This is a genomic window from Streptomyces sp. NPDC090025 (genome assembly GCF_044748125.1).
Lineage (GTDB): Bacteria > Actinomycetota > Actinomycetes > Streptomycetales > Streptomycetaceae > Streptomyces.
Genome location: NZ_JBIVFL010000011.1, coordinates 170,378 through 228,048, shown reverse-complemented (window position 1 = coordinate 228,048; position 57,671 = coordinate 170,378). Strand labels below are relative to the sequence as shown.

Below are 57,671 nucleotides of genomic sequence, written 5' to 3'. Positions count from 1 at the left end.
TTCGGCACCGCACGGCGTCCGGCCCGGGCCGCCGCCGGGGACCCCCGCCAGGGCGTCCGGGGCACCTGGGGCATCCTCAAGGACCGCCGGATCCGCGCCCTGATGCTGCTGTTCTGGGTGCCGCCGCTGTTCGCCGTCGTCCCGGAGGCGCTGGTCGCCCCGTACACCGCCGCCATCGGCGCCGGGGGCGTCGCCGTCGGCCTGCTGATGGGCGCGCTGCCGCTCGGCACCGTCGTCGGCGAACTGTTCGCCGGATCCGCGCTCAGCGCCCGCACCCGCTCCCGGATCGTCGTCCCGCTGCTGCTCACCGGCTTCCTGCCGTTCCTGGTGTACGGGCTGCGCCCCGGCCTGGCCCTCGCCGCGCTCGCGCTCGTGGTGGCCGGGGCGGCCTCCGCGTACACCCTCGGGCTCGACGCCTGGTTCGTCGCCGCCGTCCCCGAGGACCGGCGCGGCCGGGCCATGACCCTGATGAGCGCGGGCATGATGACCGTGCAGGGCCTCGGGATGGCCGGGGCCGGGCTCGCCGCCGAGTTCGTCCCGGTGCACCTGGTGGTGGCGGGCACCGGGGTGCTGGCCACGGTCTGCGTCCCGCTGCTCGTCCTCGAACTGCGCCGCGCCGGGCGGGCGGCCTGACGCGGAGCGGACCCGGGCGACCGAAAGGCGAGACACGGCTGACCGTCATATGACCAGTGGGTAAGGTCGACGCGTGCCGAAGCCGCTCAGTCTCCCCTTCGACCCCATCGCCCGCGCCGACGAACTCTGGCAGAAGCGCTGGGGCCCGGTCCCCTCGATGGCCGCGATCACCTCGATCATGCGCGCCCACCAGATCCTGCTCGGCGAGGTCGACGCCGTGGTCAAGCCGTACGGGCTGACCTTCGCCCGGTACGAGGCCCTGGTGCTGCTCACCTTCTCCAAGGCCGGTGAGCTGACCATGTCCAAGATCGGCGAGCGGCTGATGGTGCACCCCACCTCGGTGACCAACACCGTCGACCGCCTGGTCAGGTCCGGTCTTGTCGCCAAGCGCCCGAACCCCAACGACGGGCGCGGCACCCTCGCCTCGATCACCGAGAAGGGCCGCGAGGTGGTCGAGGCGGCCACCCGGGACCTGATGGCGATGGACTTCGGGCTCGGCGCGTACGACGCCGAGGAGTGCGCGGAGATCTTCGCGATGCTGCGCCCGCTGCGGGTCGCGGCGGCGGACTTCGACGAGTCCTGAGCCCCGCGCCCGCCCGAGGGCGACCCGCGCGAAGATCGCCCGGAACGTACGGTTACGCTCGACGGCATGAAATCCAGCGTGCTGACCCGCTACCGCGTCATGGCGTACGTGACCGCCGTCATGCTGCTCGTGCTCTGCGGCTGCATGGTCGCCAAGTACGGCTTCCACACCGGTGAGGACCTGACCTTCGCGGTCTCCCAGCTCCACGGTGTGCTCTACATCATCTATCTGATCTTCGCCTTCGACCTGGGCTCCAAGGCCCGCTGGTCGATGGGCAAGCTGGCGTGGGTCCTGATCAGCGGCACCATCCCGACGGCCGCGTTCTTCGTCGAGCGGAAGGTCGTCCGCGAGACGCTGCCGCTGGTGAACGGCGCCCGGCCGGAGCCCGTCAAGGTCTGAGCCCCCCACCTCCGCACAGATGTGCGGAGGTTCGCCATCGACATTTACTAGGACGTCCTAGTAAATTCGAAGCATGGACGCTGACGCCATCGAGGAAGGCCGCCGTCGCTGGCAGGCCCGTTACGACAAGGCCCGCAAGCGCGACGCGGACTTCACCACGCTCTCCGGCGACTTTGTGGAGCCGGTCTACGGGCCCCGCCCCGGAGACGCCTATGAGGGGTTCGAGCGGATCGGCTGGCCCGGCGAGTACCCCTTCACCCGCGGTCTGCACCCGACCGGCTACCGGGGCAGGACCTGGACCATCCGCCAGTTCGCCGGGTTCGGCAACGCCGAGCAGACCAACGAGCGCTACAAGATGATCCTGGCCGCCGGCGGCGGCGGCCTCTCGGTCGCCTTCGACATGCCGACCCTGATGGGCCGCGACTCCGACGACCCGCGCTCGCTCGGCGAGGTCGGCCACTGCGGCGTCGCCATCGACTCCGCCGCCGACATGGAGGTCCTCTTCCGGGACATCCCGCTCGGCGACGTCACCACCTCGATGACGATCTCGGGCCCCGCCGTCCCGGTCTTCTGCATGTACCTGGTCGCCGCCGAGCGCCAGGGCATCGACCCGGCGGTGCTCAACGGCACGCTGCAGACCGACATCTTCAAGGAGTACATCGCGCAGAAGGAGTGGCTCTTCCCGCCCGAGCCGCACCTGCGCCTGATCGGCGACCTGATGGAGCACTGCGCGGCGGGCATCCCCGCGTACAAGCCGCTGTCGGTCTCCGGCTACCACATCCGCGAGGCCGGGGCGACGGCCGCGCAGGAGCTCGCCTACACCCTCGCCGACGGCTTCGGCTACGTCGAGCTCGGCCTCTCCCGCGGCCTCGACGTCGACGTCTTCGCGCCCGGCCTGTCCTTCTTCTTCGACGCCCACCTCGACTTCTTCGAGGAGATCGCCAAGTTCCGCGCCGCCCGCCGGATCTGGGCCCGCTGGATGAAGGAGGTGTACGGGGCGAAGACCGACAAGGCCCAGTGGCTGCGCTTCCACACCCAGACCGCCGGCGTCTCGCTCACCGCCCAGCAGCCGTACAACAACGTGGTGCGCACCGCGGTCGAGGCGCTCGCCGCCGTCCTCGGCGGCACCAACTCGCTGCACACCAACGCCCTCGACGAGACCCTCGCGCTGCCCAGCGAGCAGGCCGCCGAGATCGCCCTGCGCACCCAGCAGGTGCTGATGGAGGAGACCGGCGTCGCCAACGTCGCCGACCCGCTCGGCGGCGCCTGGTACGTCGAGCAGCTCACCGACCGGATCGAGGCCGACGCCGAGAAGATCTTCGACCAGATCAAGGAGCGCGGCCTGCGCGCCCACCCGGACGGGAAGCACCCGATCGGTCCGATCACCTCCGGCATCCTGCGCGGCATCGAGGACGGCTGGTTCACCGGCGAGATCGCCGAGTCCGCCTTCCGCTACCAGCAGTCCCTGGAGAAGGGCGAGAAGCGGGTCGTCGGCGTCAACGTGCACCACGGCTCGGTCACCGGCGACCTGGAGATCCTGCGGGTCAGCCACGAGGTCGAGCGCGAGCAGGTCCGGGCGCTCGGCGCCCGCAAGGGCCACCGCGACGACGCCGCCGTACGGACCGCCCTGGCCGCGATGCTGGCCGCCGCCCGCGACGGCGCCAACATGATCCCGCCGATGCTCGACGCGGTACGGGCCGAGGCCACCCTCGGCGAGATCTGCGACGTGCTGCGCGACGAGTGGGGCATCTACATCGAGCCCGCCGGGTTCTAGGGAGTACGACGAGGGCGCCCCGTACCGGATCCGGTACGGGGCGCCCTCGCGCGCGTTCCGTACCCCGCTCCCGCTACAGCTCGGCCGCCGCCGCGAGGCCGCCGAGCAGCAGCGCCGTCAGGCGCCGTACCCAGGCCGCGTCCACCGGCTCGGCGCTCACCAGGGCGCGGTGCACCACCGCGCCCGCCACCACGTCGAAGATCAGGTCGTCGATCGCGTCCACCGTCGCCGGGTCGCGCTCCTCGGGCAGCTCGCCGCGCGCCTGCGCCCGCTGGCGGCCCTCCAGGACCAGCCGCTTCTGCCGGTCCACGATCGAGGCGCGGATCCGGGCGCGCAGCGGGGCGTCCCGGGTGGACTCGGCGACCACCGCCATCAGCGCCGTCCTGGCCTCCGGGCGCTCCAGGAGCGCGGCGAACTGGCTGACGACGTTTTCGATGTCGGCCTGCAGGGAACCCAGATCGGGCAGTTCGAGTTCGTCGAAGAGGACGGCCACCGCGTCCACGACGAGTTCGTTCTTGTTGTTCCAGCGGCGGTACAGGGTGGTCTTGGCGACCCCGGCCCGGGTCGCCACGTCGCCCATGGTCAGTTTCGACCAGCCCAGCTCCACCAGGGCCGCCCGGGTCGCCTCCAGGATGGCCGTGTCGGCCTCGGCGGAACGGGGGCGTCCGGTACGGCTGCGGGGGCTGGTACGACTGCACATGGACGTCGACCATACCCGCCGGTAGGTATCGCGCCAGAGGCTGGAGATGTGAGGCAGTTCACCCTCCGGGGAGCCCCACGGGTCCGGGCCGACCCTTACGCTACGAGGCGTAGCGAAACGGCTGCCGAGCGGCCGCCCTCGCGACAACCACAGCGCCTGGTGGGGACCCGGCGCACCTGAACAGTACGGGCGAACGGCACGGTTCGGCCATGGCTTACCGGTTACGCGCGCGGAGGGGGGAGGATGTAGGCATGCAGCCCCGAAACATGTCCATGAGCGGCGTCGTCGACCTCGCCGCGGTGAAGGCGGCCGGAGAGGCCAAGGCGAAGGCCGAGGCCGCGCGCGCCGAGGCCGCCCGGCACGGCGGAGCGCCCGCCGTCGCCCCTTCCGCCCTGGTGATCGACGTCGACGAGGCGGCCTTCGAGCGCGATGTGCTCCAGCGCTCCGCCGAGGTCCCGGTCGTCATCGACTTCTGGGCCGAGTGGTGCGAGCCCTGCAAGCAGCTCGGCCCCCTCCTGGAGCGCCTCGCCGTCGAGTACAACGGCCGCTTCCTGCTGGCCAAGGTCGACGTCGACGCCAACCAGATGCTGATGCAGCAGTTCGGCATCCAGGGAATTCCGGCCGTTTTCGCGGTCGTCGCCGGTCAGGCGCTGCCGCTCTTCCAGGGCGCGGCCCCCGAGGCGCAGATCCGCGAGACCCTCGACCAGCTGGTCCTGGTCGCCGAGGAGCGCTTCGGTCTCACCGGTCTCCAGGTCGACGCCGAGGCGGACCCGGCGGACGCCGGTCAGGCGCCGCTCCCGGCCGGTCCTTACGACGCCCTCCTGGAGGCGGCCATGGTCGCGCTCGACGCGGGTGACATGGCCGGTGCCGTCCAGGCGTACAAGAACGTGCTCGCCGACGACCCGGAGCACCCGGAGGCCAAGCTCGGTCTCGCGCAGGCCGAACTCCTCGCCCGGGTCCAGGCGATGGACCCCGCCGAGGTGCGCAAGCACGCCGCCGACCGGCCGGCCGACGCCGACGCCCAGATCGCCGCCGCCGACCTGGATCTGGTGGGCGGTCATGTCCAGGACGCGTTCGGGCGGCTGGTGGACGCGGTGCGCCGGACGGCCGGTGACGACCGGGACCGGCTGCGCGTACGGCTGCTCGAACTCTTCGAGGTGATCGGCTCCGACGACCCGCGGGTCACCGCGGCCCGGCAGGCCCTGGCGAGCGCCCTGTTCTGAGTCCTCGCCCGGCCGCAGCCGGGGCGTCCGCGGGCCTCGTGGACGCCGGTGATTTGGCGACACAGTGACAAGCGGCGGCCGCGCTTTACCAAAACTTGGTAATCGCGGCCGCTGTTACTTGCAGTAAATCGAACCCCGGAATCTGTCCGGTTTCCTTCCTCCTTCTCCCTCTTTGTCGTGTCACGCGACGGCACCCTGTGTGGCCGCCCGGTACCGGCGCGTCGTGTCGTGGTTATCGGGCCGTTACTAGTGAGTAACGAACCCCCTTGTGCGAGCGCCCGGAATCGACCACGATCGGCGACGCTCGGTCCGACACCGCACCAGCCCGGCTCACCCGCCGACTGCGCGCGGCGAAGGGTCCCCACCGAGCCGGCCGGTGGCGACGCCTCCGGCCGTGGACAGGGGGGTTCCTGCTCTCATCGGCAGGGCCTGTCCAAAGCCGGCCGCGCCCACCGCGCGGTCAGTGGTTGTCGCTCGGGGGTGATCGCCGGTGATTGGGACGTGCGTCGTGCGGCCTGAGCCCTCGGCGCTCCCCTTCCCGAGGACGTAGCACTTCTCCCATCCCAGGGCGGGCCCCGGGCCCCTCCGGAGATGTACGTCCGAGAAGGAGGAATTCTCATGAAGTCCCAGGTTCGTGGCGGGACCAGATGGAAGCGGTTCGCCGTCGTCATGGTGCCGAGCGTGGCCGCGACGGCCGCCATCGGTGTCGGCCTGGCCCAGGGCGCGCTCGCCGCGTCCTTCAGCATCTCCGGCCAGGATTTCAAGGTTCGTGCCGACAGCCTCGTCGGTAAGGACTTCGTCCAGTACGGCAGCGTCGACGCGGGCAAGACCCTCGACGACAAGTCGTTCGCGGAGCCCGTCGCGGTGTCCGGCTTCTCCGAGGCCTGGATCACCAACATGTGCCAGTCCGTCGTCACCCCGAAGGTCCCCTTCGTCGGCGACGTCACGCTGGTCCTGAAGGCCGGTACCGAGGACAACAAGCCGGTCTACGCGAAGGGCATCTACCTCGATGTCGCCGAGCTGAAGGCCGACGCCGAGTTCGGCAACATCGACATCGGTGTCGCCGCGGGCGCGCTGCCCAAGTCCCCGGGCAAGCCCGGCATCCAGCCGGGCACGCAGGCCAACCTGAACGGGTTCGCCCAGCGCGCCGAGGACGCCACCCTGAAGGACGTCCGCCAGCGGGCGTGGGCCACCACGGCCGCGACCTTCAAGCTCCCGAACCTCGACCTCTCCCTCAAGCGGGGCAAGGGCGCCGGGGTCGAGTGCTACTGATGCCGACGTCCGTCGAGGACTGATGGCCCAGGGGTGGCGGGGCCGTCGCGTGCGGCCCCCCACCCGCTTCGGCGGCGCGCGTCCGCGCGCGCCCCGGACGCCCTTCGCTCAGCCTCGCCGATCCCCCCGGCCCTGCCGCCGGGTCCTCAGCGCCGCTGAGACCTCATCATCTCTGTCTTTCACAGCAACACCGCTTTCAGGGAGCTGTTTCCATGAGCGCCGAGACCACTGCTTCCAGCGGAGTCCCCAAGAAGGAGAACGCCTTCAAGGTCTGGCGGCAGACCCGGCCGTTCTGGGCGGGCCTGCTCACCATCATCGGCGGCATACCGATCGCCTATCTCCCGTACGGGGACATGCGGCTCGGCAACATCACGCTCGCCATGAAGACCACGGCCGGGGCCGGTGCCCTCATCATCGGCGTCCTGCTGATCACGCTCGGATTCACCATGTGGTTCCAGCCCCTGGTGCGGGTCTTCGCCGGAGTCGCGACCATCGTGCTCGGCCTGGTCTCCATCCCCGTGTCGAACTTCGGCGGTCTGGTCATCGGCTTCCTCTTCGCCCTCGTCGGCGGTGGCATGTCCGTGGCCTGGGCCCCGGCCGAGGAGCGGCCCGCACCGGAAGAGGCCGAGGCGCCCGAGCGGACCGGCACGACCGACGGATCCGAGGAACTCGCCGGGCCCGAGGGATTCGAGGGGCCCGAGCGGGAGTACGCGCACGACGGCACGACCGGCACGACGCAGCCCGTGATCCCGGCGCAGGGGACCGAGGCTCCGGAGGCCGGCAGGACGATCGAAGCCAACGGCGGGAGGAACAGTGCGGGGTGACGAAGCACAGTCGGACGGGACGACGAGAGGGCCGCGCCACGCGGCCCCCCGCAAGTCCCTTCTGAAGCAGCTCCACGCTCCGGTCGGCAAGGCGATGGCCCTCGCGGCCATGCCCACCGCCGTGATCGTGGGCATGGGCCTGGCACCCCGGCTCGCCCTCGCCGACGACGCGGGCAAGGACATCCCGTTCGCCAAGGGCCCGTGCGTGACCCGCTCCGACGAGCCCACGCCCGACGCGTCCGGCAAGCCGGACGACACCAAGGAGACGGCGAAGCCGACCGCGACGGCGACCCCGAGCGCGACCCCCTCGGCGACGGCGAGCCCGTCGGCGACCGGCACGCCCACGCCGACCGCGACCGCGACCGGCGAGGCCACCGCGCCCCCGGCGGGCCGGGCCGCGAAGCCGGGCACCACCGGTACGGCAGCCAAGGACACCGCGCCGCAGGCGAAGCCCTCGGCCACCACCGCCCCCGCGGCGACCAAGCCGGTCAACCCGCTGGACCCGCTGGGCGTCGGCGACAAGCTCCGCGAGCTGTTCGGCATACCGGACAAGGCGACGGCTCCCACCCCGAGCCCGTCGGCCACCACGAAGGCCCCGACGGCCGCGCCGACGACGGCCAAGCCCGTCACGAAGCCGGCCACGAAGCCCGCCACGAAGCCCGCCACCGAGCCGGTCGCGAAGCCCACGGCGGACAACCCGGCCGACAAGGCGGCGGACAAGGCGGCGGACAGCGCCGCCGAGCGGACCAAGAAGGCCGTCAAGGCCGCCGCCGACAAGGCCGGGGCCACCACCGAGGAGCTGGCGGACGGCGTCAAGGGACTCGACGCCGTCAAGGACACCGACATCCCGGCCGGTGCCAAGCCGTTCTTCCCGTGCCCCGAGCCCGACCCGGAGGCGCTGGCGGCGGCGGAGCTGGAACCCGGTGTCCCGCTGCTGCCGAGCGACCCGTGGATCCTGGAGAGCACCTGGCTGGAGCTGCGCGGGCTCAAATACCACGGCATCGTCGAGGTCAAGACGTACGACGGGAAGATCAAGAAGGTCCTGAAGTTCACCGCGAGCGAGGTGGACATCTGGAACCTGCACCAGAAGACGGCGCACTCGCCCGGCTACACCGGGCACGTCCGCTCGGACCAGGGCTCGAAGTCGACCATGCGCAAGGGCACGGTGACGATGTACACGGAGGAGCTGAAGGGCAACCTGTTCGGTTTCCTGCCGGTCACCTTCAGCCCCGCGACCCCGCCGCCGCTCGACGTGCCCTGGGCGTTCTTCACCGACGCCAAGGTCAAGCAGGCCGGTCAGTTCGGCGGCACCCTCACGGTGCCGGGCCTGCGCAACACGGTCGAGCCCAGCAGCTGAGACCGCCGCGCGCCGCGCCGCGCACGGCGAAGCCCCCGCCCCTCCGAGGAGGGACGGGGGCTTCGCCGTCGTACGGGACGGCCGGGCGGACCCGGCCGGGGCGGGCGTCAGTCGCGCTCGCCGCCGCCGAGGTGGTGCACCCGCACCATGTTGGTGGTGCCGGGGACGCCGGGCGGCGAACCGGCGGTGATGATCATGGTGTCGCCCTCGGTGTAGCGCTGGAGCTTGAGCAGCTCCGCGTCCACCAGGTCCACCATCGAGTCCGTGTTGTCCACGTGCGGGACCACGAAGGACTCGACGCCCCAGCTCAGGGTGAGCTGGTTGCGGGTCGAGGCGTCGGTGGTGAAGGCCAGGATCGGCTGGGCCGCGCGGTAGCGGGACAGCCGGCGGGCGGTGTCGCCGGACTGGGTGAAGGCGATCAGCGCCTTGCCGCCCAGGAAGTCGGCGATCTCGCAGGCCGCGCGGGCGACCGAACCGCCCTGGGTGCGCGGCTTCTTGCCCGGGACCAGCGGCTGCAGGCCCTTGGACAGCAGCTCCGCCTCGGCCGCGACGACGATCTTCGACATCGTCTTCACGGTCTCGATCGGGTAGGCGCCGACCGAGGACTCGGCGGACAGCATGACCGCGTCCGCGCCGTCCAGGATCGCGTTGGCGACGTCGCTCGCCTCGGCGCGGGTCGGCCGCGAGTTGGTGATCATCGACTCCATCATCTGGGTGGCGACGATGACCGGCTTGGCGTTGCGGCGGCACATCTCCACGAGGCGCTTCTGCACCATCGGGACCTTCTCCAGCGGGTACTCCACGGCGAGGTCGCCACGGGCCACCATCACCGCGTCGAACGCCGCGACGACGCCCTCCATGTTGGCGACCGCCTGCGGCTTCTCCACCTTGGCGATGACCGGGACCCGGCGGCCCTCCTCGTCCATCACCTTGTGGACGTCCTTGACGTCGTTGGCGTCACGGACGAAGGAGAGCGCGACCATGTCGCAGCCCATCCGCAGCGAGAACCGCAGGTCCTCGACGTCCTTCTCGGACAGGGCCGGGACGTTGACCGCGGCGCCGGGCAGGTTGATGCCCTTGTGGTCGGAGATCACACCGCCCTCGACGACGATGGTCTTCACCCGCGGGCCGTCGACCTCGACCACCCGCAGCTCGACGTTGCCGTCGTTGATCAGGACCTGGTCGCCCTTGGACACGTCGCCGGGCAGGCCCTTGTACGTGGTGCCGCAGATGGACTTGTCGCCGGGGACGTCCTCGGTGGTGATGGTGAACTCGTCACCGCGCACCAGCTCGACGGGGCCCTCGGCGAAGGTCTCCAGACGGATCTTGGGGCCCTGGAGGTCGGCGAGCACACCCACGGCGCGGTTGGTGTCGGCCGCGGCCCTGCGGAGGCGGTCGTAACGCTCCTGGTGCTCCGCCTGGGTCCCGTGGCTCATGTTGAATCGGGCCACGTTCATGCCGGCCTCGATGAGAGCCTTCAGCTGCTCATAGGAGTCGACGGCGGGGCCCAGCGTGCAGACGATTTTGGAACGGCGCATGAGGCGGATCCTATCGGTTTGTTTCACTGCGGAATATTCCGTCTGGTGGAAAGTACAAATGGGCGGGGTGGTGCTCAGGCGTTCACTTCTCCGAGTGTCGACCGGACTGCCGGTCCGGCCGGCGAACGCCCCGGGGCTCAGGCCCCCTGCTCGCCCCGCACCAGCGCGTAGCTCTGCCGCGCGATCTCCAGCTCCTCGTCGGTCGGTACGACGGCCACCGCCACCCGCGCGTACTCCGGCGAGACGATCCGGGCCTCGTCGGACCGGACCGCGTTGAGTTCGGCGTCCACCGCGAGGCCCAGCTCCTCCAGGCCCGCGATGGCAGCTTCCCGTACGGCGGCGGCGTTCTCGCCGACCCCGGCCGTGAAGGCCACCGCGTCCACCCGGCCGAGGACCGCGTAGTAGGCGCCGATGTACTTCTTCAGCCGGTGGATGTAGACGTCGAAGGCGAGGACGGCCTTCTCGTCACCCTCCTCGACCCGGCGCCGGATCTCCCGCATGTCGTTGTCGCCGCACAGCCCGACGAGTCCCGACCTCTTGTTGAGCAGCACGTCGATCTCGTCGACCGACATGCCCGCCACCCGCTTGAGGTGGAAGGTGACCGCCGGGTCGACGTCGCCGGAGCGGGTGCCCATGACGAGGCCCTCCAGCGGGGTGAGGCCCATCGAGGTGTCGACGCACCGGCCGCCCGCCACCGCCGAGGCGGAGGCCCCGTTGCCGAGGTGCAGCACGATCACGTTCACCTCCTCGGGCTCCCGGCCGAGCAGCTTCGCCGTCTCCCGCGAGACGTACGCGTGCGAGGTGCCGTGGAAGCCGTAGCGGCGGATCCGGTGCGCGTCCGCCGTCTCCACGTCGATCGCGTACCGCGCCGCCGCCTCCGGCATCGTGGTGTGGAAGGCGGTGTCGAAGACCGCGACCTGGGGCAGGTCGGGGCGCAGCGCCATCGCCGTACGGATGCCGGTGAGGTTCGCCGGGTTGTGCAGCGGGGCCACCGGCACCAGCCGCTCGATCTCCGCGAGCACCTCCTCGTCGATCACGGTGGGCGCGGTGAACCGCATCCCGCCGTGCACCACCCGGTGGCCGATCGCGGCCAGTTCGGGGGAGTCGAGGCCGAGACCGTCGGCGGCCAGCTCCGCGGCCACCGCCTTCAGGGCCGCCGCGTGGTCGGCGATCGGGCCGGTCTGCTCCCGCTTCTCGCCGCCGCCGCCGAGCAGCGGGGTGTGCACCAGGCGCGAGGTGTCCTCGCCGATCCGCTCCACCAGGCCGACCGCGAGCCGGCCGCCGTCCTTCATGTCGAGCAGCTGGTACTTCACCGACGACGAGCCGGAGTTGAGGACGAGGACACGGCTGGGGGCGCCGGTGCCGGCCGGGTCGGCGGCGGGGTGGGGGGTGGTCATGCGGGGAGCTCCTGACCCTGTGCGGGGACCTGGGACTGGATCGCCGTGATGGCGACGGTGTTCACGATGTCGCTGACGAGCGCGCCGCGCGAGAGGTCGTTCACGGGCTTGTTCAGGCCCTGCAGGACCGGTCCGACGGCGACCGCGCCGGCCGAACGCTGCACGGCCTTGTAGGTGTTGTTGCCGGTGTTGAGGTCGGGGAAGATCAGCACGCTGGCCTGGCCCGCCACCTCCGAGCCGGGCAGCTTGGTCGCCGCCACCGAGGGCTCGACGGCCGCGTCGTACTGGATCGGGCCCTCGATGCGCAGCTCGGGGTGGCTCTCCCGGACCAGCTTGGTGGCCTCGCGCACCTTGTCGACGTCGGCGCCGGAGCCCGAGGTGCCGGTGGAGTACGAGAGCATCGCGATCCGCGGCTCGACGCCGAAGCGGGCGGCGGTGGCCGCCGACTGCACGGCGATGTCGGCGAGCTGCTCGGCGTTGGGGTCCGGGTTGACCGCGCAGTCGCCGTACACGAGCACCTTGTCGGCGAGGCACATGAAGAAGACCGAGGAGACGATGGAAGCGTCCGGCTTGGTCTTGATGATCTCGAAGGCGGGGCGGATGGTCGCCGCGGTGGAGTGCACCGAGCCGGAGACCATGCCGTCGGCGAGGCCCTCCTCGACCATCAGGGTGCCGAAGTAGTTGACGTCCGACACCACGTCGTACGCCAGCTCCACGGTGACGCCCTTGTGGGCGCGCAGCCGCGCGTACTTCTCGGCGAACGCGTCGCGCAGCTCCGAGGTCTGCGGGTCGATCAGCTGGGTCTGGCCCAGGTTCACGCCCAGGTCGGCGGCCTTCTTGCGGATCTGCTCGACGTCGCCGAGCAGTGTCAGGTCGCACACGTCACGGCGCAGCAGCACATCGGCGGCGCGCAGCACCCTCTCCTCGGTGCCCTCGGGGAGCACCACCCGGCGCCGGTCGGCGCGGGCCTGCTCAAGGAGCTCGTGCTCGAACATCATCGGGGTGACCCGGCCGCTGCGGTCCACCGAGAGCCGCTTGAGCAGGTCGGCGGAGTCGACGTGCCGCTCGAACAGGCCAAGCGCGGTCTCCGCCTTGCGGGGCGTCGCCGCGTTCAGCTTGCCTTCGAGGGCGAAGAGTTCGGCGGCGGTCGGGAAGCTGTTGCCGGGCACCGAGATCACCGGGGTGCCGGGCGCGAGCCGGGCGGCCAGGGTGAGGATCTCGTCGCTGGGGCGCTCGTTGAGGGTGAGCAGCACCCCGGCGATCGGCGGGGTGCCGGCCGAGTGCGCGGCGAGCGCGCCGACCACCAGGTCGGCCCGGTCGCCGGGGGTGACGACGAGGCAGCCCGGGGTCAGGGCGTTGAGGAAGTTCGGCAGCATGGCGCCGCCGAAGACGAAGTCGAGGGCGTCGCGCGCGAGCCCCGCGTCGTCGCCGAGCACCACCGAGGCGCCGAGCGCGTGGGTGATCTGGGCGACCGTCGGCGCCGCCAGCGCGGGCTCGTCGGGCAGCACGTAGCAGGGCACCGGCAGCCGGGCGGTCAGCCGCTCGGCGATGACCTCCCGGTCGTCGCCCGCCACCCGGTTGACCACCATGGCGAGCACGTCGCAGCCGAGCCCGTCGTAGGCGCGGAAGGCGTTGCGGGCCTCGGCGCGCACCGATTCGGCCGTCTGGCCCTTGCCGCCGACCACCGGGATCACCGAGGCGCCGAACTCGTTGGCGAGCCGGGCGTTGAGCGCCAGCTCGTCGGGCAGCTGGGTGCCCGCGAAGTCGGTGCCGAGGACCAGCACCACCTCGTAGTCGCGGGCCACCGCGTGGAAGCGGTCGACGAGCCGGGAGACCAGCTCGTCGGTGCCCTGCTCGGCCTGGAGCGCCGATGCCTCGTGGTAGTCCATGCCGTACACCGAGGCCGCGTCCTGGGTCAGCCGGTAGCGGCTGCGCAGCAGGTCGAACAGCCGGTCGGGGCCGTCGTGCACCAGCGGGCGGAACACTCCCACCCGGTCCACCTGGCGGGTGAGGAGCTCCATGACTCCCAGCTCGACGACCTGGCGGCCGTCACCGCGGTCGATCCCGGTCACGTACACGCTGCGCGTCACGCCGTGGTCTCCTGTCCGAATGTTCGAATGCCCGCATCTCTACGTATGCCCGCATCTGTCCGCCTGACGGCGCCGCACGGTCCCGGCCGGATGTGACGTCAACCTGGCGTGCGAAGAAAGCACCGATAGGGCGGCAATGCCCTCTTGACAATACCCCTGTGGATGGTTACGACGCCCGCTGGACGAAGGGCCTGTCAGGGTGGGACCAAAGGCCCGGGAAGGCCCACGGGCGGGCGACGCGCGGAGCAGCAGCGAGCGCGCCCGCACCGCCGACCGTGTGAGAATCGACGCGGCTCACACGTACCACTACCGAGCAGGAGAAACAGCACGATGCGCATCGGAGTACTGACAGCGGGCGGCGACTGTCCTGGCCTCAACGCGGTGATCCGGTCGATCGTGCACCGGGCCGTGACGCACTACGGCGACGAGGTCATCGGCTTCGAGGACGGCTACGCCGGACTCCTCGACGGGCGTTACCGCCCCCTCGACCTCAACGCCGTCAGCGGCATCCTGGCCCGCGGCGGCACCATCCTCGGTTCCTCCCGCCTGGAGCGCGACCGGTTCCGCGCGGCCATCGACAACGCCCGCGAGCTGGTCGACAAGAGCGGCTTCGACGCCCTCATCCCGATCGGCGGCGAAGGCACCCTGACCGCCGCCCGGATGCTGTCCGAGGCGGGCATCCCGGTCGTCGGCGTCCCCAAGACGATCGACAACGACATCTCCTCCACCGACCGCACCTTCGGCTTCGACACCGCCGTCGGCGTGGCCACCGAGGCGATGGACCGGCTCAAGACCACCGCCGAGTCCCACCAGCGGGTCATGGTCGTCGAGGTGATGGGCCGTCACGCCGGCTGGATCGCGCTTGAGTCCGGCATGGCCGGCGGCGCCCACGGCATCTGCCTGCCCGAGCGCCCCTTCGACCCGGCCGACCTGGTCAAGATGGTCGAGGAGCGGTTCGCGCGCGGCAAGAAGTTCGCCGTCATCTGCGTCGCCGAGGGCGCCCACCCCGCCGAGGGCACCATGGACTACGGCAAGGGCGCCATCGACCAGTTCGGCCACGAGCGCTTCCAGGGCATCGGCACCGCCCTCGCGTACGAGCTGGAGCGCCGCCTCGGCAAGGAGGCCCGCCCGGTCATCCTCGGCCACGTCCAGCGCGGCGGCACCCCCACCGCGTACGACCGGGTGCTCGCCACCCGCTTCGGCTGGTACGCCGTCGAGGCCGTGCACCGCGGCGAGTTCGGCAACATGACCGCGCTGCGCGGCACCGACATCGAGATGGTCCCGCTCGCCGAGGCCGTCACCCAGCTGAAGACCGTGCCCGCGGACCGGATGCGCGAGGCCGAGTCGGTCTTCTGACCCGACCGGCGGGTCGGCGGCGGTGGTCGTACGACACGGCCGAAGGTCCCGGCGACACGGGACCTCCGTCCCGAGTTGTCCCGGCCGCGCCCCGGCCCGTACCCCTCCTGACCCGCCCTCGGCACCCCGCAGGACCCCAGCGGCCCCGATCGTCCCCCCGTGGACGATCGGGGCCGAATCCATGCTTGAGCCCCGCCGCGCGATCAACAAGGCTGGAGCCTGTCCCGGACATGTCCGGGACACGACCGAGCGGGGGGACCGGCGTGACGACCAGGGCTGAGACGGCTCCCGACCCGGGCGAGGCGCGCGACCCGGCCGAGTTCGTCGTCCGCCTCCAACGGCTCAAGAACTGGTCGGGCCTCACCTACCGCGAACTCGCCGCCCGCGCCGCCGCCCTCGGCGAGGTGCTGCCCCGCTCCACCGTCGCCACCATGCTGACCCGCCCCACCCTGCCGCGCCCCGAACTCCTCGCCGTCTTCGTCCGCGCCTGCGGCCTGGGCCCGGAGCGGGCCGCCGACTGGGAGGCGGTGCGCGGCAGGCTCGCGGCCCGGGGCGGGGCGGTGGCCGAGCGGGAGGCGGGGGCGGTCGCATGGCAGCAGGAGGACGCGCCGGACCCGGGCGGCGCGGAGCCGGACGGTGCGGAGCCGGACGGTGCGGAGTCAGGCGGTACGGGACCGGGTGGTGCGGAGCCGGACCGTCCGGGTCCGGACGGGGCGGGGCCCGGCGACCCGGCCGTGGGTCCGTCGCCGACGGTGTGGCCGAGGGCCGTCGCGCCCGGGACCGGCGGGCCCGAGGACCCCGATCCGGCGGGCCGTCCGGCCGGACCTGGGTCCGGCGGCGGGGCCCGCACCCGGCTGCACCGCGCCCTGGTCGGCGCCGTGGGCGTCACCGCGCTCGTGCTCGCCACCGTCAGCGTCGTCGCGTACGTCCGCGACGACACCCCGCCCGCCGGCCGCGCCAGGCCCCCGCACCTCACCGCCCCGGCCGAAGGACCGGTGCGGATCCGGGTCGTCGGACCCGGACTGTGCCTGGGCGAACGGCCCGGCAGCCGGTCGGGACAGGTCCTCCAGCGCTCCTGCGCGGTCGCCGACCTGCCCCGCTACACGCTGCGCCGCCTCCCCGGCGACCAGTGGCGGATCGACACCGAGCACCCCGACTTCGGCCCCGGCTGCTCCGGCGTACCCTCCGGCGGCCGGATACCCGACGCCGCGCTCGAGGACTCCGAGTGCGGCGACGCCACCCGGATCGAACGCTTCACCCTGGTGCCGTACGGCAGCCCCGTCACCGGCTACCGGATCGCCCCGGCCGGATCCGCCACCGGCCCCCTCGGCCCCGAGCGCTGCGTCACCGTCACCGGCGACCGCGCCGCCGCCTGGACCCCGCTGGCCCTGGCCCCGTGCGCCGCCGACGCGGCGGGCCAGCTGTTCTCCTTCGACCGCAGGTAGCACCCGGGGGTGCCCGGCCGGTCAGCCCTCGGCCCCGGCCCTCAGCCCTCGGCTCCGACCGCCGTCCAGAAGTGGTCGATGATCTCGTCCAGGTACGCCCGGCCCTCGTCGCCCGTCGCCCCCGAGGCGCCCCAGCTGCTGGTCGCCGCCATCCGGCCGTGGTAGTCGGTGTGCAGCCGCTGCAACGCGTCCTCCACCGCGGGCCGGGGCAGCGGGAGCAGCTTCACCACCGGTTTCACGTACGCCTGCCAGCGGGTGGTCGCCGCGTCCCGCAGCAGCCCGGACAGCTTGGCGTCGCCGCCGGTCGCGGTGAGCAGCGCGCGCGGCCCGAGCCCGAGCGCCGCGGCGAGCGCGGCGGTCTGCCGCTCGTTGCCGCGCCACTCGCCCGACTCCTCCATCCGCAGGTACGCGCGGGGTTCGAGCCCGGTCCGCCGGGCCAGGTCCTCCGGCGCGAGGCCGCGGGCGATCCGGTGCTCGCGCAACGTCGAGGCGGCCACCAGGAGTTCGGCGGGGGAGCACCACAGCACCCCGGCGAGCGCCGTGAGCTCCTGCGCGGTCGGGGCGGCCCGGCCGCGTTCCCAGGCGATCACGGTCTCGGGCGGTACCGGCAGGCCGTACTGGGCGTGCAGCCCGTACGCCACATGACCGGGGGCCATGCCGAGCGCTTCGCGCAGGCGGCGCGCGGCCAGGGCGTTGAAGGGTGGGGAGGGTTGGTGCACGCGGCCACGGTAGAAGCGGAGGGTGACTCCTGGCTACGGTGCGTTCACCCAACGCCTTGGTTCGTGGGAACGTGGGAACCGGCAGGTAACCGCCGACGGTCGGTTCCGCCGTCCGGGCGCCGGTGGCCCGCCGGGCGGGTGGGCCACCCGCTCAGCCGGTGGCGCCGGGCGCGGGGGCCGCGCCGAGCCAGCGGTACTGCAGCTCCGGGCGGCCGATCTGACCGTACTGCGGGGCCCGGGCAGCCCGGCCCGCGGTCACCAGATGTTCAAGATAGCGGCGCGCGGTGATCCGCGAGATGCCGACCGTGGTGCCCGCCTCCGTCGCCGTGAGCCCGTCCGGCGCCGCCCGCAGCGAACGGGTGACCGCTTCGAGGGTCGGCCCGCTCAGCCCCTTCGGCAGCGCGGCGGGCTGCGGGGCGCGCAGCGTGGCGAGCGCCCGGTCCACCTCGTCCTGCCCGGACGCCTCACCGGCCGACGCCCGGAACTCCGCGTACCGCACCAGCCGGTCCCGCAGGGTGGCGAACGCGAAGGGCTTGAGCACGTACTGCACCACCCCGAGCGACACGCCCTCCCGCACGATCGCCAGATCGCGCGCCGAGGTCACCGCGATCACGTCCGCCCCGTGCCCGGCCGCGCGCAGCGCCCGCAGCAGCTGCAGGCCGTGGCCGTCGGGGAGATAGAGGTCGAGCAGCAGCAGATCGACCGGGGTGCGGTCGAGCAGCCGTACCGCCTCGGCGCGCGAGTGCGCGACCCCCACGACGGTGAAGCCGCGCACCCGCCCGGCGTACAGCGCGTGCGCGTCGGCGGCGACCGGGTCGTCCTCGACGACCAGCACCCGGATGTCCCTCACGGGCCGATTCCCGCTCATGCGCGCACCTCCGTCGCGGCGGCCGTCCCGCCGTCACCGTCCCGTTCACCTTCACGTCCTCGCGGCCCGCCCGGTTCGACGGCACCGCGCGCCGCCGCCCGGGCTCCCGCCCCGGCCGCGAGGCCCGTGACCAGACCGGTGACCAGCCCGGTGACCGGCTCCGCCCGCGCCACCGGCACCCGGGCCGGGCCGCCGAGCGGCAGCCGTACGGTGAACTCGGCGCCGCCCAGCGGGGATTCGGCCACCGTCAGGGTGCCCGACGCCCGCTTCACCGCCTGCTGCACCAGGGCGAGGCCGAGGCCCCGGCCCTGTCCCCGGGTCGACCAGCCGCGGTCGAGCACCGCGAACCGGTCCTCCACCCGCACCCCCGGACCGCTGTCGCCGACCTGGATCAGCAGCTCACCGTCCTCGGCGAGCGCGGTCACCGTCACCCGGGCGCCCTCGGGCCCCTCGGTCAGCGGATCGGCCGACGGATCGACCGGCGGATCGACCGAGGGGTCGGCAACCGGGTCGAGCGCCGGGTCCGCCAGCGGGTTCGCCGCCTCCACCGCGTTGTCGACCAGATTGCCGAGGATCGTCACCAGATCGCGCGAGGGCAGCGACACCGGCAGCACCCCGTCGTCGATCCGGCTGTCCTCGGTGAGCACCAGCTCCACGCCCCGCTCGTTGGCCTGCGCCGCCTTGCCGAGCAGCAGCGCGGCGAGCACCGGCTCGGCGACCGCCGTCACCACCCGGTCGGTCAGCGCCTGCGCCAGCTCCAGTTCGGCCGTCGCGAAGCCCACCGCCTCGTCCACCCGGCCCAGTTCGATCAGCGACACCACCGTGTGCAGCCGGTTCGCCGCCTCGTGCGCCTGCGAGCGCAGCGCCTCGGTGAAGCCACGCTCCGAGTCCAGCTCGCCGGAGAGCGCCTGGAGTTCGGTGCGGTCCCGCAGGGTCACCACGGTGCCCCGGTGCTCCCCGCCCACCACCGGGCGGGTGTTGACCACGAGCACCCGCTCGTCGGTCAGGTGCAGCTCGTCCACCCGGGGCTCGCTGGAGAGCAGCGCCCCGGTCAGCGCCGCGGGCAGCCCGAGCCCGGCCGCCGGGCGGCCCACCACGTCCTCGCCGTAGGCGACGCCGAGGAGCTGCCGGGCGCCGTCGTTGATCAGCGCGATCCTGCGCTGCCCGTCCAGCATCACCAGACCCTCGGACACCGCGTGCAGCGCGGCCTCGTGGTAGTCGTGCAGCCGGCTGAGCTGGGTGGCGTTCAGGCCCTTGGTGTGGCGGCGCAGCCGGGCGTTGATCACGTACGTGCCCGCGCCGCCGAGCGCGAGCGCCGCGCCCGCCACCAGGAGCAGCGCCGTCACCTGCTCGCGCATCTGCTGGCTGATCCGCTCGATGGTGATGCCCGAGCTGACCAGGGCGATCACCCGGCGCCTGTCGGGCCCGTCGAAGACCGGCGCGACCGTGCGCACCGAGGGGCCGAGGACGCCGAGGTGGGTCTCCGAGAAGGTCTCGCCGCGCACCGCCCGGTCGATGTGCCCGAGGTAGGTGCGGCCGATCTGCTCCGGCTCCGGGTGGGTCCACCGGGTGCCGTCCGGCGCCATGATCACCACATAGCTGACGCCCGCGTCGCGCCGCAGCGCCTCCGCGTACGGCTGGAGCGCCGCTGTCGGGTCGGTGGTGGCCGCCGCGCGGGCCGCGGCGACGACACCGGGGGAGTCGGCGACGGCGGTCGCGGTCGCGGTCGACTGCCGCCGCGCGGTCTCCTCCGCCTGGGCCCGGTCCGTCACGTACGCGAACACGGCGCAGCCCACGACGATGGCCGCCACCAGCACGACCTGCATGGCGAAGAGCTGGCCCGCGAGGCTGCGGGGGCGGGGGAGGCGGAAAGACATGCGGGACAGTCTGCCTGGCCGGATCCGTACGGCCGCACCCGGCTGACCGAATCGTTCCGCTACCGAAACCGGGGCGCGCCCGGACGCTTCGGCCGTGAACGAAACGTACGCAAGGGTGACCCGGGTCACAGTCTGGTGGATAGTCGCGGGGATCCACAGGGACGTGGACATCCGAGTACGAGGAGGACCCCGTGGCCGCACGCCGGGACCGCACCCATTATCTGTATCTGGCCGTGATCGGCGCCGTCCTGCTCGGCATCGCCGTCGGGTTCCTGGCGCCGGGCGTCGCCGTCGAGCTGAAGCCGCTCGGCACCGGCTTCGTCAATCTGATCAAGATGATGATCTCGCCGATCATCTTCTGCACGATCGTGCTCGGCGTCGGCTCGGTCCGCAAGGCCGCCAAGGTCGGCGCGGTGGGCGGGCTCGCCCTCGGCTACTTCCTGGTCATGTCGACCGTCGCCCTCGCCATCGGCCTGGTCGTCGGCAACATCCTGGAGCCCGGCTCCAGCCTCCATCTCACCAAGGACGTCGCCGAGGCCGGTGCCAAGCAGGCCGCGGGCGCCAGCGAGGGCACCGTCGACTTCCTCCTCGGCATCATCCCGAAGACCATCGTCTCCGCCTTCACCGAGGGCGAGGTGCTGCAGACCCTCCTGGTCGCGCTGCTCGCGGGCTTCGCGCTGCAGGCCATGGGTTCGGCAGGGGAGCCGGTGCTGCGCGGCATCGGGCACATCCAGCGCCTGGTCTTCCGCATCCTCGCGATGATCATGTGGGCGGCGCCGGTCGGCGCGTTCGGCGCGATCGCCGCCGTGGTCGGCGCGACCGGCATGGACGCCCTGAAGTCGCTCGCCGTCATCATGATCGGCTTCTACATCACCTGCGCGCTGTTCGTCTTCGTGGTGCTCGGCGCGCTGCTCCGGCTGGTCGCGGGCATCAACATCCTGGCGCTCCTGAAGTACCTGGGCCGCGAGTTCCTGCTGATCCTGTCGACCTCGTCGTCCGAGTCGGCGCTGCCGCGCCTGATCGCGAAGATGGAGCACCTCGGCGTCTCCAAGCCGGTGGTCGGCATCACCGTCCCGACCGGCTACTCCTTCAACCTCGACGGCACCGCCATCTACCTGACGATGTCCTCGCTGTTCGTCGCCGAGGCGATGGGCAAGCCGCTGTCGGTGGGCGAGCAGATCTCCCTCCTGGTCTTCATGATCATCGCCTCCAAGGGCGCGGCGGGCGTCACCGGCGCCGGTCTCGCCACCCTGGCCGGCGGCCTCCAGTCGCACCGCCCCGAACTGGTCGACGGCGTCGGCCTGATCGTCGGCATCGACCGCTTCATGAGCGAGGCCCGCGCCCTGACCAACTTCGCGGGCAACGCGGTCGCCACCGTCCTGGTCGGCACCTGGACCAAGGAGATCGACAAGGACCGCGTCACCGAGGTCCTCGCGGGCCGGGTCCCGTTCGACGAGACCACCCTGGTCGACGACGGCCACGGCGCCCCGGCGGTCCCGGACCAGCGCACCGAGGGTGCCGAGGGTGCCGAGGGCGACGCGGACAAGGCCCGCGCCGCCGTCTGACCTGTACACCGAAGTCCGTACACCGAAGTCCGTACGCCGAAGTCCGTCCCGGAGTTCGTACGCCGACGCCCCCTGGTCATGAGCCGGACCGGGGGCGTCCGCCGTCGTACGGGACGGGTGCCCGTGTCGTACGGGCCTGACGGCCTACGCCCCCAGCTCCGCCAGCTCCTCCGGGGTCAGGTCGAGCCCCGCCGCCGCGGCGGAGTCGCGGGCCGTCTCGGGGCGGCTCGCGCCCGGGATCGGCAGGACGTGGCCGCCCGTCGACCGTCCAGCCGCCGTCGGCGGACCGCCCGCGCCCGCCCTTGGTCGCGACCAGGACGGCGTCGCGGTCGCCGCCGTACCCGGCGAGGGCGCGGGCCACCAGGACCTCGTTCGCACCGGCCGGGCCGCCCGGCGGGTGGTAGGAGTCGGCGGTGTCGAGCAGCGTCACCCCCGCGTCCAGGGCGGCGTGCACGGTGGCGAGCGCGCGGGCCTCGTCCGGGTGCCCCTCGATCGACAACGGCATCGCGCCGAGCCCGATCGCGGTCACCTCGACGTCGCCGATCAGCCGGGTCCGCATCACGCCGCCCCGCCCAGGTCGCCGTCACGGCCGAGGGTCTCGGCGACGGCCGTCCGCAGCCAGTCCGAGGCGTTCGAGAACCGGAAACCGAGGCTCTCGGCGCGGGAGTTGTCCATCGCGTAGGCGCGGGCGAAGGAGAACGGCGACAGCTCGTCGGTCGTGGTCTCCCGGAACTCCACGGAGCCGCCGGTCGTCTCCTGGACCGCCGCGCAGATCTCCGCCGTCGTCAGCTCCCCGTGGGAGTGCGCGTTCACCGGCCCGGTGAACTCCGCCCCGGCCGCCCAGGCCAGGAAAGCGGCGATCTCCTCCACGTACACATAGGTCGCCGGACGGTTCACCGGCGGCACCGCGACCGGCTCGCCCGCCCGGATCCGCCGCGCGTAGTGCTCGACCCGGCCGGTGAAGTCGTCGGCGCCGCCGATGACGTGCGCCACCCGCACCGACACCCAGGGCAGCACGGGCAGTCCCGGCCCAGCCGCCGCGAACACCGCCTCCGCCTGCCGCTTGCCCTCCCCGTAGTGCGCGTCCCGGAACTCCGGGTCCTCCCACGGCAGTCCGAGGTCGACCGGCACGGCCGCCGGGTCCACGGCGGACTCGGCCACCGCCGCGCCGGGCGAGTCCAGGTCGCCGTACACCTCCACCGTCGACGTCATCACATAGCGCCGGGTCCGGCCCGTGAACACCCGGCGGGCGATGTCCGCCTGGCGCGGGGTGTAGCAGACCTGGTCCACCACGACGTCGAAGGTGCGCCCGGCGACCGCCCGCTCCAGCGCCCGCTCGTCGTCGCGGTCGGCGACCAGGGCCTCGGTGCCCGTGGGGGCGGGGGCGGAGCCGCGGTTGAGGACGGTGACCCGGTGGCCGGCCGTCAGCAGCCGGGTGATCAGCCGCTTCCCGAAGTAGCGGCTGCCGCCGATGACCAGAATGTCCATGCCGTTCTCCCCGCCGCTTTCCCCGTCGTTCTCCATGACCACCAGTGTTACGGTGGCGCGCCATCCGACGAAGGGGGAAACATGGGAGTCCGCGCCGTTCCGCCGAAGGAACCTCGGTCCACGCGGCTGGGCGCCGTCGAAACCTCGGCAGGGGTCGGTTCGGGTGGATTCGACCCCATCGACCGGCAGATCCTGGAGCTGCTGCAGAGCGACGGACGGATCAAGCTCAGCGAGCTCGGCCGCCGGGTGAACCTCAGCCCGGCCGCCGTCACCGAGCGGGTGCGCCGCCTGGAGAACTGCGGCGCGATCACCGGCTACGGCGCCCTGGTCTCCGCCAACCGGCTCGGCTACGGCATCCAGGCGTTCATCCGGGTCGACCCGCACGGCGGCTACACCCTGAAGCACCCCCGCACCCTGGAACTCCTCGACCGCCCCGAGGTCCGCGAGGCGCACCACGTGGTCGGCGAGGACTGCTGGATCCTCAAGGTCGCGGTGACCGACACCGTGCACCTGGAGGAGATCCTGGAGCAGACCTCCGCGCTCGGCCGCACCACCACCTCGATCGTGCTGACCTCGCCGGTGGAGCGCAAGCCGCTGCTGCCGCCCGGTCCGCGCTTGCCCTGACGCCGACGTCAAGGCGTACGTTCGGGGACATGCGCATCGGCGAGCTGGCCGAGCGGGCGGGCACCACCACGCGGACTCTGCGCTACTACGAGTCCCGTGGACTGCTCTCCGCTCGGCGTACGGAGAACGGGTACCGCACCTACGACGAGGCCGACCTGCGGCTGCTCCAGCAGATCAGGACCCTGCAGGACTTCGGGTTCGAGCTGGAGGAGACCAGGCCGTTCGTGGACTGTCTGCGGGCGGGCCACCCGGCGGGCGACGCCTGCCCCGCGTCGCTCGACGTCTACCGCCGCAAGCTCGCCGAGCTCGACGGTCTGATCGACCAGCTCCAGGGCATCCGCGCCCAGGTCGGCGCGCAACTGCTGCGCGCCGAGGCCGAGCAGGCGGGCGGCCCCGAGCCGCGCTGCGAACTGACGCACACGGACGGACCCGTGGAAACGGGTCGAACGGGAGGGCGAGACACATGATCAAGGCGAAGGGCGTGGCCGAGGTCACCGACGCGGACTTCGAGGCGCGGGTGCTCGGCGCGGAGCTGCCGGTCCTGGTGGAGTTCACCGCCGACTGGTGCCCGCCGTGCCGCCAGCTGGCCCCGGTGCTCAGCGCGGTCGCCGAGGAGGAGGCGGGGCGGCTCACCGTGCTCCAGATCGACGCGGACACCAATCCGGCGACCGTGAGCCGGTACGGGATCCTCGCGATGCCGACCCTGCTGGTGTTCCGGGACGGCGAGCCGGTGCGGTCGATGGTGGGCGCCCGGTCGAAGCGGCGGCTCCTGGAGGAGCTGTCCGACCTGAGCTGAGGGGAGCCGCCAGGGGCCCGGGGCTGAGCGGCCGGGGCGGGGAAAATGCGGCGCGGGCCGCCGTACCCCGTCGGCATACTCGTTCAGGTGTACGAGACGCATGTGACGGTCCGTTGCCGGACCGAGGAGGAGCACGGCCGGCTGGCCGTGTGGGCGGCCGGCCGGTCGTTGAAGCTCACCACGATCGTCCTGGCCCGGGGCCGGACCCCGGTCCAGCCGATGCTCACGCTGCCCGACCGCACCGGACACCCGGCGGTCGTGGCGGGGCTGCGGGCGGCCGGGTTCGAGCCGGTCCGGGTGAAGGTCGAGACGGTGCCGTGGAGCACCGAGCCCGCGGGCCCCGGCGGCGGCTACTTCGAGCACCACCTCAAGCTGGCGCTGCCCGCCGACTTCGACCGGGCCGCGCTCGAGGACCTGGTGGTCCCGCACGGCGCCCATCTCTCCTGGAACCCGCGCCGGGTGCTGCCGGGCCCGGACGCCCGGCACGAACGCTTCGTCACCCAGCGGCACCCGGGCCCGGCCCCGGCCGCGTCCCTGGCGTGCGACGCGCTGGTGGCGGGCCTGCGGGCGGCGGGCCACGCGATCCTCTCCGAGGAGCGCGAACGGGTGCTCTCGGACAGTGATCTGTCGGTGGACGAGGGCTGGCTCGATCAGGGCCGGCCGGACGAGGAGGCCGTGCGATGAGTGGGAACAGGGTGCCGGGTGCGCTGCCGGGCGGGAGCGAGGAGACCCGCGAGCAGTGGGCCCGCCGGAAGGACGGGCCGCCGCGCACGCTGACCGCGGGACTCGGCCAGGCGGCCCGCCGCCACCGGGAGTTCGACCCCGCCCTCAAACACTTCGACGCGGCGTACGGCCCCACCGACGGCGTGGTCACGGACCCGGCGCTGCGGGCCCGCTGGCAGACCGCCCGGCGGCACGCCCTCGACCTGGTGCTCGCGGCGGTGGCGAAGTCGCCGTGGGCGGACGCGCTGGTGCTGCGCGGCAGCATGCTGATGTCCGCGTGGTTCGGGGCGGCCGCCCGGCCGCCCAAGGACATCGACTTCGTCGTGGTGCCCGACACCTGGCGGATCGACGAGCCGCGCACCGAGCAGCTGCTCGACGGCATCGCGCGGGCCGCCGAGCAGGAGGCCCGCGCGCACGGCGCGGACGGGCTCGCGTTCGTGGCGGCCGACGCGGTCGCCGAGTACATCTGGACCTACGAGCGGGTGCCGGGCCTGCGCCTGGCCGTCCCGTGGACCGTGCCGGGCCTGCCCGGCGGGCAGGTCCAGATCGACCTGGTCTTCCAGGAGCGGCTGCCGCGGCCCGCGGTGCCGGTGGAGGTCGCGGGCGTGGTGGTCGCGGCGGCGAGCCCGGAGCTGTCCCTCGCCTGGAAACTCCTCTGGGTGTCCTGCGACATGTACCCGCAGGGCAAGGACCTGTACGACGCGGTGCTGCTCGCCGAGCGGTTCCCGGTGCCGCTCGACCTCCTGGAGCGGGTGCTGCGGGAGGCCGACGAGTGGCCGGGCTCGTACGACGAACCGCTGCACGCGGGGATGTTCGCCGACGCGATCGAGGAGAGCGACCACCCCGACCCGGCCCTCGGCCCGCGCCTCCTGGCCGCCCTGGCCCCACTGTTCGAGGAGTCGGCGGCGGCCAAGGCGGCGGACCGGAGCTAGTCCGCAACCCCCTCCGGCCACAGCTCCGCCGCATGCGCCGCCACCGCCGCCCGGATCCGGTCCAGGACCGCCCCGGCCGGGAGCGGGCCCGGGCGGCGGCCGTCGCGCAGCCGGACCGCGACCTCGGCCGCGGCGGCCTCCTTCGGGCCGAGGACGAGCTGGTACGGGACGAGCCGGGCGGCCCGGATCCGGGCGCCGAGGCTGCCGTGCTCGGGGCCCGCGACCTCGGCGCGCAGGCCGAGGGCGGTGCAGCGGGCGGCGAGTTCGGCGGCGGCCGGGTGTTCGGCGTCGGAGAGGGGCAGGACGATGGCCTGGACCGGGGCGAGCCAGGCCGGGAAGGCGCCGGCGTGCCGTTCGATGAGGTGGGCGACGGCCCGTTCGACGCTGCCGACGACCGAGCGGTGGATCATCACCGGGCGGTGCCGGGCGCCGTCAGGACCGATGTACTCAAGGCCGAACTGCTCGGGCTGGTGGAAGTCGACCTGGACGGTGGACAGGGTCGACTCGCGGCCCGCCGCGTCGGCCACCTGCACATCGATCTTCGGCCCGTAGAACGCGGCCTCGCCCGGCGCCTCCTCGTAGCCGAGCCCGGACGCGTCCAGGACCTGCCGGAGCAGCGCGGTCGCCCGCTCCCACTTCTCCGGCGCGGCCACGTACTTGCCGCCGGGCCCGGGCAGCGAGAGCCGGTACCGGACGGCCTCGATGCCCATCGCCGCGTGCGCCCGCCGGATCAGCTCCAGGGCCCCGGCGGCCTCCTCGGCGACCTGGTCGAGGGTGCAGAAGATGTGGGCGTCGTTGAGCTGGATCGCCCGGACCCGGGTCAGCCCGCCGAGCACCCCGGACAGCTCGGACCGGTACATGCCGCCCAGCTCGGCCATCCGCAGCGGGAGTTCGCGGTAGCTGTGCGGGCGGGAGCGGAACATCACGGCGTGGTGCGGGCAGAGGCTGGGCCGCAGCACGAACTGCTCGCCGCCGACCTCCAGCGGCGGGAACATGTCGTCCTGGTAGTGCGCCCAGTGCCCGGAGATCTCGTACAGCTCCCGTTTCCCGAGCACCGGCGAGTACACGTGCCGGTACCCGGCCCGCCGCTCCGCCTCCCGTACGTACTCCTCCAGGGCGTGCCGCACCGCGCCGCCGTCCGGCAGCCAGAACGGCAGTCCGGCCCCGATCAGCGGATCGGTGTCGAAAAGGCCGAGCTCTCGGCCGAGCCTGCGGTGGTCGGCCTGCCCGGCATTCTCGCGTACCCGCATGGTCACTCCTCGTGGATCGCCGGAGCGGACCGCCACGAGAAAACGCCGAAGCCCCGGGGCGACCGCCCCGGGGCTTCGGACAAAGACAGCTGTCAGCGCGCCGGGGACCTCACCGACGTCGTCGTGTCGACCTGCACAGCGCGCTTCATGGGGCACACCCTAGGCGGCCGTCCCGCCCGGTGTCAGCCGCTTTTCGCGCGGGGTCCGTCAGCGGGCACAAAAATACCCCGACCGGTAAATTGAAGTCGGGGTGAAAACTCGCGTATATTGTTGGGTTCCGTGTCTGGAAAAACAAAAGACACGAAGCAGTTCAACAAACGCACTGTATCGCGCCGGGAGTCGAATTGTCAACCGAAGAATTTCGGAAAGAACAGGAATTCATCACCGAGCTCTACGCACGACTCGACGACCTGCGGGACCAGGCCGAGGCGGGCGTCGCCGACGCGCTCGCCACGCCGGGGGAGGGCAGCGCCCAGGCGCGCCTGGAGCGGGACGTGGTGGTGGCCGAGCAGTCCGGGCTGCTCGCCGCGCTGAACGCCGGGGAGACCGGGCTCTGCTTCGGGCGGCTGGTGTTCCGGGACGGACGGGACCACCACATCGGGCGCCTCGGCATCCGCGCCGACGACGAGCGGCGCACCCCGCTGGTCGTCGACTGGCGCGCCGAGGTCGCCCGGCCGTTCTACCTCGCCACCGGGTACGAGCCGATGGGGCTGCGCCGCCGCCGGCACCTCACCACCCGCGGCCGCGAGGTCGTCTCGCTCCACGACGAGGTGCTCGACCTGCGCGACGGCACCCGCACCGGGCACGAGAACCGCGACGCCGACGAGGTGCTGCTCGCCGCGCTCGACGCCGCCCGCACCGGCCGGATGCACGACATCGTGCAGACCATCCAGGCCGAGCAGGACGCCATCATCCGCTCCCCGCACCGCGGTGTCCTCGTCGTCGAGGGCGGCCCCGGCACCGGCAAGACCGCCGTCGCCCTGCACCGCGCCGCCTACCTCCTGTACGCCCACCGCGAGCAGCTCGCCCGGCGCGCCGTCCTGATCGTCGGCCCCAACCCCGCCTTCCTCGGCTACATCGGCAATGTGCTGCCCTCGCTCGGCGAGACCGGCGTCCTGCTCGCCACCCCCGGCGAGCTGTTCCCCGGCGTCCGCGCCACCGGCACCGACACCCCCCGGGCCGCCGCCGTCAAGGGCGCCGCCCGGATGGCCGAGGCGCTCGCCAAGGCCGTCGCCGACCGGCAGCAGGTGCCCGAGCGCGGCGCGCCGCTGCTCGTGCCGCACGAGGACGGCGAGCTGCGCATCGACTGGGACATGGCCCTGGAGGCCCGGCACAAGGCCCGCGAGACCTTCCTGCCGCACAACCTGGCCCGCCCCTACTTCGTCTTCCACATCCTCGACGCGCTCGCCGAGCAGCTCGCCGACCGGATCGGCGCCGACCCCTACGGCGGCCCCAACTTCCTCGGCCCCGACGACCGCGCCCTGCTCGCCAAGGGCGTCGCCGCCAACCCCGAGGTGCACGCCGCCCTCGACACCCTGTGGCCCGCGCTCACCCCGCAGGCGTTCCTCGCCGACTACCTCGCCGAGCCCGCCCACCTCGACCCGGCGGACGAGGCGGCGATCCGCCGCACCGGCGGCCCCTGGACCTCCGGCGACGTGCCGCTGCTCGACGAGGCCGCCGAACTCCTCGGCGCGGACGACTCCGCCGCCCGGGCCGCCGAGGAGGCCGAACGGCAGAAGCGGATCGCGTACGCGCAGGGCGTCCTCGACGTCTCGTTCGCCTCGCGCACCTACGAGTTCGAGGACAAGGAGGAGCTCGACAAGGACGCCTCCGAGGTGCTGTCCGCGCACGACATCATCGACGCCGAGCGGTTCGCCGAACGCCACGAGGAGGCCGACCACCGCAGCGCCGCCGAACGCGCCGCCGCCGACCGCACCTGGGCCTTCGGCCACATCATCGTCGACGAGGCGCAGGAGCTGTCCGCGATGCTGTGGCGGCTGCTCATGCGGCGCAGCCCGACCCGCTCGATGACCCTGGTCGGCGACCCGGCCCAGACCGGCGACCCGGCGGGCGTCGGCGACTGGCGGGACATCCTCGGGCCGTACGTGGACGACCGCTGGGAGCTGGTCAGGCTGGGCGTCAACTACCGCACCCCGGCCGAGATCATGGCGGTGGCCGCCGCCGTGCGCCGCGAGTCCGACCCGGGCTTCGAGCCGCCGAGCTCGGTGCGCTCCACGGGCGCCGAGCCCTGGGACCGTACCGTCGAGGACCCGGTCAAGGAGACCGCCGACGCGGTCGCCGCCGAACTGCGCCCGGAGGGGCGGCTCGCCGTGATCGCGCCCGAGGAGCTGCACGCCGCCCTGCGCGCCGCGCTGCCCGAGGCGGCGTACGGGGCGGCGCCGGACCTCACCCGGCCGGTGGTGCTGCTCGACCCGCGGCAGGCCAAGGGCCTGGAGTTCGACACGGTCCTGGTGGTCGACCCGGACGGCATCCGGGCCGGTGCCGCGCACGGGGTCAACGACCTGTACGTGGCACTGACCCGGGCCACCCAGCGGATGGGTGTGATCCGGCGGGCCGGCTGACCGGCTCGCGCCGGACCGTGGCTCGGGCCGGCGCTCAGGCCGGCCTGAGCCAGACCGTCGCGAGCGGCGGCAGCGTCATCCGGACGCTCGCCGCCCGGCCGTGCCACGGCACCGACTCGGTCTTCACCGGGTCGGTGCCGACCACGTCACCGCCGCCGTACCGGGCGGCGTCGGTGTTCAGGACCTCCGCCCAGGCGGCGCACGTGTCCGGCACCCCGAGCCGGTAGTCGTGCCGCACCACCGGCGAGAAGTTGCAGACCGCGAGCAGCGGTTCGCCGATCGCGTCGAAGCGCAGGAACGCGAAGACGTTGTCCTCCGCCGCGTCGCCGACGATCCACTGGAAGCCCTCCGGCGAGGTGTCCCGCTCCCACAGCGGGGGCGTCGCCGCGTACACCGTGTTGAGGTCGCGCACCAGGTCCCGCACCCCCCGGTGGTCGGCCTCGGCGCCGTACGACGGGTCGAGCAGCCACCAGTCCGGGCCGTGGTCCGCCGACCACTCGGCGCCCTGCGCGAACTCCTGCCCCATGTACAAGAGTTGCTTGCCCGGGTGGGCCCACATGAAGCCCAGGTAGGCCCGGTGGTTGGCGCGCTGCTGCCACCAGTCGCCGGGCATCTTCGACACCAGGGAACGCTTGCCGTGCACCACCTCGTCGTGCGAGATCGGCAGGATGTAGTTCTCGCTGTACGCGTACACCATCGAGAAGGTCATCTCGTGGTGGTGGTACTTGCGGTGCACCGGCTCCTTGGCCACGTAGCCCAGCGAGTCGTGCATCCAGCCCATGTTCCACTTCATGCCGAAGCCGAGCCCGCCGAAGCCGCCGGGGCCCACCTGGTCGGTCGGCCGGGTCACCCCGTCCCAGGCCGTCGACTCCTCGGCGAAGGTGATGACGCCGGGGCAGCGCTTGTACACGGTGGCGTTCATCTCCTGGAGGAAGGCCACCGCGTCCAGGTTCTCCCGGCCGCCGAACTCGTTGGGCAGCCAGTCGCCGTTCTCCCGCGAGTAGTCCAGGTAGAGCATCGAGGCGACCGCGTCCACCCGCAGCCCGTCCAGATGGAACCGCTCGCACCAGTACACCGCGTTGGCCACCAGGAAGTTGCGGACCTCCTTGCGGCCGTAGTCGAACTCCAGGGTGCCCCAGTCCGGATGGTCCGCGCGGCGCGGGTCGGCGGGCTCGTACAGCGGCTCCCCGTCGAACCGGGCGAGCGCCCAGTCGTCGCGCGGGAAGTGCGCGGGCACCCAGTCCATCAGGACGCCGATCCCGGCCCGGTGCAGCGCGTCGACCAGGAAGCGGAAGTCGTCGGGGGTGCCGAGCCGGGCGGTCGGCGCGTAGAAGCCGGTGACCTGGTAGCCCCAGGAGCCGTGGAACGGATGCTCGGCGACCGCCATGAACTCCACGTGCGTGAAGCCCAGCTCGCGGACGTAGTCCGGCAGCTGCTCGGCCAGCTGGCGGTACGTCAGACCCGGCCGCCAGGACGGCAGATGGAGCTCGTACACGGACAGCGGCGCCTCGTGGTGCGGCCGGGCGCCACGCCGTGCCATCCACTCCTCGTCCTGCCAGACGTGGTGGTCGGCGGTCACCACCGACGCGGTGTTCGGCGGGCACTCGGTGCGCCGGGCCATCGGGTCGGCGCGCAGCGTGTGCGAGCCGTCCGGCCGGGCGATGTCGAACTTGTACGCCGCGCCCTCGCCGACGCCCGGCACGAACAGCTCCCACACCCCGCTGGAGCCGAGCGAGCGCATCGGCAGCGCCTGCCCGTCCCAGTACGTCCAGTCGCCGGTGACCCGCACCCCGCGCGCGTTCGGCGCCCACACCGTGAACCGGGTGCCGGACACGCCCTGGTGGGTCATCACCCGGGCGCCGAGCGCCGTCCACAGCTCCTCGTGGCGGCCCTCGCCGATCAGGTGCAGATCGAGCTCGCCGAGCGCGGGCAGGAAGCGGTACGGGTCCTGGAGGGTCAGCTCGGAGCCGTCGTAGCGGACCGTCAGCTCGTACGAGGGGATCTTGCGCAGCAGCGGCACGAACGCCGAGAACAGTCCGTCGCCCTCGTCGCGGAGCTCGACGCGGCGGCCCTTGGGCAGCACGGCCGCGACCTCCTTCGCCCACGGCCGGAGCACCCGGATCACCACCCCGCCCTTCACCGGGTGGGCGCCGAGCACCCCGTGCGGGTCGTGGTGCTCCCCGGCGAGCAGCCGCGCACGGTCCCCGGGGTCGAGCGGGGGCGCCGTGCGGGGCGTCTTTCCGGCCGTCTTTCCTGCGGGTCGGGCGGTCACGGGGGTGCCTCCTGCGGGGTAGGGGGTTCGGGTACGGAACGGCGGTACGGGGTACGGGGAAACTCCGCCGAACGGGGGCGCGCGGCGTCCGCGCAGGCCGGAGCGGCCGACCGGCCGCCACGCGCTGCGCCGAACGGGCGGCGGGCGGCGGGCGGGGGAGTGGCCGGGACCGGGGGTGCGGGCGGGCGTACGGGTACGGGCCGGGGCGGCGGGCACGGTCGGTCCGCCGTCCCGCCCGCTCCCGCGCCTCACGCCCCCGCACCTCCCGCGAGGCGTTCGATCGCCGACATCGGGACCGGCAGCCAGTCCGGCCGGTGCCGGGCCTCGTACACGACCTCGTACACCGCCTTGTCGGTCTCGTAGGCGCGCAGCAGCGCCGGGCGGTCGCGCGGATCGGTGCCCGCCGCCTCCGCGTAGCCGTCGCAGTAGGCGGCCCGGCAGCGGGCGGCCCAGTCGGGGTTCCACGGCCGGTGGGTGCGGGCCGCGTAGTCGAAGGAGCGCAGCATCCCGGCGATGTCCCGGACCGGCGGCTGCGGGCTGCGCCGCTCGTCGAGCGACTTGGCGGGCTCGCCCTCGAAGTCGATCACCGCCCAGGCCCCGTCGGAGCCGCGCAGCGTCTGCCCGAGATGCAGATCGCCGTGGATCCGCTGCAACCGCCCGGCCGCCGCCGTGTCCCCGGCCGACGCGAACACCGCGCGCAGGCCCGGCACATGCGGCAGCAGCGCGGGCACCGCCTGCGCGGCGGCGTGCAGCCGGGCGTCCATCGCGGCGGCCAGCTGGGCCGCCCGGTCCGGCCGCAGCCGTTCGGTCGGCAGCGCCCCGGCGAGCGCCAGGTGCACCTCGGCGGTGGCCCGGCCGAGGGCCCGCGCCTCGGTGGTGAACTCCCGCCCGGCGGCCAGCGCGTCGAGCGCCAGCCGCCAGCCGTCCCGGGAGTCGCGCAGGAACGGCTGGAGCACCCCGAGGGTCGCCTCGCCGCTCTCGAACCAGGCCACCGGCTCCGGGACCCGGGCGCAGCCCGCCCTGGCCAGGGCGAGCGGCAGCTCCAGATCCGGGTTGGCGCCGGGGCTGACCCGCCGGAAGATCTTCAGGATGAACGAATCTCCGTAGACCAGGGACGAGTTGGACTGCTCGGCGTCCAGCATCCGGGGCGCCAGCGCGGGCGGCAGCGCCGTCGTGGTGTGGAAGCGCAGCGGGCCGCTGCGGCCCGGGGTGCGCAGCCGCTCGTACAGCAGTCCGGCGAGTCGCGGGTCGCGCAGCCCCTCGTACACCGCGCGCCCGGCCAGCGGGCCCTGCCGGAGCCGGCCGATCAGCGCGGGCGCGAGCCGGGGCGGCAGTTGCGGGCGCACCCCGAGGAGCAACTGGTAGCAGTCGGCGGGCGTTCCGGCCGGGCGGCCGGGCTGCTCGACCCGCACCAGCAGATGCAGCAGACCGGGCCCCGGGCCGTCCAGCGGCAGCAGCTCGGTGGCCGCGGCCAGGGTGAATCCGGTGACCCGGCGGCCCTTCCCGGCGAACCAGCGCTGCCGGGGCAGCCAGCTGTGCAGCAGCGGGGTGAGCGACGGGAGGAGGGCGTCCGGGGCCCGGGTGGTGGATGCGGTCTCCGGCATGGCATCGCGTCCTTTCCCCGGGGTGCGCAAAGGCAGTTCGTATGCGTTCAAATGCGCAGAGTGTCCCGGATGGCGACTTCGGCTGTCCGGCTGTGCGGGACGTGTCGGAAGGGGAAGATCCGTATGGGCCCGGCAAGAAGGCCCATATGGACCTCCCCGTGCGAGGCGGTCGAAACCGCCTCACATGGGATAGAACTGAATTGACGGTACTTCAGGATCGCTTGAGGCGGAACCAGTAGAACCCGTGCCCGGCGAGCGTCAGCAGATACGGCAGCTGACCGATGGCCGGGAACTTCACCCCGCCGATCAGCTCCACCGGCTTCACCCCGGCGAAGCTGCGCAGGTCCAGCTCGGTCGGCTGGGCGTGCCGCGAGAAGTTGTTCACGCACAGCACCAGGTCGGCGTCCAGTCCCTCCTCGGGAGTGGCCTCCCTCAGGAAGGCGAGCACCGCCGGGTTGCTGGAGGGCAGTTCGGTGTACGTGCCGGTGCCGAAGGCACGGTTCTGCTTACGGATCTCGATCATCCGCTTCGTCCAGTGCAGCAGCGACGACGGCGACGCCATCCCCGCCTCCACATTGGTCACCTGGAAGCCGTGCACCGGGTCCATGATGGCCGGCAGGTACAGCCTGCCCGGATCGCAGGACGAGAAGCCCGCGTTGCGGTCCGGGGTCCACTGCATCGGGGTGCGCACCCCGTCCCGGTCACCCAGCCAGATGTTGTCGCCCATGCCGATCTCGTCGCCGTAGTACAGCACCGGGGAGCCCGGCAGGGCGAAGAGCAGCGCGGTGAACAGCTCCATCTGCTTGCGGTCGTTGTCGAGGAGCGGGGCGAGCCGCCGCCGGATGCCGATGTTCGCCCGCATCCGGGGATCCTTGGCGTACTCGGCGTACATGTAGTCGCGCTCCTCGTCGGTGACCATCTCCAGGGTCAGCTCGTCGTGGTTGCGCAGGAAGATGCCCCATTGGCAGCCGGAGGGGATCTCCGGCGTCTTCGCGAGGATCTCCGACACCGGATAGCGCGACTCGCGGCGCACCGCCATGAAGATGCGCGGCATCACCGGGAAGTGGAACGCCATGTGGCACTCGTCGCCGCCCTTGCGGAAGTCGCCGAAGTAGTCGACCACGTCCTCGGGCCACTGGTTGGCCTCGGCGAGCAGCACCGTGTCCGGGTAGTGCTCGTCGATCTCCCGCCGCACCTCGCGCAGGAACGCGTGGGTGGCGGGCAGGTTCTCGCAGTTGGTGCCCTCCTCCTGGTAGAGGTACGGCACCGCGTCGAGCCGGAAGCCGTCGATCCCCAGGTCCAGCCAGAACCGCAGCGCGGACAGGATCTCCTCGCGCACCGCCGGGTTCTCGTAGTTGAGGTCCGGCTGGTGGGAGAAGAACCGGTGCCAGTAGTACTGCTTGCGCACCGGGTCGAAGGTCCAGTTGGACGTCTCGGTGTCGACGAAGATGATCCGGGCGTCCTGGTACTGCTTGTCGTCGTCGGCCCAGACGTAGTAGTCGCCGTACGGGCCCTCCGGATCGCTGCGGGACTCCTTGAACCACGGGTGGGCGTCGCTCGTGTGGTTCATCACGAAGTCGATGATCACGCGCATCCCGCGGGCGTGCGCCGCGTCCACGAACTCCACGAAGTCGGCGAGGTCGCCGAACTCCGGGAGCACCGAGGTGTAGTCGGCGACGTCGTAGCCGCCGTCCCGCAGCGGGGAGTTGAAGAACGGCGGCAGCCAGAGGCAGTCCACGCCCAGCCACTGGAGATAGTCCAGTCGGGACGTGAGGCCCTTCAGGTCGCCGACTCCGTCGCCGTTGCTGTCCTGGAAGGAGCGGACCAGGACCTCGTAGAACACCGCCCGCTTGAACCAGTCGGGATCACGGTCCTTGGCGGGGGTGTCCTCGAAGGTGTCGGGGACGGGTTCGTTGACTGTCATGATGTGGGTGACCCTCCGGTCTGCGGGGACGGTCGCAGGACCAGCACGTGCGCGGGCGTGACACCCGGCTCGAGGCGCACATAGGCGGCCCTGCCCCAGTGATAGGTCTCACCGGTGAGCTCGTCGCGCACCGGCACGGTCTCATGCCAGGCGAGGCCGAGTTCCGGCATGTTCAACGAGACCGTGGCCTCCTGGGTGTGGTGGGGGTCGAGGTTCGCGACCACCAGGACGGTGTTCGGCCCCGAACGCTTGCTGTAGGCGATGACGGCGTCGTTGCCGGTGGCGTGGAAGGTCAGGTTCCGCAGTCTGCGCAGCGCCGGGTTGCGGCGTCTGATCCGGTTCAGGGTGGTGATCAGCGGGGCCAGCGAGGCGCCCGCACGCTCCGCCGACTCCCAGTCGCGCGGCCGCAGTTGGTACTTCTCCGAGTCGAGGTACTCCTCGCTGCCGTCCCGCAGCGCGGTGCCCTCGCACAGCTCGTACCCGGCGTACATGCCCCAGGTCGGGGAGAGCGTCGCGGCGAGCACCGCGCGCACCTCGAAGGCCGGCCGGCCGCCGTGCTGGAGGTAGGCGTGCAGGATGTCCGGGGTGTTCACGAAGAAGTTCGGCCGCATGTGGGCGGCGGCCTCGCCGGACAGCTCCGTCAGGTACTCGGTCAGCTCGTCCTTGGTGTTGCGCCAGGTGAAGTACGTGTACGACTGCTGGAAGCCGATGGCCCCGAGGGTCCGCATCATCGCGGGCCTGGTGAACGCCTCCGCCAGGAAGATCACGTCCGGGTCGGCGGCGTTGACCTCGCCGATCACCCGCTCCCAGAACACCACCGGCTTGGTGTGCGGGTTGTCCACCCGGAAGATCCGCACCCCGTGGTCCATCCAGTGCCGCAGCACCCGCACGGTCTCCGCGACGACCGCGTCCATCGTGCCCGGCGCGTCGAACGCGATCGGGTAGATGTCCTGGTACTTCTTCGGCGGGTTCTCGGCGTACGCGATCGAGCCGTCCGGCCGGTGCGCGAACCACTCCGGGTGCTTCTCCACCCACGGATGGTCCGGCGAGCACTGCAACGCGAAGTCCAGGGCCACCTCGAGCCGCAGTTCACGGGCGCGCGCCACGAACGCGTCGAAGTCCTCCAGGGTGCCCAGATCCGGGTGCACCGCGTCGTGCCCGCCCTCCGGCGACCCGATCGCCCACGGCACGCCCACGTCCTCCGGGCTCGCCGACAGCGAGTTGTTCGGGCCCTTGCGGTGGGTCACGCCGATCGGGTGGATCGGCGGCAGGTACACCACGTCGAAGCCCATCGCGGCGATCGCGGGCAGCCGCTCGGCCGCCGTGCGGAAACTGCCCGGCACGGTCCGCCCCCGCACGGTGCGCACCCCCTCGGAGCGCGGGAAGAACTCGTACCAGGACCCGAACAGCGCCCGCTCGCGCTCCACCCGCAGCGGCAACGCCGGGGACGCCGACACCAGTTCGCGCAGCGGATGGCGCTCCAGGGTGTCCAGGACCCGGGGGGTGAGCGCCGCCGCGAGCCGGACCGCCGCCGGGCGGGACTCGTCGCGCAGCGCGTCCGCGACCGCGAGCACCGCCTCCCGGCCGCCGCCCTTCTTCGGCACCCCCTTCGCGGCCCGCTCGTGCAGCTCCGCGCCCTCGGCGAGGACCAGTTCCGAGTCGATCCCGGCCGGAATCTTGATCTTCGCGGTGTGCCGCCAGGTGGCCAGCGGATCGCTCCACGCCTCCACGGTGTACGACCAGGCGCCCTCGGCGTCCGGGGTCACCTCCGCGCCCCACCGGTCGGAGCCCGGCGCCAGCTCCCGCATCGGGGTCCACGGCCCCGGCCGGCCGGACGGGCCGCGCAGCACCACATTGGCGGCGACGGCGTCGTGCCCCTCCCGGAAGACGGTGGCGGTCACCTCGAAGGTCTCCCCGGCCACCGCCTTCGCTGGACGGCGGCCACAGTCGACCAGCGGGCGGACGTCGAGGACGGGAATGCGTCCCATGAGCGGATTCACGGCATCACCTGACGGTTCGCGAGGGTGCGGGTGGTGTGCGCTCTTTCTAGCTCCGACGACGGCGGGTTGGTCGCGGGCATCGCCGCGCCCCTGCGCGTTCACTCGGATGGGGTGTCTAGAGGGATGACAGCGGGGTACGAGGAGGAGCCTTCCCACGGTTTTCGGGTGGGCAATCCGGCGCTTTGTTAACTACTCGGGCGTAGCCGTCGAGGCAAGCGCCCCGGTACGAGAAAACCGGCCCCGTCGTGAGGGACGGGACCGGTCTCCCACCCGGCCCGGGCCGTGGCCCCGGACCGGGAGGTCCGTACGGAAGTGCCGCGCGGCGGCGGACATGACGTATACGGCGGACGGGACGGACGCGCCGGATCAGGCCGACCTGACGGATCGGGGGGACCTGTCGGCCGGACCTGACGGATCAGGGCGAACCCGCGGATCAGGCGGGCAGGTCCTCCGTGTCGTTCGACCACACCTGCCAGGGCTGCCGGGTCACCCACTCCTCGACCGGCGCGGGCGACACCCCCAGCGCGTCCGCCGACTCCCCGTCGTCGCCCGCCATCAGGAGCGGGTCCCCGCCGGTCGCCAGATAGTGGTAGATGCCCGCCACCCCGGCGGCCGTCTCCGGGCCGAGCAGCCGGGCCAGACCCCGCTCGAACAGTTCGGGCCGCAGCGGCACATAGCGCACCGCACGGCCCAGCCCGCGGCCGAACGCCGCCGCCAGATCGGGACCGGTCAGCGACACCGCGCCACCGATGTCGAACGCCCGGTCCTCAAGGCCCGGCCGGGTCAGCGCCCCGTGCACCGCCTCCGCCAGATCCCGGTGCGAGATCCACGCCACCGGGGCCGCCGCGGGCAGCGGATAGCCGAGCACCCCCTCGTTGACCAGGCCGGGACCGTTCCACGGCGAGAACAGGTTGTCCAGGTACACCGGCGGGCGCAGCACCACGAGCGGCAGCCGCCGGTCCCGGAACACCTGCTCCGCGATCCGCCGGGTCTCGAACGCCGGGACCGTCGTCGACGCCTGCGGCACCCGGGTGTTGGTGTTGAACACCACCCGCTCCACGCCCATGCCGAGGGCCGCGTCGGCCAGCGCCGTCGCATAGCCGCGGACCCGCTCCGCGTCGTACACCAGCGGCATCGTCACCACCAGATGCGTGGCGTCCTCCAGGAGCTGCCACACCGCCGCCTCGTCCGCGAGCGACCCCGGCACGAAGTCGGTGCCCGGCAGCGGCGGCCGGTCGCCCGCCGGGCGCCGGGTCAGGGTCCGCACCCGGTGCCCGCGGGCGGCAAGCAGCCGGGCCATCGCCCCGCCCTGGAAACCGGTCGCGCCCACGACCGCCACCCGCATCGGATTCTGACCGCCCATGTCTCGCCGAGGCCCTTCGAATAGGCTGTGCCCACTGCCGTCACCGGATCTCCTCCAGGCTGGTCGCGGCGTTTCATCCGTTCAATTAACAAACAGGGGCGGAAGTTGAAGGATCGTCCATGGACATCGTGGGTACCCAGGGCACTGACCGGCACGTTCGGAACAGGACGCCCCGCAACGACACCGAACCCGACGACCTGCTCAGCGAACTCCTCAAACCCCTGCGGCTGACCGGCGTCTTCGACAGCCGCTGGAACGTCCGCGCCCCCTGGGCCATCGAGGGCGACGCCGAACAGAGCTGCGCCGTCCTGCACTACCTCACCGAAGGCGACTGCTGGATCACCGGCGCCGGGCACACCCCCCTGCACCTGCGCGCCGGCGACCTCATCGTCTTCCCCACCGGGGTCGCGCACCGGCTCTCCGACAGCCCCGACCGCACCGGGCTGCCCCTGAAGGCGGTGCTGCCCGAGCGCCAGCCCGGCACCTCCGGCGAGATCAGGATCGACGGCACCGGCGCCGTCAGCAAGCTGCTCTGCGCCGGACTCCACTACGACGCCAGCGCCGCCACCGGGCTCTACCAGGCACTGCCCTGGGCCCTCGTGCTCGACGGCGCCCAGGTCGACCGGGAGCCGCTGCTGCGCGACACCCTGCGGCTGCTCGCCGCCCCCGACCGGCCCGTCGGACCCGGCGACCGGCTGATCACCCTGCGCGCCTTCGAGATGGCCCTGGTCCTCGCGCTGCGCCCGCTGCTGCGCGAACTCGCCGCCAGCCCGGCCGCCCTGCCCGTCCTGCGCCACCCCGGCATCCGGCGCGCCCTGGTGATGATCGCGACCCGGTTCGCCGAGCCCTGGACCATCGACTCGCTGGCCCGCGAGGTCGGCATGTCCCGGTCCGCGTTCACCGCCGCCTTCCGCGAACTCGTCGGCGAGTCCCCGGCCCGCCACCTCACCGCCCGCCGGATGCAGGAGGCCGCCCGGCTGCTCACCGAGACCTCGCTGCCGCAGTCCGCCGTGCCCGCCCGGGTCGGCTACCAGAGCGCCGTCGGCTTCCACCTCGCCTTCCGCAAGTGGTACGGCCGTACCCCCGGCGAGCACCGCGCCGGGGTCGCCGACGCCGCCTGAGCGCCGCCGCGCCGGGGCCGCGGCCCCGCCCACCGCCCGCCGGGAGCGCCCCGGCGGGCTGGCCGGTTCTTAAGGACCTCTGGACGGACGTTCATTGCCGTACGTCTGTACGGCATGGAGGCTCAAGGCGGCACAGCCGCACCACCACCCCCGCGCATCCCGTACGGCATCTGTGCGGCCATCCCGTACGAACCATCCGAACGTCCCCGCACGCGGACCGCGTGCGCGTCCCGCGCGGGGCGACCCGAGGAGAGGCGACACCGGTGACGAGGTCCGGGCAGGACTATCTGGAGGCCCTGCGCGACGGGCGGGAGATCTGGCTCGACGGCGCACGCGTCAAGGACGTCACCACCCATCCCGGCTTCCGCTCCGCCGCCGCCTCCTTCGCGCACCTCCACGACCTCGCCGCCGACCCCGCCCACCGGGCCGTGCTGCGCACCGCGGACGGCGTCCACCGGGCCGCGGCGGTGCCCCGCTCGTACGAGGACCTGGTGGCCAGGCGGCGCGCCTACAAGCGGTGGGCCGAGGCCGGATTCGGCTTCCTCGGCCGCAGCCCCGACTACATGGCCTCGGCCGCCGCCGGGTTCGCCGCGCTGCCCGCCGCCCTCACCGGCGAACACCACGACGGCGCCGGACCGGCCCTCGCCCTGCACCGCAGGATCGCCGAGGACGACCTGTTCTGCGCCTTCACCCTCACCGACCCCGCCGGGTCGGCGCCGGGCGACGACCTCCGGGTCCGCGCCGTCGCCGAACGCGACGACGGCATCGTGGTGCGCGGCGCCAAGACCGTCGGCACCGGCGTCGTCTTCGCCGACGAGGTCCTGGTCGGCACCATCGAACCGCTCGCGCCCGACGACACCGAGCACGCCCTCTCCTTCAGCGTCCCGGTCGACACCCCCGGCCTCAGGCTGATCTCCCGCACGGCCTACGCGCAGGGCGCCCGCTCCGTCTTCGACCGGCCGCTGTCCGCCCGCTACGACGAGAACGACGCCCTGCTCGTCTGCGACGACGTGTTCGTGCCCTGGGAACGGGTGCTCAGCTACCGCGACCCGGCCACCACCGCCGCGATGTGGTGGCGCACCCCCGCCTATCTGCACGCCGCCCACCAGTCCGCCACCCGCTTCTGGACCAAGCTGGAGTTCCTCACCGGCCTCGCGATCCTCATCGCCCGCTCGAACGGCACCGACACCCTGCCCGCCGTCGCCCAGGCCACCGGACGGCTGCTCGGCATGGTCGCCCAGGCCAAGGCGTTCGTGCTCGCCGCCGAGGCCGACTGGGAGCCGGTCGACGAGGGCCGCGGCGGGGTCCGGCCGGGCCAGGAGATCTCCTTCGCCCAGCGGATCATGGCCGGGGAGCTGTACCCGCGCGCCCTCCAGGACGTCAAACTCCTCGCGGGCGGCGCCCTGATCCAGCTCCCGGCCTCAGGACACGACCTCGACCACCCCGAACTCGGGCCGCTGGTACGGCAGTACGTGCGGGGCGGCGGCGCACCGGACGCCCACACCGCGCCCGAGGAGCGGATCAAACTTCTCAAACTCGCCTGGGACGCGCTCGGTTCGGAGTTCGCGGGCCGCCACGAGCACTACGAACGCTTCTACCAGGGCGCCCCGCACGTCTACCTCACCATGCAGACCTGGGCGGGCGGCGCCGACGACTGCGAGGCACTGGCCCGCGCCTGCCTCGACGGCTACGACCTCGGGACCGCCCGGTGAGCACCGCCGCCGCGCCCCGGGGCGCCCTCGCGGTGCTCGCCGCGACCCAGCTGCTGCTCATCATGGACACCGCGATCGTCAATGTGGCGCTGCCGTCGGTCGGCGCCGAACTCGGCGCGGACCGGGCCGGTCTGTCCTGGGTCGCCAACGCGTACCTGATCACCTTCGGCGGACTGCTGTTGCTCGGCGGCCGCACCGCCGACCTGCTCGGCCACCGCCGGGTGCAGCTCACCGGCCTCGGCCTGCTCGCCGCCGCCTCGGCCGCCGGAGCCCTCGCCGCGCACCCGGCCGCGCTGATCGCCGCCCGCGCCGCCCAGGGCACCGGCGCCGCGCTCGCCGGGGCCGCCGCCTTCGCGCTGCTCCTCGCGCTGTTCCCGGACGGGCCCGCCCGGCACCGGGCGCTCGGCGTGTTCGCCGCGACCGGCGGCCTCGGCGGCGTCCTCGGCACCACCCTCGGCGGCACCCTGACCGGACTGCTCGGCTGGCGCGCCACCTTCTGGCTGAACGCCGCCTGCGCGCTGCTGCTCGCCGCGCTGGCCACCCTGGTGCTGCGCCGGACGGCCGCGCCCACGTCCGTCGCGCCGAAGTCCGGTGCGCGGGCCTTCGACCAACCGGCCGACGCGGAACCGGCCGCCGGGGTACGGGACATGGCGCACCGCCCCGCCGCCCGCTTCGACCTCGGCGGCGCCGTCACCGGCACCCTGGGCCTCGGCCTCCTCGCGTACGCCCTGGTCGGCACCGGCGCGCACGGCTGGACCGGCCTCCCGACGCTGCTCGCGGGCGGCCTCGGCGCCGCCCTGCTCGGCCTGTTCGCCCTCGTCGAACGCCGGGCCGCCGCCCCGCTGGTGCCGCCCGAGGTGCTGCGCCGCCGCGCCCCGCGCCGGGCCAACCTGCTCGCCGGGCTCGCCCAGACCACCCTCTTCCCGATGTTCTTCCTGGTGAGCCTCTACCTCCAGCAGGTGCTCCACCACTCGCCGCTCGGCGGCGGCCTCGGGCTGCTGCCGCTCAGCCTGGTCGTCGTCGCCGTCGCCCCGCAGACCGGGCGGCTGATCTTCCGGCTCGGCCTCACCCGGGCCATGACCGCCGGATTCGCGCTGCTCGCCGTCGGCACCGGCTGGCTCGGGCTCGCGCTCACCGCCGACGGCGGCTTCGCCGGCACCGTGCTCGCCCCCAGCCTGCTGCTCGGGGCCGCACTGCCGCTCGTCACCGTCACCACCAACGTCGCGGCCACCGCCGACGCGACCCCCGAGGAGACCGGGCTCGCCTCCGGACTCGTCAACACCAGCCAGCAGTTCGGCTCGGTGCTCGGGCTCGCCGTCCTGGTGGCCGTGGCCACCGCCGTCACCGGTACCACCGGCACCCCCACCCCCGCCGCCGAGACCGGCGGTTACCGGGTCGCGCTGCTCTGCGGCGCGGCCGTCGCAGCCGTCGCCGCGCTCCTCGCCGCCCGGCTGCGGATGCCCGCCCCGGTCACGGCGCCACCGCGCCGGGAACGGGTGGGCGGACCGCACTGACCGCCGCCCCAGCGGCCCGTGCCACCCCGACACCTCACCTCACCTCTCCCGAGGGGGCTCCCGTGACGCCGTACGACCTCGTCGTGCCCGGACTCGACGCACGCACCGACCCGCGCTACCGGATGGCCGACATACGCGCCGCCGACCCGCTCGGCGCGGACGCCGTGCTCGCCGCCGTGCCCGCCATGAACGCCGACGCCGACACCGCCGCGCTCACCGTCGCGCTGCGCGCCCTGGTGCCCGAACCCGAACGGGCCGCGGGCTGGAGCGTGGTCGACGCGCTCGCCGCGATGCGCGACCTCGGCCTGCTGCTCGGCTCGCTGAAACGGCACGGCGTGCAGCCCGTCGCCGCCGTCCCCGAAGTGCTTCCGGTGCTCGAACTCCTGGGCCGCCGCACCGACATGGTGCCCCGCGACACCGTCCACCACTACACCGCCTGGAACCCGTCGGGCCCGCGCCGCCGCAGCTACACCGGCCACCGGATGGAGGCCGAGCTCCAGGAGGCCGTCCGGATGTCGTTCCCCGCCCTGGTCGCCGCGCTCGACGCCTGCGGCCGGATCGCCCGGCTGGAACCGTACGACCCCGGCTTCGCGCTCGCCCTCGACCGCACCGCCCACCACCTGCAGATCCTCATCGACGCCATCGACCTGACCGTCGCCGAGGTCACCCCCGAATGGTTCGCCCGCACCCTGCGGCCCTACTTCGAGGAGATCGACGTCGCCGGGCGCGACTACCTCGGCCCGGCCGCCGCCCAGGTGCCGCTCTGGCTGGTCGACCTGACGCTCTGGCAGTGCGACCGCTCCGACCCCGCTTACGACGCCTTCCTCGCCGAGTCGCTGCCGTACGCGCTGCCGTCCTGGCGGGAGTTCCACACCCGGCACCGCGGCGGGGTGTCCGCCGTCAGCAAGCTGTCCGCCGCGCTCAGCTGGGAGAGCGGCACCCCGCCCGCGCCGCTCACCGCCGCCGCCGAGTCCCTGGTCCGGGTGCTGCGGATCCTGAAGTCCTTCCGCGCCCGGCACATCAACCTGGCCCGCAAGGCGTACCGCGACGAACTGCGCCTGTACGACGAGGGCAGCGGCGGCGCGCCCGTCGCCCTGCTGCGCACCGTCCTCGACCTCACCCGCGACAACGAGACCCTGGTCCGCCGCGCGGTCTGACCCCGCCCGGCCCGGCCCCGTCCGGCCCCCGCCCCGGGCCGCCCGGCCCCCGACCCCGTAGCCCTTCCGGAGACCACCCCCATGACCCCCCACATCCCGCACGCGCCCGCCACCCCGCACGTCGTGATCGCCGGCGGCGGCATCGCGGGCCTCACCGCCGCCCTCGCGCTGCACGCCGCCGGACTCACCCGGATCACCGTCGTCGAGGCCGCCCGCGCCACCCGCCCGGTCGGCGCCGGACTCAACCTGATGCCCGGCGCCGTACGCGAACTCGACGCCCTCAGCCTGCTGCCCGACCTGGAGGCCGGGGCCGCGCTGCGCACCCGCGAACTGCGCTACTACCACCGGTCCGGCGCCCTGATATCCCGCGAACCGCGCGGCCTCGGCGCCGGATACCACTGGCCGCAGCTGTCCGTGCACCGCGCCCATCTGCAGAAGGTGCTCGGTGCGGCGGTACGCCGACGGCTCGGCGCCTCGGCCGTGCTGCACGGCGTCCGGGTCACCGGCGTCGGCACCGCGGCCGGGGCGGGTGCGGGGGCCGGGGCCCGGGGCGCCGGGCGGCCGTTGCTGCGGCTCGAACACCGCGGCTCCGGCGTCCGGTCCTGGCGCGCCTCGCTCGAACCCGACGTCCTGATCGGCGCCGACGGCATCCGCTCCGCCGTCCGCGCCGCCCTCCACCCCGGCGAGGGCGCCCCGCCCTGGAACGGCCTGGTGATCTGGCGCGGGGTGACCCGGCTGCCGGCCGCCGCCGCGCCCCGCTTCATGCTGATCGCCGGGGACGACCGGCAGAAGGCCGTCGTCTACCCGATGAGCCGCCCCGCCGACGGCGAGGTGCTGGTCAACTGGGCGCTCGCCCGCCCCGCCGACGGCGAGCAGGACGAGCGGACCTTCGGCGACTGGCGGCGCCAGGTCGCCGTCGACACCTTCCTGCACCACTACGCGGGCTGGGAGTTCGACGGCGTGCGGATCACCGACGTGCTGCGCACCACCGACACCGCGCACGCCTACCCGATGGTCGACCGCGACCCGCTCGACCGGTGGAGCCACGGCCGCACCACCCTGATCGGCGACGCCGCCCACGCCATGTACCCGATCGGCTCCAACGGCGCCAGCCAGTCCATCGTCGACGCCCGCGCCCTCGCCCACGCGCTGGCCGCCCACCGCGACCCGGTCGAGGCGCTCCGCGCGTACGAGGCGGACCGGCGGCCGGTCACCACCGCGCTCCAGGAGGCCAACCGGCGCCAGGGCCCCGAGGTCGTCATCGACCTCGCCCACCGCCGCGCCCCGGACGGCTTCCAGGACGTCCACCAGGTCATCCCGGCCGAGGAACTCGCCGCCATCGCCGGCCGCTACGCCGCCACCGGCGCGTTCGACCCGGCCACCGTCAACCAGGGCTCCCCGTACGGCGCGACCTATCCGCCCGGCGCGCCCCGACGCCCCCTGGCCGAACCGGTCCGCGTTCCCTAAGGTCCGTGGACACGAGGGCGGAAGCACAGCGTGGTGCTTCCGCTCCGGTCCGTCACGGCCTGCGAAGGTGGAACACGTGAAGGCTATCCGTCGATTCACCGTGCGTCCCGTCCTCCCCGACACCCTTCGACCCCTCGCCGACCTGGCGCGCAACCTGCGCTGGTCCTGGCACGAACCCACCCGGGAACTGTTCGAGGCGGTGGACCCCGAAGGGGTCCGCGCCGCCGAGGGCGACCCGGCCCGCGCGCTCGGCGCCATCGACGCCGGGCGGCTCGCCGCGCTCGCCGCCGACTCGGACTTCCTGGCCCGGCTGCGCGCCGCGGCCGACGACCTCGACCGCTATCTGACCGAGCCGCGCTGGTACCAGCGGCGGCCAGGACCCGCCCCGGCCTCGATCGCCTACTTCTCGCCCGAGTTCGGCGTCACCGCCGCCCTGCCGCAGTACTCCGGCGGCCTCGGCATCCTCGCGGGCGACCATCTGAAGGCCGCCAGCGACCTCGGCGTCCCGCTGATCGCCGTCGGACTGCTCTACCGGCACGGCTACTTCCGGCAGTCGCTGTCCCGGGACGGCTGGCAGCAGGAGCGCTACCCGGTGCTCGACCCCGCCGAGCTGCCGCTCACCCTGCTCCGCGAACCCGACGGCACCCCGGCCCGGGTGGTCCTCGCGCTGCCCGGCGGCCGCAGCCTGCACGCCCACATCTGGATCGCCCAGGTCGGCCGGGTCCCGCTGCTGATGCTCGACTCGGACGTCGAGGAGAACGCGCCGGGCGAACGCGAGGTCACCGACCGGCTGTACGGCGGCGGCAGCGAGCACCGGCTGCTCCAGGAGATGCTGCTCGGCATCGGCGGCGTCCGCGCCCTGCGCACGTACTGCCGGCTCACCGGCACCCCCGCGCCCGAGGTCTTCCACACGAACGAGGGCCACGCCGGGTTCCTCGGCCTTGAGCGGATCCGCGAGCTGGGCGAGCCCGCCGCCGCCGACGCTTCGGCCGCCGGTACGGGTACGGGTCCGGGCGCGGCCGTCGGTGCGGGCACCGGCACCGGCTCTGGTTCCGGCTCCGGCACCGGCTTCGGGCAGGGGCTCGACTTCGACGCCGCCCTGGAGGCGGTGCGGGCCGGGACGGTGTTCACCACCCACACCCCGGTGCCCGCCGGGATCGACCGCTTCGACCGCGCGCTCGTCGCCCGCCACCTCGGCGACGACGGCGCGCTGCCCGGCGTCGACACCGGCCGGATCCTCGCCCTCGGCGACGAGACCCCGCTCGGCGGCGAGCCCGGCGTCTTCAACATGGCCGCCATGGGCCTGCGCCTGGCCCGCCGCGCCAACGGCGTCTCCACCCTGCACGGCAGCGTCAGCCGCGCCATGTTCGCCGGGCTCTGGCCCGGCTTCGACGCGGGCGAGATCCCGCTCACCTCCATCACCAACGGCGTCCACGCCCCCACCTGGACCGCCCCCGAGGTCGCCGGGCTCGGCCCGGACGCCTCCGACCGCGAGCTGTGGGAGCTGCGCCGGGCCCTTCGCGAGCGCCTGGTGCAGGACGTCCGGCAGCGGGTGCGGGCCTCCTGGCGGCAGCGCGGCGCGGCCGCGGCCGAACTCGGCTGGACCGACACCGTGCTCGACCCCGACGTCCTCACCATCGGCTTCGCCCGCCGGGTCCCCTCGTACAAGCGGCTCACCCTGATGCTGCGCGACAAGGACCGGCTGCGGGCGCTGCTGCTGCACCCGGAGCGGCCGGTGCAGCTGGTCGTGGCGGGCAAGGCGCACCCGGCCGACGACGGCGGCAAGAAGCTGGTGCAGGAGCTGGTGCGGTTCGCCGACGACCCGCGGGTGCGGCACCGGATCGTGTTCCTGCCGGACTACGGCATGGGCATGGCCCGCGGCCTCTACCCGGGCTGCGACGTCTGGCTCAACAACCCGCTGCGCCCGCTTGAGGCGTGCGGCACCAGCGGCATGAAGGCCGCGCTCAACGGCTGTCTCAACCTGTCGGTCCTGGACGGCTGGTGGGACGAGTGGTTCGAGCCGGACTTCGGCTGGGCCATCCCGACCGCCGACGGCGCCGCCGCGCTCGACGAGGAGCGCCGCGACGACCTGGAGGCCAACGCGCTGTACGAGCTGATCGAGCGCCGGGTCGCCCCCCGGTTCTACGACCGGGGCCCCGACGGCGTCCCGGCCGGCTGGACCGCGATGGTCCGGCGCACCCTCGCCGACCTCGGCCCGAAGGTGCTCGCGGACCGGATGGTGACCGAGTACGTGGACCGGCTGTACGCCCCCGCCGCGGCGGCGCACCGGGCGCTCGGCCCGGCCGCGGCCCGCGAACTCGCCGCCTGGAAGGCCCGGGTGCGTTCCGCCTGGCCGAAGGTGTCGGTCGACCACGTGGAGGTCGGAGACGGTCTGACCGGCACCGACGCCGAGCTGGGCGCGACCCCGGCGGTCCGGGTCCGGGTGGCGCTCGGCGAGCTGCGGCCCGAGGACGTGGAGGTGCAGGCGGTGACCGGGCGGGTGGACGCCGACGACCGGCTGCTCGACCCGCGCACCAGCGTCCTGAAGCCCGCGGGCGGTCCCGACCTGGACGGCAGGCTGCCGTACGCGGGCGCGCTGTCGCTCGACCGTACCGGGCCGTTCGGCTGCACGGTCCGGGTGCTGCCGGCGCATCCGCTGCTCGATCAGCCCGCCGAACTGGGCCTGGTGGTGCTCCCGGCGGAGAGCACGGGGGAGGGGGCGGGGCTGCTGCTGCGCTGAGCCCGGCGGCCCGCGGGTCTCCCGGGCGGCGCGACGGGGGTGAACCGGGTTGTGAGCGCGGGCCGTTCCTGTCAGGGGAGCGGTCCGCCGCGCGCTGTCCGAGGACCTCGACCGGGTTGATGTGTCCATGGGGTGCTGGGAGAGTTCCGCGCGCGTGCGGGGTTCGCTTCCCGGACCCCGGTTCACATGGACGAACGGAAGGCATCCCTCAGCCATGCGCCTCAAGCCCCTGGTCGCCACCCTCACGGCCTCCGTCGCGGCCGCGGTCGCCCTCACGGTGACCACCGCCGCCGCGGGACCGGCGACCGCGCCCGCCCCGGCCCCGCGCCCGGCGGCGAAGCCCGCCGCCCCCGCCTTCACCCACCCCGGCGTGCTCGTCGGCCGCGGCCAGCTCGACTTCGTCCGCGCCAAGGTGCAGGCGAAGCAGCAGCCGTGGAAAGGCGCCTTCGACAAGATGATGGCGAGCCCGTACGCCTCCCTCTCGCGCCCCGCCAAGCCCCGCGCCGTCGTCGAGTGCGGCTCCGGCTCCAGCCCCAACAAGGGGTGCACCGAGGAGCGTCAGGACGCGATCGCCGCGTACACCCAGGCGCTCGCCTGGTCGGTCACCAAGGACCCGAAGTACGCCAAGAAGGCGATCCAGATCATGGACGCCTGGTCGGGCGTGATCAAGGACCACACCAACTCCAACGCGCCGCTGCAGACCGGCTGGGCCGGGTCCGCCTGGCCGCGCGCCGCCGAGATCATCAAGCACACCTACCCCGGCGGCTGGGCGGGCTCCGGCCGCTTCGCGACCATGCTGCGCAAGGTCTACCTGCCCGAGGTGGTGAACGGGGCGCCCACCAAGAACGGCAACTGGGAACTCATCATGACCGAGGCGGCGATCGGCATCGCCGTCCACCTCGACGACAAGGCCGTGTACGACAAGGCCGTCGCCACCTACCTGGCCCGGGTCCCCGCGTACATCTACCTCAAGACCGACGGCCCGCTGCCCAAGGGCCCCAAGGGCACCGGCATCGACACCCGCGCGGAGCTGGTGAAGTACTGGCAGGGCCAGTCCACCTTCGCCGACGGCCTCACCCAGGAGACCTGCCGGGACTTCGGCCACACCGCGTGGGGCCTGGCCGCCGCCGCGCACACCGCCGAGACCACCCGGCTCCAGGGCAAGGACCTCTACCCGAAGGTCGCCGAGCGGCTGCGGCAGGCGTACGGCTTCCACACCAGGCTGGAGAACGGCGCCGCCGCGCCGTCCTGGCTGTGCGGCGGCAAGGTGAAGCGCGGCATGGGCGCCAACACCGAGGTCGGCTACAACGCGCTGCAGTTCCGGGCGGGCATCTCGATGACCCAGACCGGCGTCTTCACCGAGCGCCGCCGCCCGGCGGGCACCGACAACTACTTCGTCGCCTGGGAGACCCTGACCCACGCGCGGAACCCGAAGTAGTCCCCCCGAGGGGGGCGGGTCAGGGCAGCTCGGCCTTCCCGGCCAGCCGCCCGTCGGCGTAGCACAGCCGGTACACCGGGATCGCCGCCAGCATGGTCGAGCGGTAGTACAGACACTCGTCCATGCCGGGCGGCTCCGCCGGCAGCCCCTTCGGCGGACCGTCCAGATGCTCGTCCGGCACGAACTCGGCCACCTCGGCCCGGGACTGGCCGACCTGGATCCGGGCGTAGTCGTCCGGCTCCAGATACGTCTGGTGCTGGGTGTACAGCGCCACCCCCGCCATCAGCAGCCCGAGCCCGGCCAGCAGCGCCAGCGGGATCCAGATCGCCCGGGCAAGGCCCCGCCGCACCTGGCGGCGCGCCAGATCCAGCTCCCGCGCCGACCGGGGCGCCGGACGGGACGCGGCGGGGGTCAGCGGCAGCACGGCGGACAGCGTGAAACCGCCGTCCTCGGTGGCCCGGTGGCGCAGCGAACCGCCCGCGAGCCGGACCCGCTCGTCCAGGCCCACCAGACCGGTCCCGCCGCCCGCCAGACCCGACGCCGGGGCGGCCGCCGGGCCGCTGGTCACCCGGACCCGCACCGCGCCCGGGTCCCGCTCCACCACCACCGCCACCGGCGCGCCCGGCGCGTGCTTGGCCGCGTTCGTCAGGCCCTCCTGCACCACCCGGTGCAGCGCCCGGGCCGCCATCGCCGCCGCCGGTTCGGCCGCGTCCGTGAGCGTCACCGCCATCCCGGAGTCCCGGGCCCTGGCGACCAGTTCGGCGACCGACTCGTCCGGCGGCGCCACCGGCGCGACCGCCGCGTCCTCGTCGCCCTCGCGCAGCACCCCGATGATGTCCCGCAGCCGGGCCGTCGCGTCGGCCGCCGCCACCCGCAGCTCGCCCGCCGCCCGCTGCTGTACGGTGCCGAGCGCCGGGTCCAGCTCCAGGGCGCCCGCGCGCAGCGCGAGCAGCGCCAGCTCGTGCCCGAGCGAGTCGTGCATGTCCCCGGCGATCCGGGACCGCTCCCGCAGCCGCTCCCGGTCGGCCACCGCCTCCTGCTCCCGCTCCATCCGGTCGGCCAGCTCCCAGCCGCTGACCACAAGCCGGTCGTACTGGCGCACATAACGCCCGATCAGCCAGGGCGCGACGACGGCGAGCGCCATCGAGAGCAGCAGCCCGAACCAGTACGTGAGCGAGTCGCCGCGCACCAGGACGAGTACCAGACCGGCCACCGGGACGGCGGCGAACAGCGCGAGCGCGGGCCGGGTGCCGGGCTCGCGGCGCCCGGCGAGATAGCCGAAGGCGACCAGCGCGAGCACGTACGAGGGGGTGAACAGCTCGGGCGCGAGCACCAGCGAGATCACCGTGGTCAGCGCGAGCGGCACCAGCGGCCGCCGCCGCCCGAGCGCCACCCCGACACCGAGCAGCACCACGCCGACGGCCACCCGGGTCCAGGACCCGCCGTCGTTCGGGTCGGACTTCAGCAGCACCGGCACACAGAGCAGCAGCCACAGCAGCACGTCGAAGGCCCGCTCCAGACGCCGGTCCGCCGGGTCGCGCCCGCCGTCACGCATCGGGGACCAGCCCGGCCTCGTACGCGAGGACCGCGAGCTGCACCCGGTTGCGCAGCCCGGCCCGGCCGAGGACGGCGCTGACGTGCGCCTTGACGGTGGCCTCGACGACATGGAGCCGGGCGGCGATCTCCTGGTTGGACAGCCCGGCCCCGACAAGGCCGACCACCTCCCGCTCCCGCCCGGTCAGCGAGGCGAGCCGGGACCTGGCGTCGGCGGCCCGGCTGAACCGGGCGCCGCCGAGGGTGTCGATCACCCGCCGGGCCACCGCGGGCGACAGGAACGCGGCGCCCTCGGCGGCCGCCCGTACCCCGGCGATCAGCTCCCGCGGATCGCCCGACTTCAGCAGGAACCCGCTGACCCCGCTGCCGAGCGCCCGCTCGATGTACGCGTCCTCGGAGAACGTGGTGAGCACCACCACCGCCACCCCGGGCACCGCCCGCCGCAGCTCCTCGGCGGCCCCGAGCCCGTCGAGCCGGGGCATCCGGATGTCGAGCAGCACCACATCGGGCCGGTGCAGCCGGGCCAGCTCGACGGCCTGGTGCCCGTCCCCGGCCTCGGCGACCACCTCGATCCCGGGATCGGTGGCGAGGATCGCCCGTACCCCGGCCCGGATCATCGTCTCGTCGTCGGCGAGCAGAACCCTGATCATCGCCCCAGCCTAAGACGCGGACGCCCGGAGGGATGATCCCTCCGGGCGTCCGTCTCTGCACTGCTTCAGTTCACCGGTTCAGTTCACCGCTTCAGGGCGTGAGCCCGGCCCGTCGGTTACGGGAAGGTCAGCTTGAAGCTGTTGATGTAGCCGGTGTCGATCGCGGCCTTGTCCTGCACCCGCAGCTTCCAGACGCCGTTGGCGACCTCGGAGGAGGCGTTCACGGTGTAGGTCTGGTTGATGTTGTCGGCGCTGCCACCGGCACGGTTGTGCAGGTTGTAGACCGAGCCGTCGGGGGCGACGAGGTCGACGATCAGGTCACCGATGTAGGTGTGGACGATGTCCACGCCGACCTTGAGGGTGGCGGGCGCGTTGCCCGTGACACCCGAGACCGTCACCGACGAGGTCACCGCGGCGCCGTTGTCCGGGATGGACACGTCGGCGTCGTTGGTGAAGACGGTGCCGCCGCCGGGGCCGCCGGGGCGGGAGCCGACGTTGATCGCGGCCCAGGCGTTCTCGACGGCCGTGACCTCGGCGCTGCCCGCGCCGTAGAGGTCGGTGGCCGCCGCGACGGTGCCGGTGCGGGCGCTCGCGTAGTTGGTGTTGGAGCTGAACTTGGTGGTCAGCGCCTTGAACCAGATCAGCGACGCCTTGTCACGGCCGATGCCGGTGACGGGCAGGCCGTCCGAGGTCGGCGAGTCGTAGTTGACGCCGTTGATGGTCTTGGCGCCGCTGCCCTCGGAGAGCAGGTAGTAGAAGTGGTTCGCCGGGCCCGAGGAGTAGTGGACGTCGATGCCACCGAGGCCGGAGTACCAGGCGTCCTTGGACGCGCCGTCCTTGCTCGGCTTGTCCATGTACCGCAGCGGGGTGCCGTTGCCGTTGATGTTGATCTTCTCGCCGACCAGGTAGTCACCCTGGTCGTTGGCGTTGTTGGCGTAGAACTCGACGGCCGCCGCGAAGATGTCCGAGGTGGCCTCGTTGAGGCCGCCGGACTCGCCCGAGTAGACCAGCTTGGCGGTGACGGAGGTGACGCCGTGCGTCATCTCGTGCGCGGCCACGTCGATGGACGTGAGCGGCTTGGTGTTGCCCTGGCCGTCGCCGTACGTCATGCAGAAGCACGAGTCGGACCAGAAGGCGTTGACGTACGCGTTGCCGTAGTGCACCCGGGAGTACGCGCCGACGCCGTCGCCGCGGATGCCCGAACGGCCGTGCACGTTCTTGTAGTAGTCCCAGGTGAGCGCGGCGCCGTAGTGGGCGTCGGCGCCGGCCGTCTGCCGGTTGGACGGCAGGCCGTTGCCCCAGGTGTCGGTGGTGCTGGTGAACAGCGTGCCCGTGCCGGAGCCGGTGCCGCCGTTCAGGTCGTACGTCTTGTGGTTGCCGCGCGTGGTGTCGGTCAGCGAGTACGAGGGCGCGGTGCCGAGGGTCACCTGGCCGCTGTACATCGTGTTGCCGACGCCGGTCTCGATGGCCTGCCACTCGAAGAGCTTGGCACCGGACTTGGCGTCCGTGATGACGTGCAGCTCGTTCGGGGTGCCGTCGTGCTGGAGGCCGCCGACGACGGTCTCGTACGCGAGGACGGGGGTGCCGTTCGCGGCCCAGACGACCTTGCGCGGGGCGCGGTTCGCCTTGGCGGACTTGGAGCCCTCGGCGTTGGCGCGGCCGACCGCCTGCTTCTCGGCGGCGGCCGGGGCCACCGTCGCGGCGGCCACGTCGACCTTGGTGATGTCGGCGCGGGTGGCCTTGGTGACGTCGCCGGTGACACCGGCCTTGCTCTGCTCGACGATGAGGTCGCCGCCGAGGACCGGCAGGCCCGCGAAGGTGCGCTCGTAGCGGGTGTGGGTCGAGCCGTCCCGGTCCTGGATGACGTCGCGGACGACCAGCTTCTCCTGGGCACCGAGGCCGAGCCGCTTCGCGGCGGCGGGGGTGTCCGCCTGGGCGGCCTTGATCAGCGCGGCGCGCTGGGCCGGGGACAGGTCGGCGGGCAGCTTGCCGGGGTTGGCCTGGCCGGCCGCCTGCGCCTTGGGGGCGTCGGCGAACTGGCCCGCGCTGGCGGAACCGGTCTGGACGCCGACGGCGATCATGGCGGCAGCGGCTATGAGAGCGCCGGTCGCGGTGGCGCGACGGCTGGGCGTGGATCTCACGCAGACTCCTTTTGCGAGGGGGGTACCGGGCGGCCGGGTGGCGCCGCCCGGGCAGGGCAAACAGAGCTGTGGAGCACGAACGGGTGAATCCCTGAACGTTGTTGCGAAGAGCCGGGGGAGACAGTGGCAGGTGTGGACGATGTCTGTCAGGAGCGCGTCAACAAGTTGGCCGGAAATCGTCCGTTGCCCGATGGTCGCTGTTCGTTAAGCGGACGTTTCGCCGATGAGCCTGGCGACCCCGTCGAGGGTCCGCCCCAGTGCGAATTCGAAGAGCGCGTCGAGATCCACTTCGAACCCCTCGGTCTCCGTCAGAGCGAACAGCCGGGGGTAGGAACCGGTCGCCTGCGCCGCCTCGTAGCGTGGCTCGTTCCGTTCCATCCACTCGTCCCCGGACATCCCGGTGTCCTGCCGCGCCTGCTCCTCCACGTCGTCTGCCAGCGCGATTCCCTGCACGCACGCGAAGATCGACAGATGCGCGTACATCCGCTGCTCACCCGTCAACGGCGTCCCGCGCAACGCCGTCAGCGTCCACTCCGTGTACGCCATCGCGTGCGCCGAGGCCACCGGACGGGTCAGTGACGCCATCGCCTGGGGCATCCAGCGGTGCCGCGCGTACACCCCGCGCAGCCACCGCGCCGACCGCTCAAGACCCGTCCGCCATTCGGACGGGACAGGCCCCAGCGGGATCTCCGCGCACACCGCGTCCGTCATCAGCCGCACCAGCTCGCCCTTGCCCGGCACATGCCGGTACAGCGCCGTCGTCGACACCGCGAGCGCCGTCCCCAGCCGCCGCATCGTGAGCGCCCCGAGCCCCTCCGCGTCCGCGATCTCCAGGGCCGCCCGGACGATCCGCTCCCGGGTCAGCCCCGTCGACGCCCGGTCCGCCGCCCGCTCGGCCGCCGACCCGGCGGCCCGCGCCGCGACCACCGTGCCGACCCCCGGCTCCGGCCGCACCAGACCCTCCTGGCGCAGCGCGGCGAGCGCCTTGGTCGCCGTCGCCATCGCCACCCCCCACTCCCGGGTGATCGCCCGCGTCGACGGCACCCGGTCGCCCGGGGACAACTCCCCGGCCCGGATCCGCCGCTCGATCTCGGCGGCGATGACGAGGTAGGGCGGGCGCAGGGTCATGGCCGGGACTGTACTAGTACGCCGAGCGCCCCGTACACCCCGCTGAACAGGCAGTTCACCGGACAGCGGGCCGGTGCACTAGGGCGAGGGTGGCCGGTGTTCCCGCGCCGCTGCTTCGCTCCCGTCATGACCCTCACCGAGAACCCGCGGGGCCCGCTCCCCGGCCCGTCGCACCCCACCGCCCCCGAGCGCGCCGGACGCCGCGAGTGGACCGCCCTCGCCGTCCTGATGCTCCCGCTGCTCCTCGTCTCCATGGACGTCTCCGTCCTCTACTTCGCCCTCCCCGCCATCGCCGCCGAACTCCGCCCCGGCGCCACCGCCCAGCTGTGGATCCTCGACATGTACGGCTTCGTGCTCGCCGGACTCCTCATCACCATGGGCGCCCTCGGCGACCGGATCGGCCGCCGCAGACTGCTGCTCGGCGGCGCCGCCCTGTTCGGCGCCGCGTCCGTCGCCGCCGCCCTCGCGACCAGCCCCGGCACCCTGATCGCGGCCCGCGCGCTGCTCGGCGTCGGCGGCGCCTGCCTGATGCCGTCCACCCTCGCCATGATCCGCACCATGTTCCGCGACGCGGCCCAGCGGGCCAAGGCCGTCACCCTGTGGACCACCGTCATGGCCAGCGGCATCTCGCTCGGCCCGGTGCTCAGCGGCGCCCTGCTCGACCACTTCTGGTGGGGCTCGGTGTTCCTGGTCAACCTGCCCGCGATGGCCCTGCTGCTGATCGTCGGCCCCGCCCTGCTGCCCGCCGCCCCCGGCACCGGCCGCCGCCACGGCCGCTTCGACCTGCTCAGCGCGGTGCTCTCGCTCGGCGCCGTGCTGCCCACCGTCTACGGCGTCAAGGAGTTCGCCAAGAACGGCTTCGCCGCCGGACCCGCGCTCGCCGTCGCCGCCGGGCTCGTCGTCGGCGCCCTCTTCCTGCGCCGCCAGACCCGGCTCGCCCACCCCATGGTCGACCTCGGCCTGCTGCGCCGCCCCGCCTACGGCGGCTCCGTCCTGGTCAACCTGCTCGCCATGGCCGCGACCGTCGGCTTCGCCGTCTTCCTCACCCAGTACCTCCAGTCCGTCCTCGGCCAGAGCGCGTTCGAGGCCGCGCTGTGGAGCCTGGTCCCGGCCGTCGGCGTGATGGCCGCCGCCCCGACCGCCGCCGCGCTCGCCCAGAAGCTGCCGCGGGCGTACGTCATGGCGGGCGGCTTCCTCGTCTCCGCCGCCGGGTTCGGCTGGCTGGCCACGACCGAGCTCACCACCCCGCTGTGGGTCGTGCTCACCGGCTGCGCCTGCTACGCGGCCGGTCTGGTCTCCGCGATGACCCTCGGCAACGAACTCGCCCTCGGCGCCGCCCCCGCCGACCGCGCGGGCGCCGCGGCGGCCGTCCTCGAATCCGGCCAGGAACTCGGCGGCGCCCTCGGCATGGCCCTGCTCGGCTCGCTCGGCACCGCCGTCTACACCGCCGCGATGCCCGCCACCGCCCCGGCCGCCGCCCGCGAGACCCTGACCGGCGCCCTCACCGCCCCCGCCCCGGTGCTTGAGGCCGCGAAGAGCGCCTTCGTCGACTCCCTGGGCGCGGCGGCGGCCGGCTCGGCCCTGCTGATGCTGCTCGCCTCGGCCCTCTCGTACGGCCTGCTCCGCAGGCGTGCCTGAGGCCGCGTCCGGCGCGTGCCGGGAACGGTGGCGGCCCGCCGCCGGTACCTCGCCCCACGGGGGTGGCCGAGGTACCGGCGGCGGGCCGTCGTGTACGGGGACCTGGCATGCGGGTCCGGGCATGCGGGTTCAGGCGCGCGGGTCCGGGCATGCGGGTTCAGGCGCGCGGGTCCGGGCATGCGGGTTCAGGCGCGCGGGTCCGGGCGGTCCGGGCGGTACGGGTCCGGGCGCGC

Annotated in this window: 43 protein-coding genes and 1 pseudogene (1 of these 44 cut by a window edge); 25 read left to right on the top strand and 19 right to left on the bottom strand. The window is 73.4% G+C overall.

The window, feature by feature from the left end; genetic code table 11:
• The 4 genes from ACIPXM_RS24570 to ACIPXM_RS24555 form a co-directional block, all read left to right on the top strand.
• Positions 1–633 carry the 3' end of an MFS transporter gene (locus ACIPXM_RS24570; protein WP_401659009.1) on the top strand. 696 nt of this gene lie to the left of the window's left edge, so only the last 633 of its 1,329 coding nucleotides appear in the window; its start codon lies off the left edge, out of view; its stop codon occupies positions 631–633.
• Between the two features lie 73 nt (positions 634–706).
• The gene (locus ACIPXM_RS24565; protein WP_401659007.1) at positions 707–1,216 is read left to right on the top strand and encodes a MarR family winged helix-turn-helix transcriptional regulator; all 510 of its coding nucleotides are present in this window, start codon (positions 707–709) and stop codon (positions 1,214–1,216) included.
• A gap of 66 nt (positions 1,217–1,282) precedes the next feature.
• On the top strand, positions 1,283–1,615 hold the full coding sequence (locus ACIPXM_RS24560) for a DUF3817 domain-containing protein (RefSeq protein ID WP_401659004.1): 333 nt from the start codon (positions 1,283–1,285) through the stop codon (positions 1,613–1,615).
• Positions 1,616–1,688: 73 nt separating this feature from the next.
• Complete coding sequence (locus tag ACIPXM_RS24555; RefSeq protein ID WP_401659001.1) at positions 1,689–3,389, top strand: methylmalonyl-CoA mutase; 1,701 nt, start codon at positions 1,689–1,691, stop codon at positions 3,387–3,389.
• Between the two features lie 73 nt (positions 3,390–3,462).
• Here the strand turns inward: ACIPXM_RS24555 and ACIPXM_RS24550 are convergent, their stop codons facing one another.
• Entirely contained in the window at positions 3,463–4,089 is a 627-nt protein-coding gene (locus tag ACIPXM_RS24550; protein ID WP_401658998.1) for a TetR/AcrR family transcriptional regulator, read from the bottom strand.
• 251 nt (positions 4,090–4,340) lie between these two features.
• On the opposite strand from ACIPXM_RS24550, the gene ACIPXM_RS24545 reads away from it, so the two are divergent.
• From ACIPXM_RS24545 to ACIPXM_RS24530, 4 genes are all read left to right on the top strand, one after another.
• The gene (locus tag ACIPXM_RS24545; RefSeq protein ID WP_401658996.1) at positions 4,341–5,312 is read left to right on the top strand and encodes a tetratricopeptide repeat protein; all 972 of its coding nucleotides are present in this window, start codon (positions 4,341–4,343) and stop codon (positions 5,310–5,312) included.
• A gap of 618 nt (positions 5,313–5,930) precedes the next feature.
• Positions 5,931–6,584 (top strand): DUF6230 family protein, encoded by a 654-nt coding sequence (locus ACIPXM_RS24540; protein ID WP_401658993.1) that lies wholly within the window; start codon positions 5,931–5,933, stop codon positions 6,582–6,584.
• Positions 6,585–6,796: 212 nt separating this feature from the next.
• The gene (locus ACIPXM_RS24535; RefSeq protein WP_401658991.1) at positions 6,797–7,408 is read left to right on the top strand and encodes a DUF6114 domain-containing protein; all 612 of its coding nucleotides are present in this window, start codon (positions 6,797–6,799) and stop codon (positions 7,406–7,408) included.
• Positions 7,398–8,765, top strand: a complete 1,368-nt coding sequence (locus ACIPXM_RS24530; RefSeq protein ID WP_401658988.1) for a hypothetical protein — start codon at positions 7,398–7,400, stop codon at positions 8,763–8,765. Before ACIPXM_RS24535 ends, ACIPXM_RS24530 begins: the two co-directional genes overlap by 11 nt.
• 107 nt (positions 8,766–8,872) lie before the next feature.
• Here ACIPXM_RS24530 and pyk read toward each other — a convergent pair whose 3' ends face one another.
• The 3 genes from pyk to pta form a co-directional block, all read right to left on the bottom strand.
• Entirely contained in the window at positions 8,873–10,303 is a 1,431-nt protein-coding gene (gene pyk, locus ACIPXM_RS24525; RefSeq protein WP_401658986.1) for a pyruvate kinase, read from the bottom strand.
• Positions 10,304–10,440: 137 nt separating this feature from the next.
• Positions 10,441–11,700: an acetate kinase gene (locus ACIPXM_RS24520; protein WP_401658984.1), complete on the bottom strand. Its 1,260-nt coding sequence runs from the start codon at positions 11,698–11,700 to the stop codon at positions 10,441–10,443.
• Entirely contained in the window at positions 11,697–13,790 is a 2,094-nt protein-coding gene (pta, locus tag ACIPXM_RS24515; protein ID WP_401658981.1) for a phosphate acetyltransferase, read from the bottom strand. The genes ACIPXM_RS24520 and pta overlap by 4 nt, the downstream gene beginning before the upstream one ends.
• Before the next feature lie 330 nt (positions 13,791–14,120).
• On the opposite strand from pta, the gene ACIPXM_RS24510 reads away from it, so the two are divergent.
• Together ACIPXM_RS24510 and ACIPXM_RS24505 are read left to right on the top strand one after the other, a co-directional pair.
• Positions 14,121–15,146, top strand: coding sequence for a 6-phosphofructokinase (locus ACIPXM_RS24510; RefSeq protein WP_401658978.1), 1,026 nt, complete (start codon positions 14,121–14,123; stop codon positions 15,144–15,146).
• A 263-nt stretch (positions 15,147–15,409) separates the two neighbouring features.
• On the top strand, positions 15,410–16,591 hold the full coding sequence (locus ACIPXM_RS24505; RefSeq protein WP_401658975.1) for a helix-turn-helix domain-containing protein: 1,182 nt from the start codon (positions 15,410–15,412) through the stop codon (positions 16,589–16,591).
• 41 nt (positions 16,592–16,632) lie between these two features.
• On the opposite strand, the gene ACIPXM_RS24500 is transcribed toward ACIPXM_RS24505, so the two are convergent.
• The 3 genes from ACIPXM_RS24500 to ACIPXM_RS24490 form a co-directional block, all read right to left on the bottom strand.
• Positions 16,633–17,247 (bottom strand): XRE family transcriptional regulator, encoded by a 615-nt coding sequence (locus ACIPXM_RS24500; protein ID WP_401659179.1) that lies wholly within the window; start codon positions 17,245–17,247, stop codon positions 16,633–16,635.
• Positions 17,248–17,461: 214 nt separating this feature from the next.
• Positions 17,462–18,178, bottom strand: coding sequence for a response regulator (locus ACIPXM_RS24495; protein WP_401658972.1), 717 nt, complete (start codon positions 18,176–18,178; stop codon positions 17,462–17,464).
• Positions 18,175–20,055, bottom strand: a complete 1,881-nt coding sequence (locus tag ACIPXM_RS24490; RefSeq protein WP_401658969.1) for an ATP-binding protein — start codon at positions 20,053–20,055, stop codon at positions 18,175–18,177. Before ACIPXM_RS24490 ends, ACIPXM_RS24495 begins: the two co-directional genes overlap by 4 nt.
• Before the next feature lie 191 nt (positions 20,056–20,246).
• Here ACIPXM_RS24490 and ACIPXM_RS24485 point away from each other — a divergent pair, with 191 nt between their 5' ends.
• A complete protein-coding gene (locus tag ACIPXM_RS24485) occupies positions 20,247–21,620 on the top strand; it encodes a cation:dicarboxylate symporter family transporter (RefSeq protein WP_401658967.1) in 1,374 nt (457 codons plus the stop codon).
• A 250-nt stretch (positions 21,621–21,870) separates the two neighbouring features.
• Here ACIPXM_RS24485 and ACIPXM_RS24480 read toward each other — a convergent pair.
• Positions 21,871–22,179, bottom strand: a pseudogene (locus ACIPXM_RS24480) (aldo/keto reductase); the annotation flags it as partial.
• Positions 22,179–23,144: an NAD-dependent epimerase/dehydratase family protein gene (locus ACIPXM_RS24475; protein ID WP_401658964.1), complete on the bottom strand. Its 966-nt coding sequence runs from the start codon at positions 23,142–23,144 to the stop codon at positions 22,179–22,181. The gene ACIPXM_RS24475 and the pseudogene ACIPXM_RS24480, both read right to left, overlap by 1 nt.
• Before the next feature lie 45 nt (positions 23,145–23,189).
• Here ACIPXM_RS24475 and ACIPXM_RS24470 point away from each other — a divergent pair, with 45 nt between their 5' ends.
• The 5 genes from ACIPXM_RS24470 to ACIPXM_RS24450 all read left to right on the top strand — a co-directional run bounded on the left by ACIPXM_RS24470 (position 23,190) and on the right by ACIPXM_RS24450 (position 26,183).
• Positions 23,190–23,732 carry an Lrp/AsnC family transcriptional regulator gene (locus tag ACIPXM_RS24470; RefSeq protein ID WP_401658962.1) on the top strand — a complete coding sequence of 181 codons (543 nt, stop codon included), beginning with the start codon at positions 23,190–23,192 and terminating at the stop codon, positions 23,730–23,732.
• A gap of 29 nt (positions 23,733–23,761) precedes the next feature.
• The gene (locus tag ACIPXM_RS24465; RefSeq protein WP_401658960.1) at positions 23,762–24,199 is read left to right on the top strand and encodes a MerR family transcriptional regulator; all 438 of its coding nucleotides are present in this window, start codon (positions 23,762–23,764) and stop codon (positions 24,197–24,199) included.
• Positions 24,196–24,528, top strand: a complete 333-nt coding sequence (locus ACIPXM_RS24460) for a thioredoxin family protein (RefSeq protein WP_401658957.1) — start codon at positions 24,196–24,198, stop codon at positions 24,526–24,528. Before ACIPXM_RS24465 ends, ACIPXM_RS24460 begins: the two co-directional genes overlap by 4 nt.
• An 87-nt stretch (positions 24,529–24,615) precedes the next feature.
• A complete protein-coding gene (locus ACIPXM_RS24455; RefSeq protein WP_401658954.1) occupies positions 24,616–25,212 on the top strand; it encodes a hypothetical protein in 597 nt (198 codons plus the stop codon).
• Complete coding sequence (locus ACIPXM_RS24450; RefSeq protein WP_401658951.1) at positions 25,209–26,183, top strand: nucleotidyl transferase AbiEii/AbiGii toxin family protein; 975 nt, start codon at positions 25,209–25,211, stop codon at positions 26,181–26,183. The genes ACIPXM_RS24455 and ACIPXM_RS24450 overlap by 4 nt, the downstream gene beginning before the upstream one ends.
• On the opposite strand, the gene thrS is transcribed toward ACIPXM_RS24450, so the two are convergent.
• Positions 26,180–27,433 carry a threonine--tRNA ligase gene (thrS, locus tag ACIPXM_RS24445; RefSeq protein ID WP_401658948.1) on the bottom strand — a complete coding sequence of 418 codons (1,254 nt, stop codon included), beginning with the start codon at positions 27,431–27,433 and terminating at the stop codon, positions 26,180–26,182. The genes ACIPXM_RS24450 and thrS overlap by 4 nt on opposite strands.
• A 344-nt stretch (positions 27,434–27,777) precedes the next feature.
• Here thrS and ACIPXM_RS24440 point away from each other — a divergent pair, with 344 nt between their 5' ends.
• Complete coding sequence (locus tag ACIPXM_RS24440; RefSeq protein WP_401658945.1) at positions 27,778–30,015, top strand: HelD family protein; 2,238 nt, start codon at positions 27,778–27,780, stop codon at positions 30,013–30,015.
• 34 nt (positions 30,016–30,049) lie between these two features.
• Here ACIPXM_RS24440 and glgB read toward each other — a convergent pair whose 3' ends face one another.
• The 5 genes from glgB to ACIPXM_RS24415 form a co-directional block, all read right to left on the bottom strand.
• Entirely contained in the window at positions 30,050–32,287 is a 2,238-nt protein-coding gene (gene glgB / locus ACIPXM_RS24435) for a 1,4-alpha-glucan branching enzyme (RefSeq protein WP_401658942.1), read from the bottom strand.
• Positions 32,288–32,535: 248 nt separating this feature from the next.
• Entirely contained in the window at positions 32,536–33,891 is a 1,356-nt protein-coding gene (locus ACIPXM_RS24430) for a maltokinase (RefSeq protein ID WP_401658939.1), read from the bottom strand.
• A 211-nt stretch (positions 33,892–34,102) separates the two neighbouring features.
• Positions 34,103–35,815: a maltose alpha-D-glucosyltransferase gene (treS, locus tag ACIPXM_RS24425; protein ID WP_401658937.1), complete on the bottom strand. Its 1,713-nt coding sequence runs from the start codon at positions 35,813–35,815 to the stop codon at positions 34,103–34,105.
• Entirely contained in the window at positions 35,812–37,803 is a 1,992-nt protein-coding gene (locus tag ACIPXM_RS24420; protein ID WP_401658934.1) for an alpha-1,4-glucan--maltose-1-phosphate maltosyltransferase, read from the bottom strand. Before ACIPXM_RS24420 ends, treS begins: the two co-directional genes overlap by 4 nt.
• 445 nt (positions 37,804–38,248) lie before the next feature.
• A complete protein-coding gene (locus ACIPXM_RS24415; RefSeq protein WP_401658931.1) occupies positions 38,249–39,178 on the bottom strand; it encodes an SDR family oxidoreductase in 930 nt (309 codons plus the stop codon).
• Between the two features lie 128 nt (positions 39,179–39,306).
• On the opposite strand from ACIPXM_RS24415, the gene ACIPXM_RS24410 reads away from it, so the two are divergent.
• From ACIPXM_RS24410 to ACIPXM_RS24380, 7 genes are all read left to right on the top strand, one after another.
• Positions 39,307–40,299, top strand: coding sequence for an AraC family transcriptional regulator (locus ACIPXM_RS24410; RefSeq protein WP_401659176.1), 993 nt, complete (start codon positions 39,307–39,309; stop codon positions 40,297–40,299).
• Between the two features lie 263 nt (positions 40,300–40,562).
• Entirely contained in the window at positions 40,563–42,011 is a 1,449-nt protein-coding gene (locus tag ACIPXM_RS24405; RefSeq protein WP_401658928.1) for a 4-hydroxyphenylacetate 3-hydroxylase family protein, read from the top strand.
• A complete protein-coding gene (locus tag ACIPXM_RS24400) occupies positions 42,008–43,525 on the top strand; it encodes an MFS transporter (protein ID WP_401658925.1) in 1,518 nt (505 codons plus the stop codon). Before ACIPXM_RS24405 ends, ACIPXM_RS24400 begins: the two co-directional genes overlap by 4 nt.
• Before the next feature lie 62 nt (positions 43,526–43,587).
• A complete protein-coding gene (locus ACIPXM_RS24395) occupies positions 43,588–44,682 on the top strand; it encodes a monodechloroaminopyrrolnitrin synthase PrnB family protein (RefSeq protein ID WP_401658922.1) in 1,095 nt (364 codons plus the stop codon).
• A gap of 81 nt (positions 44,683–44,763) precedes the next feature.
• Complete coding sequence (locus ACIPXM_RS24390) at positions 44,764–46,149, top strand: FAD-dependent monooxygenase (protein WP_401658919.1); 1,386 nt, start codon at positions 44,764–44,766, stop codon at positions 46,147–46,149.
• A gap of 76 nt (positions 46,150–46,225) precedes the next feature.
• Positions 46,226–48,889 (top strand): alpha-glucan family phosphorylase, encoded by a 2,664-nt coding sequence (gene glgP / locus ACIPXM_RS24385; RefSeq protein WP_401658916.1) that lies wholly within the window; start codon positions 46,226–46,228, stop codon positions 48,887–48,889.
• Between the two features lie 214 nt (positions 48,890–49,103).
• Entirely contained in the window at positions 49,104–50,327 is a 1,224-nt protein-coding gene (locus ACIPXM_RS24380) for an alginate lyase family protein (RefSeq protein WP_401658913.1), read from the top strand.
• Between the two features lie 19 nt (positions 50,328–50,346).
• Here the strand turns inward: ACIPXM_RS24380 and ACIPXM_RS24375 are convergent, their stop codons facing one another.
• The 4 genes from ACIPXM_RS24375 to ACIPXM_RS24360 form a co-directional block, all read right to left on the bottom strand.
• Entirely contained in the window at positions 50,347–51,882 is a 1,536-nt protein-coding gene (locus ACIPXM_RS24375) for a sensor histidine kinase (RefSeq protein ID WP_401658910.1), read from the bottom strand.
• Positions 51,875–52,531, bottom strand: coding sequence for a response regulator (locus ACIPXM_RS24370; protein ID WP_401658907.1), 657 nt, complete (start codon positions 52,529–52,531; stop codon positions 51,875–51,877). Before ACIPXM_RS24370 ends, ACIPXM_RS24375 begins: the two co-directional genes overlap by 8 nt.
• A 116-nt stretch (positions 52,532–52,647) precedes the next feature.
• Positions 52,648–54,672, bottom strand: a complete 2,025-nt coding sequence (locus ACIPXM_RS24365) for a M4 family metallopeptidase (protein WP_401658905.1) — start codon at positions 54,670–54,672, stop codon at positions 52,648–52,650.
• Positions 54,673–54,876: 204 nt separating this feature from the next.
• A complete protein-coding gene (locus tag ACIPXM_RS24360; RefSeq protein ID WP_401658902.1) occupies positions 54,877–55,800 on the bottom strand; it encodes a TetR/AcrR family transcriptional regulator C-terminal domain-containing protein in 924 nt (307 codons plus the stop codon).
• Positions 55,801–55,926: 126 nt separating this feature from the next.
• Here ACIPXM_RS24360 and ACIPXM_RS24355 point away from each other — a divergent pair, with 126 nt between their 5' ends.
• Positions 55,927–57,438, top strand: a complete 1,512-nt coding sequence (locus ACIPXM_RS24355) for an MFS transporter (protein ID WP_401658899.1) — start codon at positions 55,927–55,929, stop codon at positions 57,436–57,438.
• The last annotated feature ends 233 nt before the right edge of the window (positions 57,439–57,671 follow it).

Excerpts from the sequence above, each read along its gene's own strand:
- ACIPXM_RS24390 (WP_401658919.1), top strand. The coding sequence starts at position 44,764 with ATGACCCCCCACATCCCGCACGCGCCCGCCACCCCGCACGTCGTGATC.
- ACIPXM_RS24545 (WP_401658996.1), top strand. The coding sequence starts at position 4,341 with ATGCAGCCCCGAAACATGTCCATGAGCGGCGTCGTCGACCTCGCCGCG.
- ACIPXM_RS24355 (WP_401658899.1), top strand. The coding sequence starts at position 55,927 with ATGACCCTCACCGAGAACCCGCGGGGCCCGCTCCCCGGCCCGTCGCAC.
- treS (WP_401658937.1), bottom strand. The coding sequence starts at position 35,815 with ATGACAGTCAACGAACCCGTCCCCGACACCTTCGAGGACACCCCCGCC.
- ACIPXM_RS24520 (WP_401658984.1), bottom strand. The coding sequence starts at position 11,700 with ATGACCACCCCCCACCCCGCCGCCGACCCGGCCGGCACCGGCGCCCCC.
- ACIPXM_RS24375 (WP_401658910.1), bottom strand. The coding sequence starts at position 51,882 with ATGCGTGACGGCGGGCGCGACCCGGCGGACCGGCGTCTGGAGCGGGCC.
- ACIPXM_RS24460 (WP_401658957.1), top strand. The coding sequence starts at position 24,196 with ATGATCAAGGCGAAGGGCGTGGCCGAGGTCACCGACGCGGACTTCGAG.
- ACIPXM_RS24560 (WP_401659004.1), top strand. The coding sequence starts at position 1,283 with ATGAAATCCAGCGTGCTGACCCGCTACCGCGTCATGGCGTACGTGACC.
- ACIPXM_RS24500 (WP_401659179.1), bottom strand. The coding sequence starts at position 17,247 with ATGGCCCCCGGTCATGTGGCGTACGGGCTGCACGCCCAGTACGGCCTG.
- ACIPXM_RS24450 (WP_401658951.1), top strand. The coding sequence starts at position 25,209 with ATGAGTGGGAACAGGGTGCCGGGTGCGCTGCCGGGCGGGAGCGAGGAG.
- ACIPXM_RS24420 (WP_401658934.1), bottom strand. The coding sequence starts at position 37,803 with ATGGGACGCATTCCCGTCCTCGACGTCCGCCCGCTGGTCGACTGTGGC.
- ACIPXM_RS24540 (WP_401658993.1), top strand. The coding sequence starts at position 5,931 with ATGAAGTCCCAGGTTCGTGGCGGGACCAGATGGAAGCGGTTCGCCGTC.
- ACIPXM_RS24495 (WP_401658972.1), bottom strand. The coding sequence starts at position 18,178 with ATGAGCGGGAATCGGCCCGTGAGGGACATCCGGGTGCTGGTCGTCGAG.
- ACIPXM_RS24465 (WP_401658960.1), top strand. The coding sequence starts at position 23,762 with ATGCGCATCGGCGAGCTGGCCGAGCGGGCGGGCACCACCACGCGGACT.
- ACIPXM_RS24555 (WP_401659001.1), top strand. The coding sequence starts at position 1,689 with ATGGACGCTGACGCCATCGAGGAAGGCCGCCGTCGCTGGCAGGCCCGT.
- ACIPXM_RS24550 (WP_401658998.1), bottom strand. The coding sequence starts at position 4,089 with ATGTGCAGTCGTACCAGCCCCCGCAGCCGTACCGGACGCCCCCGTTCC.
- ACIPXM_RS24380 (WP_401658913.1), top strand. The coding sequence starts at position 49,104 with ATGCGCCTCAAGCCCCTGGTCGCCACCCTCACGGCCTCCGTCGCGGCC.
- pyk (WP_401658986.1), bottom strand. The coding sequence starts at position 10,303 with ATGCGCCGTTCCAAAATCGTCTGCACGCTGGGCCCCGCCGTCGACTCC.
- ACIPXM_RS24475 (WP_401658964.1), bottom strand. The coding sequence starts at position 23,144 with ATGGAGAACGACGGGGAAAGCGGCGGGGAGAACGGCATGGACATTCTG.
- ACIPXM_RS24470 (WP_401658962.1), top strand. The coding sequence starts at position 23,190 with ATGGGAGTCCGCGCCGTTCCGCCGAAGGAACCTCGGTCCACGCGGCTG.
- ACIPXM_RS24360 (WP_401658902.1), bottom strand. The coding sequence starts at position 55,800 with ATGACCCTGCGCCCGCCCTACCTCGTCATCGCCGCCGAGATCGAGCGG.
- ACIPXM_RS24510 (WP_401658978.1), top strand. The coding sequence starts at position 14,121 with ATGCGCATCGGAGTACTGACAGCGGGCGGCGACTGTCCTGGCCTCAAC.
- ACIPXM_RS24430 (WP_401658939.1), bottom strand. The coding sequence starts at position 33,891 with ATGCCGGAGACCGCATCCACCACCCGGGCCCCGGACGCCCTCCTCCCG.
- thrS (WP_401658948.1), bottom strand. The coding sequence starts at position 27,433 with ATGCGGGTACGCGAGAATGCCGGGCAGGCCGACCACCGCAGGCTCGGC.
- ACIPXM_RS24415 (WP_401658931.1), bottom strand. The coding sequence starts at position 39,178 with ATGGGCGGTCAGAATCCGATGCGGGTGGCGGTCGTGGGCGCGACCGGT.
- ACIPXM_RS24490 (WP_401658969.1), bottom strand. The coding sequence starts at position 20,055 with ATGTCTTTCCGCCTCCCCCGCCCCCGCAGCCTCGCGGGCCAGCTCTTC.
- ACIPXM_RS24370 (WP_401658907.1), bottom strand. The coding sequence starts at position 52,531 with ATGATCAGGGTTCTGCTCGCCGACGACGAGACGATGATCCGGGCCGGG.
- ACIPXM_RS24535 (WP_401658991.1), top strand. The coding sequence starts at position 6,797 with ATGAGCGCCGAGACCACTGCTTCCAGCGGAGTCCCCAAGAAGGAGAAC.